General features: G+C 62.9%; 50 protein-coding genes (1 of these 50 running past the window's edge). 31 read left to right on the forward strand and 19 right to left on the reverse strand.

The genetic code is table 11. The features are described from left to right. The 15 genes from CV770_RS23205 to CV770_RS23275 form a co-directional block, all read left to right on the forward strand. Positions 1-8,302 (forward strand): VCBS domain-containing protein (locus CV770_RS23205; protein WP_104463996.1); only part of this gene is annotated, 8,302 nt, incomplete at its 5' end. 828 nt (positions 8,303-9,130) lie between these two features. Further along, the gene (locus CV770_RS23210) at positions 9,131-9,346 is read left to right on the forward strand and encodes a hypothetical protein (RefSeq protein ID WP_018318137.1); all 216 of its coding nucleotides are present in this window, start codon (positions 9,131-9,133) and stop codon (positions 9,344-9,346) included. Between the two features lie 101 nt (positions 9,347-9,447). Continuing rightward, positions 9,448-9,954 (forward strand): A24 family peptidase, encoded by a 507-nt coding sequence (locus tag CV770_RS23215; protein ID WP_201759995.1) that lies wholly within the window; start codon positions 9,448-9,450, stop codon positions 9,952-9,954. 1 nt (position 9,955) lies between these two features. Then, the gene (gene cpaB / locus CV770_RS23220) at positions 9,956-10,921 is read left to right on the forward strand and encodes a Flp pilus assembly protein CpaB (protein WP_104463998.1); all 966 of its coding nucleotides are present in this window, start codon (positions 9,956-9,958) and stop codon (positions 10,919-10,921) included. After that, complete coding sequence (locus tag CV770_RS23225) at positions 10,921-12,126, forward strand: CpaE/TadZ family protein (RefSeq protein WP_104463999.1); 1,206 nt, start codon at positions 10,921-10,923, stop codon at positions 12,124-12,126. The genes cpaB and CV770_RS23225 overlap by 1 nt, the downstream gene beginning before the upstream one ends. Next, on the forward strand, positions 12,123-13,541 hold the full coding sequence (locus tag CV770_RS23230) for a TadA family conjugal transfer-associated ATPase (protein ID WP_091962875.1): 1,419 nt from the start codon (positions 12,123-12,125) through the stop codon (positions 13,539-13,541). Before CV770_RS23225 ends, CV770_RS23230 begins: the two co-directional genes overlap by 4 nt. Continuing rightward, a complete protein-coding gene (locus tag CV770_RS23235) occupies positions 13,538-14,470 on the forward strand; it encodes a type II secretion system F family protein (RefSeq protein WP_201759996.1) in 933 nt (310 codons plus the stop codon). The genes CV770_RS23230 and CV770_RS23235 overlap by 4 nt, the downstream gene beginning before the upstream one ends. After that, on the forward strand, positions 14,467-15,375 hold the full coding sequence (locus CV770_RS23240) for a type II secretion system F family protein (RefSeq protein ID WP_104464001.1): 909 nt from the start codon (positions 14,467-14,469) through the stop codon (positions 15,373-15,375). The genes CV770_RS23235 and CV770_RS23240 overlap by 4 nt, the downstream gene beginning before the upstream one ends. Positions 15,376-15,377: 2 nt before the next feature. Then, positions 15,378-16,025 (forward strand): methyltransferase family protein, encoded by a 648-nt coding sequence (locus tag CV770_RS23245; protein WP_104464002.1) that lies wholly within the window; start codon positions 15,378-15,380, stop codon positions 16,023-16,025. A gap of 51 nt (positions 16,026-16,076) precedes the next feature. Next, positions 16,077-16,508, forward strand: a complete 432-nt coding sequence (locus tag CV770_RS23250; RefSeq protein ID WP_104464028.1) for a hypothetical protein — start codon at positions 16,077-16,079, stop codon at positions 16,506-16,508. 10 nt (positions 16,509-16,518) lie between these two features. Further along, positions 16,519-17,856, forward strand: coding sequence for a TadG family pilus assembly protein (locus tag CV770_RS23255; RefSeq protein ID WP_104464003.1), 1,338 nt, complete (start codon positions 16,519-16,521; stop codon positions 17,854-17,856). Next, positions 17,853-18,272 (forward strand): TadE family protein, encoded by a 420-nt coding sequence (locus CV770_RS23260; protein WP_104464004.1) that lies wholly within the window; start codon positions 17,853-17,855, stop codon positions 18,270-18,272. Before CV770_RS23255 ends, CV770_RS23260 begins: the two co-directional genes overlap by 4 nt. Positions 18,273-18,704: 432 nt before the next feature. Then, entirely contained in the window at positions 18,705-20,354 is a 1,650-nt protein-coding gene (locus tag CV770_RS23265) for a type II and III secretion system protein family protein (protein ID WP_104464005.1), read from the forward strand. A gap of 14 nt (positions 20,355-20,368) precedes the next feature. After that, the gene (locus tag CV770_RS23270; RefSeq protein WP_104464006.1) at positions 20,369-20,767 is read left to right on the forward strand and encodes a hypothetical protein; all 399 of its coding nucleotides are present in this window, start codon (positions 20,369-20,371) and stop codon (positions 20,765-20,767) included. 83 nt (positions 20,768-20,850) lie between these two features. Further along, on the forward strand, positions 20,851-21,387 hold the full coding sequence (locus CV770_RS23275; RefSeq protein WP_104464007.1) for a tetratricopeptide repeat protein: 537 nt from the start codon (positions 20,851-20,853) through the stop codon (positions 21,385-21,387). A 37-nt stretch (positions 21,388-21,424) separates the two neighbouring features. On the opposite strand, the gene CV770_RS23280 is transcribed toward CV770_RS23275, so the two are convergent. From CV770_RS23280 to CV770_RS23325, 10 genes are all read right to left on the reverse strand, one after another. Continuing rightward, positions 21,425-22,195, reverse strand: coding sequence for a hypothetical protein (locus CV770_RS23280; RefSeq protein WP_201759997.1), 771 nt, complete (start codon positions 22,193-22,195; stop codon positions 21,425-21,427). A gap of 243 nt (positions 22,196-22,438) precedes the next feature. Next, a complete protein-coding gene (locus CV770_RS23285) occupies positions 22,439-25,591 on the reverse strand; it encodes an efflux RND transporter permease subunit (protein WP_104464008.1) in 3,153 nt (1,050 codons plus the stop codon). Next, on the reverse strand, positions 25,588-26,826 hold the full coding sequence (locus tag CV770_RS23290; protein WP_104464009.1) for an efflux RND transporter periplasmic adaptor subunit: 1,239 nt from the start codon (positions 26,824-26,826) through the stop codon (positions 25,588-25,590). Before CV770_RS23290 ends, CV770_RS23285 begins: the two co-directional genes overlap by 4 nt. A 63-nt stretch (positions 26,827-26,889) precedes the next feature. Then, the gene (locus CV770_RS23295; RefSeq protein ID WP_091962830.1) at positions 26,890-27,135 is read right to left on the reverse strand and encodes a hypothetical protein; all 246 of its coding nucleotides are present in this window, start codon (positions 27,133-27,135) and stop codon (positions 26,890-26,892) included. 332 nt (positions 27,136-27,467) lie between these two features. Beyond that, a complete protein-coding gene (locus CV770_RS23300) occupies positions 27,468-28,025 on the reverse strand; it encodes an HdeD family acid-resistance protein (RefSeq protein ID WP_018318104.1) in 558 nt (185 codons plus the stop codon). 172 nt (positions 28,026-28,197) lie between these two features. Further along, the gene (locus CV770_RS23305; RefSeq protein WP_091962823.1) at positions 28,198-28,683 is read right to left on the reverse strand and encodes a DUF992 domain-containing protein; all 486 of its coding nucleotides are present in this window, start codon (positions 28,681-28,683) and stop codon (positions 28,198-28,200) included. Beyond that, on the reverse strand, positions 28,684-29,274 hold the full coding sequence (locus CV770_RS23310; RefSeq protein WP_091962821.1) for a hypothetical protein: 591 nt from the start codon (positions 29,272-29,274) through the stop codon (positions 28,684-28,686). Continuing rightward, positions 29,271-30,383 carry an AI-2E family transporter gene (locus tag CV770_RS23315; RefSeq protein WP_104464030.1) on the reverse strand — a complete coding sequence of 371 codons (1,113 nt, stop codon included), beginning with the start codon at positions 30,381-30,383 and terminating at the stop codon, positions 29,271-29,273. The genes CV770_RS23310 and CV770_RS23315 overlap by 4 nt, the downstream gene beginning before the upstream one ends. A gap of 48 nt (positions 30,384-30,431) precedes the next feature. Beyond that, a complete protein-coding gene (locus CV770_RS23320; protein WP_091962818.1) occupies positions 30,432-30,674 on the reverse strand; it encodes a hypothetical protein in 243 nt (80 codons plus the stop codon). A 30-nt stretch (positions 30,675-30,704) separates the two neighbouring features. Further along, complete coding sequence (locus CV770_RS23325) at positions 30,705-32,144, reverse strand: basic amino acid/polyamine antiporter (protein WP_104464010.1); 1,440 nt, start codon at positions 32,142-32,144, stop codon at positions 30,705-30,707. 113 nt (positions 32,145-32,257) lie between these two features. On the opposite strand from CV770_RS23325, the gene CV770_RS42190 reads away from it, so the two are divergent. Continuing rightward, positions 32,258-32,530: a hypothetical protein gene (locus CV770_RS42190; protein WP_161500020.1), complete on the forward strand. Its 273-nt coding sequence runs from the start codon at positions 32,258-32,260 to the stop codon at positions 32,528-32,530. A 191-nt stretch (positions 32,531-32,721) separates the two neighbouring features. Next, positions 32,722-33,432: a Bax inhibitor-1/YccA family protein gene (locus CV770_RS23335; RefSeq protein ID WP_091962808.1), complete on the forward strand. Its 711-nt coding sequence runs from the start codon at positions 32,722-32,724 to the stop codon at positions 33,430-33,432. Between the two features lie 30 nt (positions 33,433-33,462). Here the strand turns inward: CV770_RS23335 and CV770_RS23340 are convergent, their stop codons facing one another. Together CV770_RS23340 and CV770_RS23345 are read right to left on the reverse strand one after the other, a co-directional pair. Continuing rightward, complete coding sequence (locus tag CV770_RS23340) at positions 33,463-33,966, reverse strand: DUF1269 domain-containing protein (protein WP_028143792.1); 504 nt, start codon at positions 33,964-33,966, stop codon at positions 33,463-33,465. A 212-nt stretch (positions 33,967-34,178) separates the two neighbouring features. Continuing rightward, positions 34,179-34,379: a DUF3551 domain-containing protein gene (locus CV770_RS23345; protein ID WP_104464011.1), complete on the reverse strand. Its 201-nt coding sequence runs from the start codon at positions 34,377-34,379 to the stop codon at positions 34,179-34,181. 273 nt (positions 34,380-34,652) lie between these two features. Between CV770_RS23345 and CV770_RS23350 the strand changes: the two genes are divergently transcribed. From CV770_RS23350 to CV770_RS23400, 11 genes are all read left to right on the forward strand, one after another. Further along, on the forward strand, positions 34,653-35,759 hold the full coding sequence (locus CV770_RS23350; protein ID WP_104464031.1) for an efflux RND transporter periplasmic adaptor subunit: 1,107 nt from the start codon (positions 34,653-34,655) through the stop codon (positions 35,757-35,759). Next, positions 35,756-38,821 carry an efflux RND transporter permease subunit gene (locus CV770_RS23355; protein WP_104464012.1) on the forward strand — a complete coding sequence of 1,022 codons (3,066 nt, stop codon included), beginning with the start codon at positions 35,756-35,758 and terminating at the stop codon, positions 38,819-38,821. Before CV770_RS23350 ends, CV770_RS23355 begins: the two co-directional genes overlap by 4 nt. Positions 38,822-38,964: 143 nt before the next feature. Continuing rightward, a complete protein-coding gene (locus CV770_RS23360; protein WP_104464013.1) occupies positions 38,965-40,398 on the forward strand; it encodes a basic amino acid/polyamine antiporter in 1,434 nt (477 codons plus the stop codon). A gap of 26 nt (positions 40,399-40,424) precedes the next feature. Continuing rightward, the gene (gene arcA / locus CV770_RS23365) at positions 40,425-41,687 is read left to right on the forward strand and encodes an arginine deiminase (RefSeq protein WP_028143788.1); all 1,263 of its coding nucleotides are present in this window, start codon (positions 40,425-40,427) and stop codon (positions 41,685-41,687) included. A gap of 136 nt (positions 41,688-41,823) precedes the next feature. Beyond that, on the forward strand, positions 41,824-42,645 hold the full coding sequence (locus CV770_RS23370) for an outer membrane beta-barrel protein (protein ID WP_104464014.1): 822 nt from the start codon (positions 41,824-41,826) through the stop codon (positions 42,643-42,645). Between the two features lie 609 nt (positions 42,646-43,254). Continuing rightward, a complete protein-coding gene (locus CV770_RS23375) occupies positions 43,255-44,463 on the forward strand; it encodes a sensor histidine kinase (protein WP_104464015.1) in 1,209 nt (402 codons plus the stop codon). Positions 44,464-44,523: 60 nt separating this feature from the next. Beyond that, entirely contained in the window at positions 44,524-45,147 is a 624-nt protein-coding gene (locus tag CV770_RS23380; protein ID WP_018318087.1) for a response regulator, read from the forward strand. 168 nt (positions 45,148-45,315) lie between these two features. After that, on the forward strand, positions 45,316-45,951 hold the full coding sequence (locus CV770_RS23385; protein ID WP_028143785.1) for a response regulator: 636 nt from the start codon (positions 45,316-45,318) through the stop codon (positions 45,949-45,951). A gap of 130 nt (positions 45,952-46,081) precedes the next feature. Next, complete coding sequence (locus tag CV770_RS23390; protein ID WP_201759998.1) at positions 46,082-47,428, forward strand: hypothetical protein; 1,347 nt, start codon at positions 46,082-46,084, stop codon at positions 47,426-47,428. Between the two features lie 12 nt (positions 47,429-47,440). Next, positions 47,441-47,950: a DUF2249 domain-containing protein gene (locus CV770_RS23395; RefSeq protein WP_104464016.1), complete on the forward strand. Its 510-nt coding sequence runs from the start codon at positions 47,441-47,443 to the stop codon at positions 47,948-47,950. Beyond that, positions 47,947-48,270: a metal-sulfur cluster assembly factor gene (locus tag CV770_RS23400; protein ID WP_038949673.1), complete on the forward strand. Its 324-nt coding sequence runs from the start codon at positions 47,947-47,949 to the stop codon at positions 48,268-48,270. Before CV770_RS23395 ends, CV770_RS23400 begins: the two co-directional genes overlap by 4 nt. A gap of 36 nt (positions 48,271-48,306) precedes the next feature. On the opposite strand, the gene CV770_RS23405 is transcribed toward CV770_RS23400, so the two are convergent. Together CV770_RS23405 and CV770_RS23410 are read right to left on the reverse strand one after the other, a co-directional pair. Continuing rightward, positions 48,307-48,903: a UbiX family flavin prenyltransferase gene (locus CV770_RS23405; protein WP_104464017.1), complete on the reverse strand. Its 597-nt coding sequence runs from the start codon at positions 48,901-48,903 to the stop codon at positions 48,307-48,309. Beyond that, complete coding sequence (locus CV770_RS23410; RefSeq protein WP_201759999.1) at positions 48,900-50,429, reverse strand: UbiD family decarboxylase; 1,530 nt, start codon at positions 50,427-50,429, stop codon at positions 48,900-48,902. Before CV770_RS23410 ends, CV770_RS23405 begins: the two co-directional genes overlap by 4 nt. Positions 50,430-50,529: 100 nt before the next feature. Between CV770_RS23410 and ubiT the strand changes: the two genes are divergently transcribed. Genes ubiT through ubiV form a run of 3 tightly spaced genes read left to right on the forward strand, consistent with a single transcriptional unit; the run spans position 50,530 to position 53,012 of the window. Then, entirely contained in the window at positions 50,530-51,075 is a 546-nt protein-coding gene (gene ubiT / locus CV770_RS23415; protein WP_104464019.1) for a ubiquinone anaerobic biosynthesis accessory factor UbiT, read from the forward strand. Next, positions 51,075-52,052 (forward strand): ubiquinone anaerobic biosynthesis protein UbiU, encoded by a 978-nt coding sequence (gene ubiU / locus CV770_RS23420; RefSeq protein WP_201760001.1) that lies wholly within the window; start codon positions 51,075-51,077, stop codon positions 52,050-52,052. The genes ubiT and ubiU overlap by 1 nt, the downstream gene beginning before the upstream one ends. A 27-nt stretch (positions 52,053-52,079) precedes the next feature. Further along, the gene (gene ubiV / locus CV770_RS23425) at positions 52,080-53,012 is read left to right on the forward strand and encodes a ubiquinone anaerobic biosynthesis protein UbiV (RefSeq protein WP_104464021.1); all 933 of its coding nucleotides are present in this window, start codon (positions 52,080-52,082) and stop codon (positions 53,010-53,012) included. A gap of 22 nt (positions 53,013-53,034) precedes the next feature. Here the strand turns inward: ubiV and CV770_RS23430 are convergent, their stop codons facing one another. The 5 genes in view from CV770_RS23430 to CV770_RS23450 are tightly spaced (at most 31 nt apart) and all read right to left on the reverse strand, a layout consistent with a single transcriptional unit that may run on beyond the window. Continuing rightward, positions 53,035-53,661 carry an FMN-dependent NADH-azoreductase gene (locus CV770_RS23430; protein WP_104464022.1) on the reverse strand — a complete coding sequence of 209 codons (627 nt, stop codon included), beginning with the start codon at positions 53,659-53,661 and terminating at the stop codon, positions 53,035-53,037. A gap of 3 nt (positions 53,662-53,664) precedes the next feature. Further along, complete coding sequence (locus CV770_RS23435; protein ID WP_104464023.1) at positions 53,665-55,239, reverse strand: isochorismatase family protein; 1,575 nt, start codon at positions 55,237-55,239, stop codon at positions 53,665-53,667. Positions 55,240-55,260: 21 nt separating this feature from the next. Continuing rightward, a complete protein-coding gene (locus tag CV770_RS23440) occupies positions 55,261-56,109 on the reverse strand; it encodes an N-acyl homoserine lactonase family protein (protein ID WP_018318076.1) in 849 nt (282 codons plus the stop codon). 31 nt (positions 56,110-56,140) lie between these two features. Further along, a complete protein-coding gene (locus tag CV770_RS23445) occupies positions 56,141-57,025 on the reverse strand; it encodes an amidohydrolase family protein (protein WP_104464024.1) in 885 nt (294 codons plus the stop codon). Beyond that, positions 57,022-57,671: the 3' portion of a vWA domain-containing protein gene (locus CV770_RS23450; protein ID WP_104464025.1), read on the reverse strand. 472 nt of this gene lie beyond the right edge of the window; only the last 650 of its 1,122 coding nucleotides appear in the window; the start codon falls outside the window, past its right edge — the gene reads right to left on this strand; its stop codon occupies positions 57,022-57,024. The genes CV770_RS23445 and CV770_RS23450 overlap by 4 nt, the downstream gene beginning before the upstream one ends.

Genomic DNA, 57,671 nt, shown 5'->3' on the forward strand with positions numbered 1-57,671 from the left:
GCTGAACACCAGCGGCCAGCTCAGCATCACCGACCCGGATACGGGCGAAGCCCACGTCGTCGCGCAATCGAACGTCCACGGCACCTATGGCGACTTCAGCATCGATGCCAACGGCGCCTGGAGCTACACCGGCAACGGTGCCCACAATGAGCTCACCGCGGGCCAGCAGGTCCAGGACCAGTTCACGGTCACCAGCCAGGACGGCACGGCCAGCGGCATCGTGACGGTGACCATCACCGGCAGCAATGACGCGGCCACGGTCTCTTCCGAGGCGAAGTCCGTCACCGAGGGCGATGCCGCCGCCGCGCTCAATACCAGCGGCCAGCTCAGCATCACCGACCCGGATACGGGCGAAGCCCATGTCGTAGCCCAGATCAATGCTCACGGGACCTATGGCGACTTCAGCATCGATGCCAACGGCGCCTGGAGCTACACCGGCAACGGTGCCCACAATGAGCTCACCGCGGGCCAGCAGGTCCAGGACCAGTTCACGGTGACCAGCCAGGACGGCACGGCCACCGGCATCGTGACGGTGACCATCACCGGCAGCAATGACGCGGCTACGGTCTCTTCCGAGGCGAAGTCCGTCACCGAGGGCGATGCCGCCGCCGCGCTCAATACCAGCGGCCAGCTCAGCATCACCGACCCGGATACGGGCGAAGCCCACGTCGTGGCGCAATCGAACGTCCACGGCACCTATGGCGGCTTCAGCATCGACGCCAACGGCGCCTGGAGCTACACCGGCAACGGTGCCCACAATGAGCTCACCGCCGGCCAGCAGGTCCAGGACCAGTTCACGATGACCAGCCAGGACGGCACCGCCTCCGGCATCGTGACCGTCACTATCACCGGCAGCAACGATGCGGCGACAGTCTCTTCGGACTCGAAGTCCGTCACCGAAGGCGACAGCGCGGCGGCGCTCAATACCAGCGGCCAGCTGACGATTGTGGATGCCGACAGCGGCGAAGCCCATGTCGTGGCGCAATCGAACGTCCACGGGATCTACGGCGACTTCACGATCGATGCCAACGGCGCCTGGAGCTACACCGGCAATGGCGCGCATGACGAGCTTACCGCCGGCGAGCAGGTGCAGGACCAGTTCACGGTGACCAGCCAGGATGGGACCGCCTCCGGCATCGTGACCGTCACCATCACCGGCAGCAATGACGCGGCTACGGTCTCTTCCGAGGCGAAGTCCGTCACCGAGGGCGACAGCGCGGCGGCGCTCAATACCAGCGGCCAGCTGACGATTGTGGATCCCGATAGCGGCGAAGCCCATGTCGTGGCGCAATCGAACGTCCACGGCACCTATGGCGACTTCAGCATCGACGCCAACGGCGCCTGGAGCTACGCCGGCAACGGCGCGCACAATGAGCTCACCGCCGGCCAGCAGGTCCAGGATCAGTTCACGGTGACCAGCCAGGACGGGACCGCGAGCGGCATCGTGACGGTGACCATCACCGGCAGCAATGATGCGGCCACGGTCTCGTCGGACTCGAAGTCCGTCACCGAGGGCGATGCCGCCGCCGCGCTCAATACCAGCGGCCAGCTCACGATTGTCGATCCCGACACCGGCGAAGCCCATGTTGTCGCGCAATCGAACGTCCACGGGACGTACGGCGACTTCACGATCGATGCCGACGGGGCCTGGAGCTATACCGGCAACGGCGCGCACAATGAGCTCAACGCCGGGCAGCAGGTGCAGGACCAGTTCACGGTGACCAGCCAGGATGGGGCCGCGAGCGGCATCGTGACGGTGACCATCACCGGCACCAATGATGCGGCCACGGTCTCGTCGGACTCGAAGTCCGTCAGCGAGGGCGATGCCGCGGCGGCGCTCAACACCTCGGGCCAACTGACGATTGTGGATCCCGACGCGGGCGAAGCCCATGTCGTGGCGCAATCGAACGTCCACGGGACCTACGGCGACTTCACGATCGATGCCAACGGCGCCTGGAGCTACACCGGCAACGGCGCGCATGACGAGCTCACTGCGGGCCAGCAGGTGCAGGACCAGTTCACGGTGACCAGCCAGGATGGGGCCGCGAGCGGCATCGTGACAGTGACCATCACCGGCAGCAATGATGCGGCCACAGTCTCATCGGACTCGAAGTCCGTCAGCGAGGGCGATGCCGCGGCGGCGCTCAACACCTCGGGCCAGCTGACGATTGTTGATCCCGACAGCGGCGAAGCCCATGTCGTGGCGCAAAGCAATGTGCACGGCAGCTACGGCGACTTCAGCATCGATGCCAACGGCGCCTGGAGCTACGCCGGCAACGGCGCGCACAACGAGCTCACTGCGGGCCAGCAGGTGCAGGACCAGTTCACGGTGACCAGCCAGGACGGCACCGCGAGCGGCATCGTGACGGTGACCATCACCGGCAGCAATGACGCGGCTACGGTCTCTTCCGAGGCGAAGTCCGTCACCGAGGGCGACACCGCGGCGGCGCTGAACACCAGCGGCCAGCTCAGCATCACCGACCCGGATACGGGCGAAGCCCACGTCGTCGCGCAATCGAACGTCCACGGCACCTATGGCGACTTCAGCATCGATGCCAACGGCGCCTGGAGCTACGCCGGCAACGGCGCCCACGATGAGCTCACCGCCGGCCAACAGGTGCAGGATCAGTTCACGGTGACCAGCCAGGACGGGACCGCGAGCGGCATCGTGACGGTCACTATCACCGGCACAAATGATGCGGCCACAGTCTCATCGGACTCGAAGTCGGTGACTGAGGCCGACACCGCGTCGGCGCTCAGCACCTCGGGCCAGCTCAGCATCACCGATCCCGACAGCGGCGAAGCCCATGTCGTGGCGCAGAGCAATGTCCATGGGACCTACGGCGACTTCAGCATCGACGCCAACGGCGCCTGGAGCTACACCGGCAACGGTGCCCACAATGAGCTCACTGCGGGCCAGCAGGTGCAGGACCAGTTCACGGTGACCAGCCAGGACGGGACCGCGAGCGGCATCGTGACGGTCACTATCACCGGCACCAATGATGCGGCCACAGTCTCATCGGACTCGAAGTCGGTGACTGAGGCCGACACCGCGGCGGCGCTCAGCACCTCCGGCCAGCTCACCATCACCGATCCCGACAGCGGCGAAGCCCATGTCGTGGCGCAGAGCAATGTCCATGGGACCTACGGCGACTTCAGCATCGACGCCAACGGCGCCTGGAGCTACACCGGCAACGGTGCCCACAATGAGCTCACTGCGGGCCAGCAGGTGCAGGACCAGTTCACGGTGACCAGCCAGGACGGCACCGGAAGCGGCATCGTCACGGTCACCATCACCGGCAGCAACGACGCGGCGATTGTCTCTTCGGACTCGAAGTCCGTCACCGAGGGCGACAGCGCGGCGGCGCTCAACACCTCGGGCCAGCTGACGATTGTGGATCCCGACAGCGGCCAAGCCCATGTCGTGGCGCAATCGAACGCCCACGGGACCTACGGCGACTTCACGATCGATGCCAACGGCGCCTGGAGCTACACCGGCAACGGTGACCACAACGAGCTCACCGCCGGGCAGCAGGTGCAGGACCAGTTCACGGTCACCAGCCAGGATGGCACCGCCACTGGCACGGTGACGGTGACCATCACCGGCAGCAACGACGCGGCCACGGTCTCATCGGACTCGAAGTCCGTCACCGAGGGTGATGCCGCCGCCGCGCTGAACACCAGCGGTCAGCTCACGATTGTGGATCCCGACAGCGGCGAAGCCCATGTCGTGGCGCAAAGCAATATGCACGGGACCTACGGCGACTTCACGATCGATGCCAACGGCGCCTGGAGCTACGCCGGCAACGGCGCGCATGACGAGCTCACCGCGGGGCAGCAGGTTCAGGACCAGTTCACGGTCACCAGCCAGGATGGCACCGCCACCGGCACGGTGACGGTGACCATCACCGGCAGCAATGATGCGGCCACGGTCTCATCGGACTCGAAGTCCGTCAGCGAGGGCGACACCGCGGCGGCGCTGAACACCAGCGGCCAGCTCAGCATCACCGACCCGGATACGGGCGAAGCCCATGTCGTGGCGCAGACGAACGCGCACGGCAGCTACGGCGACTTCACGATCGATGCCGGCGGCGCCTGGAGCTATACCGGCAACGGCGCCCACGATGAGCTCACCGCCGGGCAGCAGGTGCAGGACCAGTTCACGGTCACCAGCCAGGACGGGACCGCGAGCGGCATCGTGACGGTCACTATCACCGGCACCAATGATGCGGCCACGGTCTCGTCGGACTCGAAGTCCGTCAGCGAGGGCGATGCCGCCGCCGCCCTCAACACCAGCGGCCAGCTGACGATCGTGGATCCCGACAGCGGCGAAGCCCATGTCGTCGCGCAGAGCAATGTCCACGGGACCTATGGCGACTTCACGATCGATGCCAACGGCGCCTGGAGCTACACCGGCAACGGGGCCCACAATGAGCTCACCGCCGGGCAGCAGGTCCAGGACCAGTTCACGGTCACCAGCCAGGATGGCACCGCCACCGGCACGGTGACGGTGACCATCACCGGCACCAATGATGCGGCCACGGTCTCGTCGGACTCGAAGTCCGTCACCGAGGGTGATGCCGCCGCCGCCCTCAACACCAGCGGTCAGCTCACGATTGTGGATCCCGACAGCGGCGAAGCCCATGTCGTCGCGCAGAGCAATGCGCACGGCAGCTACGGCGACTTCACCATCGACGCCAACGGCGCCTGGAGCTACACCGGCAACGGCGCCCACAGCGAGCTCACCGCCGGTCAGCAGGTTCAGGACCAGTTCACGGTGACCAGCCAGGACGGGACCGCGAGCGGCATCGTGACGGTCACGATCACCGGCAGCAACGATGCGGCCACGGTCTCATCGGACTCGAAGTCCGTCACCGAAGGCGACACCGCGGCGGCGCTGAACACCAGCGGCCAGCTCAGCATCACCGACCCGGATACGGGCGAAGCCCACGTCGTCGCGCAATCGAACGTCCACGGGACCTATGGCGACTTCAGCATCGATGCCAACGGCGCCTGGAGCTACACCGGCAACGGTGCCCACAACGAGCTCACCGCGGGGCAGCAGGTCCAGGATCAGTTCACGGTGACCAGCCAGGACGGCACCGCGAGCGGCATCGTCACGGTGACCATCACCGGCAGCAATGATGCGCCGGTGCTGAACGCCAATGGCGGTTCAATGTCCTATACCGAGGGTCAGGCGGCGACCGCGATCGATACGGCGCTGTTGGTGTCGGACCTTGACAGCACGAATCTGACCGGCGCGACGGTGTCGATCACAGGCAACTTCGTGTCCGGCCAGGATGTGCTCGGTTTTACCAATCAGAACGGCATCACCGGCAGCTATAACGCCAGCACGGGGGTGCTGACACTGACGGGTTCGTCGAGCGTGGCGAACTACCAGGCAGCCCTGCGCTCGGTGACGTATTTGAACTCGGGTGACAATCCGTCGGGCGCGACCCGCACCATCAGCTACCAGGTTGACGACGGCCAGCCGGCCAGCCACGCCAGCAATATCGTGAGCTCGACAGTCGCGGTCATCCCGGTCAACGACGCGCCGGTGAATACGGTTCCGGGAGCCCAGACGACAAACGTCAACACGACAAAGGCGATCACGGGACTCAGCATCTCCGATGCCGACTCGGACGGCGCCAGCGAAACGGTCACGTTGTCGGTAACCAACGGCACCTTGAGCGTTTCAGGCGGTACCGCGGGGATCAGCGGTAGCGGAACGTCGACGGTGACGCTGACCGGAACAGTCAGCGCCATCAACTCTACCCTGGCCTCGACGGTCAACTACGTTCCAACATCGAATTTTGCCGGAGCTAGCACTCTGACCATGACGACAAGCGACAATGGCCACACCGGAGCGGGTGGGGCGTTGACCGATGTCGATACGGTGACCATTTCGGTCACGAGCCCCAGTCCCTTCGCTCTCACGACCGGCACCGATACAGTCTTCTATGTATCGGGCACCAATACTGTGACCGGCTCGCAATCTCCACTAACGCTCAACAACGGTGACATGCTGACTGGGGGAAGCGGCACGGACACTCTCGCCGTCAGTGGTGGTGGTCTGGGGCCATTCACCTTCGGCGATGGTGCAGGAAGCATTGGCCTGACAAACTTCGAAACAATCAGTTTAAGTGACAGCAACAACGGAAATCACGCTGACCTCCTGACATTCCTTTCGACATTCCAAAATGGAGGAACGCTCACGATCGACGGATCCGGCATCACGGGTAACGGCGACCTGGTCGTAGACGCCAGCGCAGTCACGTCTGGATCGTTTGTCATCATGGGCAGTTCAGGAAACGGCGGTGATGATACCCTCAAGGGCGGTTCAAGTAACGACACGATCAACGGTGGCGCAGGCATTGGCGCGGACAGGATCGTGGGTGGTGGTGGCGCAGATGCGCTGACTGGTGGTGGCGGGAACGATACGTTCGCCTATCTCGCTGTCACCGACGCGGGTGACCACATCACCGACTTCAACACCTCAGGCGATAAGCTGGAATTTACGGTAACCGCCGGGCGGTTCGTCATTGGCGATGTCGATACAACCGTTGAAAACGTCAGAACGGGCAACAACGCTGCGTTAAATCTCGCCAACACGGAGGTCGGCATCAAAACAGACGCATCCGTGACGACAGCGACAGTTCAATCAACGATCAATAGTTACTCCAACATCACCACAGGAGCCCTGTTCGTATTCCACAATTCGACAGTCGGTCACGCGCAGGTTTACTACGATCCCAATCCGAGCATCGCAGGCGGCGCAACACTCGTCGCCGATTTGGACAACCTGACCACTCTGGCGAGCATAACTGGTAGTTTCAGCGCGGCGGACTTTGCGTTTGGAACGGCGCTTGCTCCTGCGGGCGTGTCGGGGCAGCCCATCAATCTCGGTCTGACGGAATCGCCCGCCAATCAGGGTCAAATCGCCACCGTCACTGTCGCCAGCATGCCCGCCGGCTGGACACTAAATGGTGGGACGCTGCTCCCCGATGGCAACTGGACGATCGAGACGACCGATGTCAGGTCGCTAATGGTGACATCGCCAGTCAGTTTCGCCGGTGCTTTGCACCTCGACGTGGCCGTGACCTGGATGCAGCCGGATGGCTCGGCCGTAATCGAGACATTCGCCGACAATGTTGAAGCTTTTGCACCGGGCTCCGCCATCATCGCCATTTCCGGCGACGACTATCTCACAGCGTCAAGTGGCAGCGATCTGCTTGTATTCTCACAGCCGATCGGCCACGACGTCATCTATAATTTCGAGACCGCGCATGATCAGATCGACCTGATTGGCTACGCCAGCTTCAAGACGTTCGCCGACGTCCAGACGCATCTGGCTACCGACAATGACGGTAATGCCGTCATTACGCTGGCCGACGGTCAAACGATCACTTTGGATGGCGTCGATGTCGCCTCGCTCGCAGCGGACGACTTCGTGTTCGACTTTAAGCCCATGGTCGACAATGCCGGCACAATGACGATCGGCAACGGCGCATTGCTGCCGCTGTCCGGTAACATCCACAATACGGGCACGATTTCGTTGAACTCGACGGGCGGCGAGACCGACCTTCAACTTGTCGGGCACGGCATTCTGCTTGATGGTGGCGGTCAGGTGCTGTTGTCCGACAATAGCGAAAACACTGTCAGTGGAGGTGTTTCCGACGTCACGCTGACCAACGTCGACAACACCATTTCGGGAGCCGGACAGCTTGGCGAGGGGACACTGATCCTTGTCAACCAAGGTACAATCAACGCGACGGGCACCAACGCGCTCGAGATCGACACCGGCAGCAACACCGTCGTCAATTCCGGAACGATTGCGGCCAGCGGCGGCGGCGGCCTGGTCATCGACAGCGACGTGGATAATTCAGGGCTGCTGTGGGCGCATGGAGCCAACATCACTCTCAATGGCAGTGTGAACGGCAGCGGCACCGCACTGATGGATGGCGTGGCTACGATCGAGTTCGGAGCGGCTTCATCTGCGCATGTTGCGCTTGATGCCGCAGCCACCGGGACAATCGTGCTCCATGATTCCTTCGACTTCAGCGGAGTCGTGTCCGGGTTTGACGGAAATGACCACCTGGATCTCCTCGACGTCGCATTCGGGGACGGCACGACCGCTAGTTATGTCGCAAATCAGGCCGGCACTGGAGGAATCCTTTCGGTGACTGACGGAGTTCATACCGCCAATATCAGCCTGTTGGGCCAGTACGATCCCGCGAGCTTCCAGACTGAGGCAGACAAGAACACGGGAACGCTTATCAGCTACCACGAGTATCTCGTCTGACGCGCTGCGAGGAGATGGCGAAAGGTGCTGACTGCAAAGTCGGTACTTGGTTGCATGGGATTCGGGCGCGCTCCACCGGACCGATGGTGGAATTGGCTGTATCCGCGTTGACGTCAACGCCTTGCTGGCTGCGTGATGCATCCCGCTGCTTCTGAATAGCTGGCATCTCGTTGGGCTTGACCGAATCCCGCTCGAGTAGCGATTTACTGGAGACTGTTCCAGTTCATCGAGCCTTGCTTGAAAACGGCGCAGATATCGATGCGCGAACCCGAATTGATGACTGGGTCACGCCAGTGCAACTGGCGGAATCTTGCGGCTGAAAGGCAGCGATCAGCATCTTCGGAGGAGCACCTGAATCGTCGTGACAGGTGTATCGCTTCGCGCCTCCGCACTTCGCGAAATCTGCTACATGCGCATCGGCCTGGTCGCGGCATTCGCTCGATTGTGTGAGTGGATTTAATGGGTTGGCGCAGCACCGCGGTTCATTGCCAACACATAATGTTTCCGATTTACCAAATAATCTAATTATCCCGATGGCGACCCGTACTATTCCGGTGAATCCCTCCGATACTTTGCTGGCGCTCTGCCCAGAACTCGATTGCGGCCGTTGGCTATTGCTTTGAATCTCTTTGGGATTCGTTATTTTATTTCCGTACGAGCGGCTCGTCTCGCGCTCCAAATCGGTTATTCAATGCATTATATATTAAATGTTGACGATAATAAACATTTAATGGATAGTTTTATCGCTGGCGGGGCCGGACTTAAATCCGCGGCCGCTGGAAGTTGCCGAGGTGTCTGCAAATTCATCTTAAAGAAGGGATTCTTCCTATGTTGCATCATTTCATCGAGACCAAGGAAGCGTTGAAGCGTCTGCGGACGGACCAGGACGGCGTGGTCTCGTTCGAGTACATCATCGTCGCGGTTTGCATCGTTGGCGCAGTGGGTGCTGTGTTCGGTGGTGGAGCCGGTGGGCAGATCGGGGCGGCGCTAACGACCGGGATCACCGCAATCACCACCGCTTTCGCTACTGCCATCGCTGGTTGATTCAGCCATTTTGGCGCCAGAGGGGGGCAATCCAAGCTGCCCCCCTCCTGCGGGAGTGCTCCCGCTAGTTTGCCTTCCACCTTTTTTGAAACGTGCATTTCATGAGTTGGATTGCTCCCACAGCCTCGATCCTGGAAATCCTGTTGTTGCTCTATGTCGCAACGATGGACGTTGCGACGCGCTTGATCCGAAACGAATTTTGTCTTGCGCTGGCGCTCCTCGGGATCGCTGGTCAATTGTCCAGCCCGATTCAAGTCGCTGTGTCGCTGATCACAGCCGCGATCCTCTTTCTGCTACTTTTTGTCCTATACGCGCGCGGAGGAATTGGTGGCGGCGATGTCAAGCTGCTGGTTGCCCTGGCGGTTGGTCTCCCGCCGAGCGGCGTGATGCAGTTGCTGACCGTCACCGTGCTGGCCGGCGGCGTTCTTGCCTTGGTGCATCTGATGATGCGTCACTTGCCATATCCCAGGTTGGCGCCCGCCGGATCGTCGCTCGCGCGCCGGATCTACGCGATCGAGCGTTGGCGCCATTTGCGACACGCCCCGCTGCCTTACGGAGCCGCTATCGCCTGCGGCGGTATCTGGACCATTTTGAGCAAAGGATCCTGAAATGTCATCCGCGCTGCGTCTGTCGATCATCGTGGTGCTTTTGCTTGCAACCACAGCGTTCGGACTGATCGCCTATAGCATGAACCTGCCAAAGGCGCAGCCTCCGGTCCCAGTACAAGTGACGGAGGCGCCCCTCGCGCCGGCGGCGCCGGCGACCGCCGGATACTTTGTCGCGGCACGGCCATTGCCGAGGGGGACGTTGGCCCGCGAAGAGGATTTCGCCGTCCGCTCGGTGCCACCGGAGCGCGTTCCTCAAGGCGCTATCCTTGAAAACCCCGAGTCCAAGGCCGGACTTCCCGGTTCGCTCATCCGCAACTTCGTCGAAGCGGGCAGTCCCGTTACATTGCAGGATATCCTGCGTCCGCGGGATCGGGGTTTCCTCGCCAGTGTCCTGGCGCCAGACAGCCGTGCCATCAGCATCAAGGTTGACGAAGAGGCCGGTGTCTCGGGCCTCATCAGGCCGGGCGATCACGTCGACGTCGTGTTGACCCAGGTCTTCGAGAAAGTTGATACCGCGCGCCGCGCCCTCAGCGAAACTGTTCTGCGTAATGTTCGAGTCATCGCGATCGATCAGGAGATCGTGCAGGGCGCGCGACCCGTCAGCGGAATGGCAGGTAAGCAAGCGCAGACCGTGTCACTGGAGCTTACACCGGTGCAGGTCAAGAAAGTCACCGTCGCAAAGCAGCTCGGGACGCTCTCCATGGCCGTACGCGCAGCGGTCGATCAGTGGGACAAGGCAGACACCGGCGCGATGTCGAGCTGTGATGTGTCGCCTGAATTGGCCCGCCAGTATGCAATTTCCGCACAAAGAACGGCAGTGGTCGTTCATTCAGGCGGTGAGGTCAAGCAATACACGGTCAGGAAGCAAGAGGAAGACGCTCTCGTCAGCTGCGACGGTGCATCGGAAGCTGTACGCCCGACTGCAACGGCGGCGGGTTACGATAACAGGTTGTCGGAGAAACGGTGATGAACATTGCCATAGCCACCCCGGCTGAAGAATCGACGTCGATCGTCACGCGTAACCGCATCGTCGGCTTCGTCAATGATGAACTCAGCGCCGCGGCGTTGCGCAAGGGGCTCGAGGGCGCCAATCTCTCGATCAGGCGCGGCACGATCCGCAATGCCATACGGATGCTCGAAACCGACACGGATCTGTTCGCGCTGGTGGTAGACATCAGTGGCGTCGATGATCCCTTTACTGAACTGGAAAGGCTGGCCGGCGTCTGTCCACCCGATGTCCGCGTAGCCGTGATCGGCGACAACAGGGAGATCACCTTCTACCGTGAGCTCCTGGAGCTCGGCTTGACCGAGTATCTGCCGCGGCCGCTCACGCGCGATCTGGTGCTGGACAAGCTGCGCCCCAAGCTTCTCGGCGACGTCGCAGCCAACCAGATCGATCGTGGCGGGCACGTGGTCTCGATCTGCGGGGCGCAGGGCGGCGCCGGCGCCACGAGCATCGCGATCAATCTGGCGCTGCAACTCGCCGAGACAACCAAGGCCAAGGTGGCCCTGCTTGATCTTCATCTGCAGGGCGGCGAGGCGGCCGTGATGCTGGGTGTTCGTCCCGGGCCGGGGCTGCGTATTGCTCTGGAAAATCCGACGCGGGCGGACACACTCTTCCTCGAGCGCGCGGCAATCGAAGTCAACGAAAGGGTTTGCCTGGTCTCGGCCGACGAGGACCTCGATGCGCAGCTCGAAATTACGGAAGCTGGCGTACGACACGTGCTGGGTCTGCTGCGTCAACGGTTCAACTACATCGTCGTCGATGTACCCGTCCCGTTTCCGCCGTCGATCTATCCCGTGATTGCGCTTTCCCGTCATGTGATGGTGCTGCTCGAATCCGAGGTGACCGGACTTCGCAATGCCCATGCGCTACGCACCGCCGTGATCAACATCGCGGGCAAGGACCGGGTCTTTACCTTGCTCAACCGGGCCGGTCGTCCCGGGGGCCTTCCGAGGGCGGCGGTTGTCAAGGCGTTGGGTGCAGAGCCCGACATCGTCGTTCCCGATCTCGGCAAGGGCATGACTGAGGCGCTCAATCTCGGAATTCCAGCTCTGAAGCACGTCAGGAAATTGCGGCGTCACCTGGCACCGATCGTACGGGAGATCAGCGGTGTCGCTGCCGAGCGGGTTAGCTGGTGGAGGAGGGTGCTCACAGCACATCTGCGATGAAGAAGTTTGGTAGGCGCGAAGACGACGCACCAGCTCACGTATTGGCGGCAGGCGTCCCTGCATCTGCGATAGGCTTGCCGTTGCCGTCGGCCGGCGCGACTGCAGCCGCACCGAACGTGCCGTCACCTGCGCCAAGGCGCGACGAACCTGCGATCCACCAACCCATCATTCCACCTTCGCTGCGTGAACGGGTGATTGAGCAGATCGAACCCGCGGTGGCCGCAACCGTCTCGCGGGAGGTTCTCCGGCGGCAGATTGAAGAGATCATCCATCACATTGCCAACCAGGAACGGCTCGAGCTGTCGGGCCGCGAGCAGCTGCAGCTCGCGGACGAAATTGCCGACGACATGACGGGCTACGGGCCGCTCCGTCCGCTGCTGCTGGACCAGTCGATCAGCGATATCATGGTGAACGGCCCAAGCAATATCTACGTGGAGCGAAGCGGCAGGCTGGAACGAGTTGCGGTGCGTTTCCGCGACAATGATCACATCGCCTCCGTCGCTCAGAAGATTGCCGCGCAGGTCGGTCGGCGCGTCGACGAATCCAGTCCGATGGTGGATTGTCGCCTGCTGGATGGCAGCCGGGTCAACATCATCCTCCCGCCGCTGGCGATCCATAGTCCGTGCATTTCTATCCGGAAATTTCCAAGCCGTCGTTTGGACATCGCCGGATTGATCGAAAACGGCTCGATGACCCCGGCCATCGGACAATTGCTGGAGATCGCTGCCCGCTCGCGGCTCAATGTTCTGGTCTCCGGCGGCACCGGATCCGGCAAGACGACGCTCCTGAACGCGATGAGTCAGTTCATCGATCACACCGAACGTATTGTCACAATCGAGGACGCGGCGGAGCTGCAGCTTCAGCAGCCGCACGTGATCAGCCTGGAGACCCGGCCTCCCAGCCTCGAGGGCACAGGGCAGGTGACACAACGGGATCTGCTGGTGAACGCCCTGCGCATGCGTCCCGACCGGATCGTCGTCGGCGAGGTGCGCAGTTCCGAAGCATTCGACATGCTGCAGGCGATGAACACCGGCCATGATGGTTCGATCTCCACGGTACACGCGAATAGCACCCGGGATGCCCTGACCCGCATCGAAAACATGGTGCAGATGGGACAGGTCAATCTACCGTCGCGCGCCATTCGAAGTCAGATCGTCGCTGCGCTGGATCTCATTGTGCAGGTCGAACGCATGCGGGACGGACAGCGCCGCATCGTTCAGATCAGCGAGGTGATCGGCCTTGAAGGGGAGGTCATCACCACCAATGACATCGCAGCCTTCGAGTATCAGGAGGAGGATGTGAACGGGCGGATATCGGGCAGCTATAAGTCCAACCTTGCAACTCCGAAGTTCAAGAGCCGACTTGTCTATTTCGGGCTAGATGGTGCTTGGGCCGAGGCCATGAGGCAAATATGACGCTGGAGTCCGTGATCGTCACTGTTCTGGCGCTCGCGATGTGCGCAGCAGCCATTTCGTTGTGGCTCGACGCTCGGGAAAGACGCATCAATCGCCGGTTGGCGGTTGCCCTGCCAACGTCGCATCCGGCCAACCTCCCCTCCATTCGCCGCTTGGAGAGCGGGTCTCAGGATCAGTTTCTCAATCGGCTGTCCAACTACAATCCCGATATACCTTACACGTTGCATCCGGCCTATGTTCTGCTTGCCGGTGCATTCGGAGCAGCCGCCATCCTTTATGCGAACAGCCAGCTGGGATATTCCATTGTCTACGCGTCCATTGTCGCGGCAATCGCGGCCCTCATTGTGATACGAGGCCTGTTCGGATGGCAGCAACGTCGCTTCGCTCTTCAGCTTTTTCGACAGCTGCCTGATGCGATCCAGCTGGTGACAAGTACCGTGCGATCGGGTCTGCCTGTGCACGAGGCATTTCGTGCCCTCGCGCGGGATATGCCGCAGCCAACGGCCGGGCAGTTTGCCATCGTATGCAGCGAAGTGAATCTGGGAAGACCTGCAGAGGAAGCTGTCCAAGCCGTCTATCGGCGAACGCAGGTGGCGGAGTACGCGATCTTTGCGGTGACACTTGCCGTCCAGTTGAAGTCCGGTGGCAGCCTGGCCGAGACCTTGCAGAACCTGGGAGACACTGTCAGGCAACGTGTTGCGCTGGCTGCTCGCGCCAAGGCGCTGGCAGGAGAGGTGATCTTTTCCTCACGGGCGCTGACAATCTCGCCCTTGATTGCAGGTGGGGTCCTATACGCAGCCAATCCCCAAACGGTTGATCTGCTGTTCACCGATCCGGTTGGAAACAAGCTGCTGGCTTACGCAGTCATTTCGGTGCTTGTCGGAGCCTTGGTGATAAGTTGGATGGTCAGAAGGGAAACAGAACTATGACTTCTGGTCTCAGTCTGGTGGCCCTGGCAGTCGTGGCTGCGACTGCGTCCTGCATGTTGATTATCCGCGAAATACACATTCGTACATTGGACGCCCGGGTATCGAACGCCGTGATGGGCGTTGCTGGCCGGTCTGCGCCCTTCCAGGACCTGACCGGTTGGTTTTCGTCACTCGGCATGCGTTATCGTCGCTTCTATGCTGAGGAAAATTTGGATCAGCTACGAACCATCCTTCAATCGTCGGGTTTCAACCATCATCGAGCCTTGCCGACCTGGATCGGTGTCAAAGCCGTCAGCATGGCGCTATGCCCGATCATCGCCGGGGGTGCCGCTCAGCTTCTCGGGAAGCCGCTGCTGGATGTGCTGGTCTTCACACTTATTGGCTTGGCGATCGGGATTGTAGCGCCGCGATTGATACTGGCGGTGCTGAAGCGGCGGTTTGATGCCGCCATTCGACTGGGCACGCCGGACATGATCGATTTGCTGGTTGTGTGCAGCGAATCGGGAATGGGCTTGGAAAGCGGGCTGGCACGCGTCGCGCAAGAAATGCAGGAGACCAATCCCGCTATAGCCCGGGTCATGAGCGGCCTTCTTGATGATCTCCGGATCCTGCCAAGCCGCAGCGACGCATTCGAGAAACTGGGAGCTACATCGGATGGGCTTCGCCGATTCGGAATCATGGTCGGCCAAAGCCTGCAATACGGAACGCCGGTGGGCCAGGCTCTGCGGAGTGTCGCCGTCGACCTCCGGCGCGAACGTATTACCAAGCTTGAAGAAAGAGCACACAAGTTGGGCGCCAAGCTGACCATTCCGATGGTGTTGTTCCTGCTTCCAGCCATGTTCGTCATTTTGGGAGGAAGTCCCATTCTGCACCTCGTGCGTTCGTTCGCCAGCTTCGGTAAGTAGCCATGAGCACGATTGCCATTTCGAAAACGTCCTCTTACGACCGGACAATGCAGCTGTTCGGCGGCATGTGGTTCATGTTGCTGGCGCTTGGCGTCGCCATCAAGATCGGATCATCGGCTCATGATCCCTGGCCGTCGCTCCTGTCGAGTGTCTGCCTCGCTGTCTTCTACGTGCTCCTGGCGCTGTTGGTCATCACGCGGCCGCCGGCGAAGGCGCAAGCGAACGGCCGTCTCCCAAGGATAGCGGCGTTCGTCGGCACCTATATGCCGTGGACGATCGCCTTCTTCGGCGAAACCGACAAGGCGTTACCAAACTTGGCGTCCACCGCGTGCGTGTTGATCGGCATGATCATGATGCTGGTCACCATCCGACATCTTGGCAGGTCGTTCAGTCTGGTGCCACAGGCGCGCAACGTAGTGCAAACGGGTCCGTATCGATGGATCAAGCACCCGCTCTACCTTGCGGAAGAAATCGCCGTGTTGGGTGTGGTGCTGAGAAGCCCGACGCCGCTGACAGCGGCCTTGCTCGTCTTGCATATCGGCGTTCAGGTTTGCCGAATTTATTACGAAGAGGACCTGCTTCGTCGCAACTGCCCGGAATATTCCGATTACGAAGCATCGCGCTGGAGAGTGATCCCTTACGTTTGGTGAGTGCTGTTCCGGTCGACGACCGGAAGAGTGAGTATCGGTCGAGGTCAACTCATGAGCCACAAGAAGTCGTTCATCGTGGATCAACGCGGGGCCGTCGCGTTTGAGACATTGATCGTCTACCCGGTTTTGGTGGCGTTCCTGCTCATGCCGCTCGCCGACCTGGCTGCCGCGGGCTTCCAGTTTATCTCCGCATGGAGCGCATTGCGCTCCTTCGGGCAGTATGTGCAGTACGCGAACCCGCTGGCCCCTGACGGCACGGTGAGCTGGAAGACAGGCCTACAGACGACGGTCGCCGGTCATGCGATCAGCAACCTTCAGGTTTTGTGTGGAGACGCAGGGGCCACCTGTTCGCCAGGCAATCTGGAGTCTCCCAAGTACATTACATTCTCGACAACCATCACCTTGGCTCCAATTGTGTGGAGGGGGGTGCTGTGTCCCACCACGTGTACCTACACGCTGCCTTACTCAGAACGCTTCCAGTAGGGGGGCTTCCATGCGTAGTCTACTCCGTTCCCAACGAGGCTCTGTCGCATTCGCAACGGTCATCGCTCTCGTGCCGCTGATCGGAGTAGTCGCACTCGGGGCCGAGGCGGGGTCGTGGTACGTCACCCGCCAGCACGCGCAGAACGCCGCCGACTCGGCCGCCTATTCGGGCGCATTGCGGCTTTCATGTATTATGGCGGGTGCGGCCTGCGACACCCAATCAGTGGATTATCGCGGCAAGGAATTCGCGGCACAGAATGGGTTTTGCAACTCGAGTCCCAACGATGCTACCGGCTATCCGGGCAGAAACTGTCCGACAAGCCTACCGACCAGAGTCTCGCGAGCCGTGCAGATCGATATCGGCACCTACAATGCGGGCACGTTCACAACGCCACCTGCGGGCACGGGCAACGCCGTTCGCGCCAGGGTCAGTCAGCAACAACCGGCGTACTTGGCGGCAGTGCTGGGCTTGACCACCGTCAACATCCCCGCCCAAGCCATTGCACTGGTCCAGCAGCCGACCAAGGCCTGCGTCCTGGCGCTTGGACCTGACTCAGGCGCACTCAAGCTTGCTGGTAACCTCAGCAACAACGGAACTGGCTGCGCTCTGATGTCGGATACCAGTGTTCAACTTGCCAGCACTCCAACGTTCACCGGCTCGGGATGGGCCGTTTATGGTGTAAGTGGCTGCACCCCCTCCGGGAGCTGCAGCAATGTTAGCGTGCCGCACAACTATTTCATGACGTACGCTAGCAATCCGCTCAGCAAACTGGACACCGCATCGTTCAACAGCAGGACGGGCAATACAAATATGCCATGCACCCTTCAGGCGGATGGGTGGAAGCATTGCGCGCCGAACGGCGCGGGGACTGGAGCTTACGGCAGTTTCACGGTGCAGAACGGCGACAAGTACGTTTTGGACCCGGGAACATATGTCTTCTACAAAGCAAACATAAAGATGACCGGCGGACAACTGAAAGGTACAGGCGTAACCCTCGTCTTGCTCGGAGATTCGCAGCTTACCATCAACGGGGGTACGGCTGATCTCTCCGCACCCATCACTAACACCTTCTCTTCTGATCTAAATGGCGTCCTGATTGATGATCAGGCTCCGAGCAAGACCAGCAACAAGGTCACCATAAACGGTGGCGGTCTGGTTAGCCTGGGCGGGGCAATCTACTTTCCCAAGGTCGACGTTAGCTGGGCCGGTACCACTGCCAGCTCTAATACGACCTGTTCGCAAGTGATCGCCAAAACGATCGACATGAGCGGTGGCGGCTACCTCAGCACAGAAGGCTGTGCGCCGGCCAGCATCGTTTACACCCAAGTTGTCGCTTTGGTGCAATGATGAGAAAGCTCGACAATCGCGGTATGGCGCCGTTTGAATTCATCATGGTGTCCGTGGCGTTTTTCACATTGATATTCGCCATCTTCGATCTTGGGCGCTATGCCATCACGATGCAATCCTTGCGGACGCTCGCGAGTGCTGGCGCCCGAGCGGTCATGATTACCTGCTATACGCCTGCCTTGCTTCAAAGCCCGCCGCAGTCGCCGGCCGGCTGCACCGGGGATCCCCTGTCCACCGCCGCCAAGCAGAACGCGGCCCCCTTCCTGTTTTTTGGAGGTCTCACGCCAACGCTGACCGTGGGGGCCAACAGCAACAGCTTGAGTGTTACAGCTTCCCAGGCAAACTTTGCGATGCTGATGCCCATATGGGGCACAGCGCTCAATGCGCCGAGCGCCTCCAACCAGATTCCCTTCTAGCACAGATATGGCAGCACGCCTGACATTTTTCGCTACAGTTCGTCGTGGCCGCGACGTGCGGGCCAAACGCGCGGGTGCGGAATTACTCGGCCCGGCGAATCGCCAACCCTGCCACCGACTGTCGTTCGAGCGCAAAGCCACGACTGGAGCGCGCGCCAAGGGCGGTTGTGCTGCGGGATAGTTCCCCACAACCAGTGAGAATGATGCGCGCTGGCAACATCGAAGGGTTTTCTTTCTGCTTGCGGCGTTGCGGTAAGTATCTCGTCTTGCAAGCTGCCTGCATGAGGGAGGATGATCTTGGAAACACGAAGTAACGAATTGTAGTGGGACAGATTGTAAGCTCTGCGACGTGGTGCGCAGAGGGGACATGTTGAGGACGTCGAGCACGTAGATTTGCGGGGATCTCCGTGGATCGCAGTGGGGGGACTGGGGATGAGTGGCGATCGCGTTTCGGGTAACAGGGTCGGGAGGCTTCTCGCCTTCGGCGTGGTGGGTCTGGGCGCGGCGCTCGCCTCCTCTGGGTTCACCGACCGCGCGGCGGCTGCAGACCGGCGGGGCTCCTCCGGCGGCGTCATCGTCAGCGAGATGAATGACGTCCAGCGGGTCAAGCTCGTCGTCAACAAGTCACGCACCTTCAAGGTCGACACGGCCTTTGCGACGATCGTGGCGGGCTCGTCTGACATCGTCGACGTGAAGTCACTGAGCGATCATCTCATCTACGTGCAGGGAAAGCAGACCGGCACCACCAACGTCATCCTGTTCGACAGCTCGATGAAGCAGATCGGGATCCTCGACGTCGAGGTCGTGATCGATACCGGCAATCTGCAGCAGAACATCAGGACCAGCACCGGCGGGCAAGGTATCCGCGTGTCGGCTTCCGAGGGCCAGGTGGTGCTCAGCGGAACCGCCGCCGACGCAGTTACGGCCGAGCGGGCCATGGCGATCGCCACCAGCACGGTCGCGAAAGGGGGCGTCGTCGTCAACGCGATGAGCGTCGCGGCGCCGCAACAGGTGATGCTCGAGGTGCGGTTCCTGGAGGTCGGTCGCGACGCCGGCCGCGATTTAGGAGTTAATCTTTTTGGTGCCAACGCTAGCGGATCACGAGGATTCAATACGGGCCTTGGCGCCGGCGGTTCGGCTGGTGCGGTAACCTCAGCCGGGCGTATCGCAGCGGACAGCACCGGAACCCCTTTGAAAGATCCTGTGACCGGCGGCCACGTGTCCACTCCGGGTGGCCTTCCGCTAATAGGAACTGCGGGTACTCTGGCTGGAGGCGCCTTGCCTTTTGGCAGCCTGTTGACAAGCGTTTTGAAGTTCAACAATGGCAGCACGTTGGACGTCCTGATAACTGCACTTGAGACCAAAGGCGTCCTTCGCAGGTTAGCGGAGCCAAACCTGATGGCGTTGTCAGGCGATGCGGCGCGCTTCCTGGCCGGCGGTGAATTTCCAGTGCCGGTAGCTTCCACGGCGACTGTGGGCGCGCTTCCCACGGTTACGATCGAATTCAAGAAGTTCGGTGTTGAGCTCGCTTTTGTGCCGACGGTTCTTTCGCGAGGCGTGATCAACCTTCGCGTCGAGCCTTCGGTCAGCGAACTTGATTTCGCTAACGCGGTAACCATTGCTGGCACCACTATTCCGGCGCTGAGCCGTCGCGACGCGAGGACTACGGTCGAGTTGCGCGACGGCCAGAGCTTTGCCATCGCTGGCTTGCTCCAGACCCGCAGTCGCCAGGACGTTTCGCAATTGCCCTGGATCGGCTCAGTGCCCGTCCTCGGGACGCTGTTCAGCAGCAAGTCCTACCAGCAGCAGGAAACCGACCTAGTGATCATCGTGACCCCGCGCCTAGTCGCGCCGGCGGCACCCGGTCAGCAACTGGCATCGCCACTCGACTCCCGCCTTCCGGCCAATGACGTTGATTTCTTCCTCAATGGCCAAATGGAAGTCCGCAAGCGTTACAATGACTACGTCAATTCCGGAGGCGACGTCAAAGGCCCCTATGGTCACATCATCGCTCCTGAGGTCACTGCGACCATTCCGGCGCCCGCCGCTGCGAACCAGCCGGTCGTGAAAACGCTCAACTGAGAAGGAAGCGGGAGATGACCATCAGGTATCTGGCTCTATGTGCACCGCTGCTCCTCGGGGGATGCTACGGCGTGGCCGGTCATGACGAGGTGGATCGCTATTTCCAGCGTTCCGACACCATCACGATGAGTGCCGGCAATGCCAAGGAGGTCAACGCCGTAACCCACACCATCCATCCGTGGCCGCGCAACGTCGGCGATCGCAGGATCGCATACGACGCTCGCCGCGTGGGTGCTGCCGTAACGCGCTATGGCAACACGAAACAGCCAGTGGATCAGCTTCCCGACATTGGCGATGCGACGAAACAGATGGGCGTACGGACTGCCCCAACCCAGAACGTCAACATAGAAGGATTGGGGGCAGGATCGACTGCTGGAGTATCAGTGCCGGTTGGTGGCGCGGCGAATAGGTAGCTGGTTTTGGCAAGTAAAATTAGCGGTGATTCTTTTACGAACGGTGCAGTGAGTCTGCTGGGCCGCGCGGGGGACTAGGGTTTATGCGGCGTATCATCTTCATGCTGACCTGCTGCTGGTTGGGGATCGGCCTTGCGGGGTGCGATCAGACGCTGAGGGAGGCTGCCGTCGTGGCTCCCGTCGAGCCGCCTGGCGGGGACCCCGTGCAGGAGCCAACGGACGTCAAATATTATCCATCGGACGAGCCCGTTCGCTTGGGGCTGGAGCATTTCAACCGGGGCAGTTACGGAATCGCTAATCGCTATTTCAGGGATGCTGTCGAGAAATCGCCGAAGGACGTGACGGCTTGGATTGGACTCGCCGCGAGCTATGATCGGATACGTCGCTTTGATCTCGCCGATCAGGCCTATGCCCAAGCGATCCGGCTGGGAGGCGAAACCGTTCAGATCCTGAATGACCAGGGGTATTCGTACATGCTGCGCGGCAATCTGAGTGCGGCGCGACGGAAGTTCGAGAAGGCTTATTCGCTCGATCCGGGTAATCCGGTCATCGCCAATAACCTCGAGCTTCTCAATGGCAGCCGGCGGTTCATTGAAAGACCACCAAACAACCAGCCATAAGTGGTCGACCGGCTACTGTGATCACGGCCAGTTCTCGTCAATTTGGCCCAATCACAGCATCAGCGTGACGGCTGCCGCTGCGGATGACGACAACAACGCCATTGCGAATGGTAAATCGCGCGCCGAGCAGTTTCCGCACCTTCTCCGTGATCGGAGAAGGAAAGGGAACGGTTTCTCCCACGACGGGATCGCCGACCTTTATCGCCTCAGTCGCGGGGCCTGCAACTGGTGCAGGCTTGATATAGTCCCGGATAAGCTGAATCTCTTCACGTGACAGGATGAGCGGAGCCTGGTCAGGATGGGTCTCCGACGGCGGCTTGGGTGTTCCACTGCTTGCCTTTTCACGTATCTCATTGGTGCTTGCGATCTGATCGAGCCTGGCTACGCGTAGCTTGAGCGCGATGATGTCACGTTGCAGTGTTGCGATCTCCAATTTGCGCGCGTTGACCTGCATGAAGACAATGATCGCGCAAATGCAGCTCACGACGAAGCCGACGCTCAGCAGTGCAATCAACCAACGCTCGAAGTTTCCCATCGACCCCCCGGCCGTCCGGGGGAGTTGATCGCGCTGGAGATGGCGCCGCCAGATGCGACGTCCTCGGTCGATCCAATTGGTAGAGCCCGTTACGCCGGTCGCCGCCTGGCCCGACCCAAAATGCGCGGGCGACGAGGCGGCTTCCTCGCGGGCCGGATCAACGAACGACGCCGTGTCCACTTGCTCAAGCTCTAGATTCTCGGGGACGCGGTCCGCCGTCGTCAGATGAGCGGCAGGGTGGAAGGGATCCATCTGCTTATCGAGCCGGCCCATCTCCGCTCTCCATGCCGCCATCTATCAACTTCAGCAGTTCCGCCGACGCGGCTAGAGTAGGGTAGCCGAGGATTCGATCAATCGAAACGGAAAAGGCTCTAAGCCGCGGCGTGAGCCGCTCTAAGGGTAGCTTCAAGAGATAGGGGCCAACTAGATGCCAAGGTCAATGGCTTGGCCGGCAGAACCGTCTGAGCCGCGGGTTTTTCAAACGGTCCTACTTACGAACAGCACCGCCGAAGCTGTCTAGACTGCATTGCGGTCGGGCGAACTCGGCTGACGGCTTGACTTGAAGGCTGCCTTTGCACGCTCACGCAGGCGCTGGAAAACGACGTAGAGCATCGGCACAATGAAAATTCCGATCGAGCTTGCGGCCAGCATGCCGGCGAAGACGGCCGTGCCGACGGCGCGCCGGCTGAGCGCGGCGGCGCCGGTTGCGATCACGAGCGGCAGGAGGCCCAGGATGAAGGCCGCCGAGGTCATCATGACGGCGCGAAAGCGCATATGTGCGCCCTGGATCGCGGCCTCGTCGAGCGGCACGCCGGCCTCGCGTTGCTCCTTGGCGAACTCGACGATCAGGATGCCGTTCTTGGCGGCAAGCGCGATCAGGACGACGAGGCCGATCTGACCGTAGAGGTCGAGATTGAGGCCAGCGATCTTGATGCCGAGATAGGATCCGAGCACGCCGACGACAACCGAGAGCAGCACGGGGATCGGGATCACGGTGCTTTCATAGAGCGCGACCAGGAACAGATAAGCGAAGAGGACGGCGAGCATAAGCACGATGCCGGTCTGGCCGGCCGCCTGCTGTTCCTGGTAGGCGGTGCCGGTCCACGCGAAACCGTAACCCGACGGCAGAACATCCTCCGAGATCTGCGTCATGGCGGCGATCGCGGCCCCGGAGGAGGTGCCCGATGCCGGGCTGCCGTTGACGGTCACCGAACGATAGTTGTTGTAGCGGGTGATGACCTGCGGCCCGGTCACGATCTTGAGGCCGGCGAGGGACCGTAACGGCACCATCTCACCCGAGCTGTTACGCACATGGATGCGCCAGACATCGGACGTATCGGCGCGATCGAATGCTTCACCTTGCAGATTGACCTGCCAGGTGCGACCGAACAGGTTGAAGTTGTTGACGTAGATGCCGCCGAGCGTGGCCTGGAGCGCCGTAAAAATGTCGTTGACGGTGACGCCCAGCGCCTGGGCCTTGCGGCGGTCAATATCGAGATAGAGCGATGGATTGGTCGCCGTGAATGTCGAGAACACACGCGCGAGCCGAGGATCGGAATTGGCCGCGCCGATCAACGCGTTCGTGACGCTGGAGATCGCGGCCGGAGCCTGACCTTCCAGGGCCTGCAATTGGTATTCGAAGCCACCGCCGGTGGAGAGCCCGATGATCGGCGGCAGGTTGAACGGCAGCACGTTGGCTTGCCGGATCTGCGCGCCGGCGGCGAAGGTCTTGGCGATCAGCGCCTGGGCGGAATCCGTCGCCGTCTTGCGGTCCGCGAACGGCTTCAGTCGCGCCACCACGAGCGCACTGTTCGGCTCGGAGGCTCCGTCGAGCAGGGAAAAGCCGATCACCGCAAGGACGTGGTCGACGGCCTGCATCTGTTTCAAGATGTCCTCGATCTGCCGGGTGGTCTCGCTGGTCCGCGCTACCGATGCGCCGTCCGGCAGCTGAACCGAGGTGAAGAAGGCGCCCTGGTCCTCCTCGGGCAGGAAGCCCGTCGGGGTCACCAGCGACAGGCCGAAGATTCCTGCGGCAAAGGCCGCCACCAGCATGAGCGACAAGGCTGCCATGCGCACCAGCCGGCGGACCGCGCCGCTGTAGCGATCGCGCACCCAGTCGATGCCGGTAAGCATGCGGCCGATGATGCCGCGGCGCTGTCCCGTGTGACGCAGCAGCAGCGCGCAGAGGGCCGGCGACAGGGTCAGGGCATTCAATGCCGAGATCATCATGGCGGCGCTGATCGTCACCGCGAATTGGCGGAACAGCGTGCCCGAGATGCCGGGAATGAAAGCGATCGGCACGAACACCGAGAGCAGCACCAGCGTGATCGCGACGATCGGCGCGGTGATCTGGCTCATGGCTTTCTTGCTGGCCTCGGCCGGAGACAGATCAGGCTCCTCCGCCATGACACGCTCGACATTCTCGACCACGACAATGGCGTCGTCGACCACGATGCCGATCGCGAGCACCATTGCGAGCAGGGATACGGTGTTGGCGGAATAGCCGAGCGCGAGCAGAACGGCGAAGGTGCCTATGAGGCTTACCGGGACTGCGACGGCCGGAATCGCGGTGGACCGCATGTTTCCGAGAAACAGATAGACCACGATCACAACCAGCACGAAGGCCTCGCCCAATGTCCACAGCACCTCCGTGATCGTGTCCCGGACGAAGGTCGTGGAGTCGTATTGCACGAGATAACCGAGCCCTGGCGGAAACCGGCCGGACAGCCGCTGCATCGTGTCAGCGACCGCGCGCGCGGTGGTCACCGCATTGGCGCCGGGGGCGAGGTAGATCGCAATCGGAACGGCCGCCCGCCCGTCGATCCGGGCTTCGCTGTCGAGATTTTGCGCGCCCAACTCGACGCGGGCAACGTCCCTGACCAGCAGCGAGGATCCGTCCGGCCCGGCGCGCAGCACGATGTTGGCGAATTGATCGGCGGTGGCGAGGCGGCCCATCGTCTGCACGTTGAACTGGAACTGCTGATCGTCACTGATCGGCCGCGCGCCAATGCGGCCGACGGGAGCCTGGACGCTCTGTGCACGAATGGCGGCGACCACGTCCGAGGGGGTCAGGTTGAGGCTGGTGAGGCGCTGCGTATCGAACCAGATCCGCATCGAATAATTCATCCTGGCGAACAGATTGGCCTGGCCGACACCCGGCGTGCTCGCAATCGCGTCCAGCACGTTGATGATGGCGTAGTTGGTGATGAAGAGCGGGTCCTGCCGACCATCTGCGCTGTAGAGCACCAGGAACTGCAGGATCGAAGAGGATCGCTTCTGGACGGTCACGCCCTGCTGTTGCACTTCCGTGGGCAATTGCGACAATGCGCTCTGGACGCGATTATTGACATTGACCGTGTTGATGTCGGGATTGGTGCCGAGCGCGAACGAAACCGTCAGCGTATAGCTGCCGTCGTTGCCGCTGGTCGATTTCATATAGAGCGCGCGGTCGACGCCGACCACCTGAGCCTCCAACGGCTGTGCGACGCTGCTCTCCACGACCTCGGCGGAGGCGCCGGGAAAGTTCGCGGCTACGGTGACCTGCGGCGGCACGATATCGGGAAACTGCGCCACCGGGATCTGCGTGAGCGCCAGTGCGCCGGCGATGGTGATGACAAAAGCGATCACCATCGAAAGACGCGGCCGGTCGACGAAGACGCTCGATATCATTGGCTGCTGCCCTTGGGGGTTCGGGGCAGGGGAGCGCGCCCCCCTTGCGGAGCCGCCTCGCCGGTTGAATCCTTCATGCTCGACAAGATCAGCGGACTTGCCGGCTCTGGAGAGATGGTTTGTCCGGCGCGAACCCGCTGCAAACCTTCCGCGATCACCTTGTCACCGGCCGTCAATCCGCTGATGACGGCAGCGATCGTGGGAGTCGATTGCCCGAGCTGAATGCGCCGCTGCTCCGCCTTGTCGTTTGCACCGACGACGAGAACGTAGTCGCCGCGCTGGTCGGACAGCACCGCCGAGCGCGGGATCGCCAGCACCTCGATAGGCTGGACGCCTTCGAGGACGACGGTGACGAACTCGCCGTTGGTGAGCTCGTGGACGGTAACGCCTGCCGCCGAGGGAGCTCGCAGGATCGGGTTGGCGATCTCTCCGCGCACCGTGATCGTGTCGGTGTTCTGGGCGATGGTGTTGTCGACGAAATTCAGCTTGCCGGATTGCCCATACATGCGCCCGTCGGGCAGCCGCAACCGGATCGTCACCGCTTCGAGGCCGCCTTGGGGGCCGTAGCGTTCGCGCAGCTCGAGCCCCTGGCGGAGCGGCACCGGGAACGTGACATACATTGGATCCTGGCTGACGATCGTGGTCAGCACGCCCGAATTCGGACTGACGATGTTGCCTTCCGTCACGGCCGTGCGTCCGATCTTGCCGTCGATCGGCGCGCTGATGATGGTGTAGTCGAGGTTGATCTGCGAGGCCTGGACCTGCGCCTGCGCGGCTTTGACCTGGGCCTCGAGGCTGCGCTGGCTCGCGAGCGCGGCATCGTAGGTCGATTGCTGCCCGGCCGGTCCGCCAAGCAGGGTGCGGGCGCGCTCGGCGGTCAATTTGGCATTCTCGAGCGTCGCTTCGAGCTGTGCTACCTGCGCCTGCTTGGCGGCGACATCGGCCTCGAACGGGCCGCGTTCGAGCCGGTAAAGCTGCTCGCCTTTCCTGATTTCCGCGCCCTCGGTGAACAGCCGCTGCTCCAGAAAAGCGGTGACGCGGGCGGCAATGTTGACCTGGTTGATGGCCTCGATCCGGCCGAGAAACTCACTGCTCTCGGTGATCGGCCGCTGCGCCGCTTCGACGACGCCGACGGCAGGCGCGGGCGGGGCTGGCTGCGGCCGCGCGGGTTCGCCGGCCAACAATGTCACGAGGCTCGCCGCCAGCAGTCCGAGCCGGACGTTAGCAAGGTTCATCGTCCGCTCCTTGTCCAGGCTCGGAACAGCCGGCGTCGGACCTCCGCCGTTCGACGGGCTGTGCTAGTCCCGCGCGGTTCGGTTGCTGCGCGCCGGCTCGTCGTAGCCCTTGCGATGGCTGTAGAACATCAGCGCGATCAGGCCGCAGCCGAGCACCAGAACGAGGATCGCAGCCGCCGCCAGCACGATGTTCCCGTAGGGCGGCATCGAGGGCGTTGCCCTCCAGACTGACAGGCAGAACCAGCTCGCGCCGAGGAAAAGCACTGCCAGCACGGCGATGAGGAGCCATTGGTTCTTGTTGCGTACCATTTCCTCGCCCCCTTCGGACTACCAGCGCCAACCGCAATGACGGCGCCCACGATGCCACCAGCAAACCCAGCGGCGGCGCCGGCGCGGTCGCGGGCCCCAGCCAGGACGAGACGGGCCCCAGCCGGGTCGCGGCGGAGGTCCCCATTGCACCGGGATGGCGCGATCCTCCGGTGCCCGACCGGCCCGAGAGAGATCGGGATCGACCGGCATTGCGTTCGCAACACCGATGAGGTGCGCGCCGGACGCTCCGATCGCGGTGGCGGCAATAGCGTTCATCGCAAGGCTGAGGAAGACGCGGCGACTGGGAGCATCCATGGTTGTTCTCTCCTCTGTTATCCGGTCGTTCGCACCGATTGCAGCGCATAGAGCAGCCATGCCAGGCCATGGGCAATCAGGTCGACGCCCAACAGGAAGCCGAGAGCCCAAGCGCTGATGGTGGGGAAGCCGAACAGGACCAGCACGCCGGCGATCACCGCGAAGACGCCCGAGATCAGCATCATCCATCCGTTCTGCCGCCAATAGGCAAAGCTCAGCACGCATCGAATCACACCCGAAGCGAACAGCACCGCGCCGAGGAAATAGGTCAGGATCAGCGCGCCCGAGACCGGCTGGGTGAGCAGCACGACACCGAAGGCGAGGTAGAGCGCGCCGAGCACGACTTGCCAAAGGAACCCGCCCCATCCCTTGGTCCAGAAGGCGTGGGCAATCTCGAATGCGCCGGCGGCGATCGCGGTGAGCCCGATGAGCTTGACACTGACGACGGTGGCGAAGGCAAGGTCGCCCAGCGCGAAAAGGCCGGCGGCGATCAGGACGACGCCGAGGAGCGCACAAACCCACAGCGGCGGAGCAACCACGGCATCGAGACTCCCGCGACTGTCATACACTGTCATGCGATCCTCCTGGGCGGTTACGGCCCGATCGAGCATGCATCGGATCCTAACTTCGAACACCCGACGCCGACATCGGACGAAACCCTGAGCGGCAGGCCGGGAATGTTCTCATCCTCTCCCTGCGCGGACCGGCATCAAGAGCAGACCGAACCGCGGGAGCAAGACGGCGGGATCAGAGCCCGCCTCGCGGTCCCAATGTCAGATGAGTCACGCCAGCCGCGAGATTGAGCCCGATCGAGCGTTCGACCGAGATCGGCTGCAGCATCACGCTCCTCCGCGAGCCGCCGACCAGGACGTTGGCGCCGAGGCCGGGACCGAATGCAAAATTTCCGCTCGCGCCGACGTAACTGCCGCGCAACGTGCCGGGGCCTATCCGCGAGTTCCTGGCGAAGACGGCCCAGGATAGCGCGCCGGCGCTGGTCACGCCGATATCAACGCCGACGCGCCGTATCCGTCCTTCGTAGACGTACTGCCGGGGCGGGCGCAGCGCGTTGAACACGCAACGCAGCGCCTGCGTCGATCCAAGCACCAGTCCGACGCGTGGCTCCGAGAAGCACAGGAGCCTGCCGACCCTGAATCTCTCGGCTTGCGCGGGCGAGGTGACGGCGCAAAGAACGACGGATGCGCCGATGGCGGCAAGATATCGCAACGCTTGCATTCAATCCTCCCGTTGGCTCGTGATGTCCCTGGCGGCGCTCTGCGCGGGGCTGCCGTCCTGGCGCCACCAGAACGAGATGGCGAGGCCAATCAGCAGCACCGCCCCGAGCAGGAAGAAGAAGATGGATTGCTTCAGCCATGATATCGCCGGAACGGCGGCGCCCATTGCAAGGCCAAGGAAGGCGATCTGCAACGACAGCAGGCTCAAGCCCGCAAGGAACGTGCCGAGCGCGAGCAACGTCAGCAGGACGAGCCCCGTTGCAGGGGTCGGAAGCAACTGCTGCACGCCGGAGACCAGCATGATGTTCATCGTGATCAGGACTGCGATCCAGTGCAGGGCCTGCGTCCAGATCAACCGGATCTGGCCCTCCTTGCCCTCGATCTCCGGCCACTTGGTGACAACGCAGACCACGCCGATGGCGAGCGCCAGAAACTCCCAATAGCCGGTCAACGGCTGGTGCGAGACGTTGGTGTAGGCAACGCCGACGATGGCGAGCAGCAGCGCGACGATGTAGGGGAGTTGCTGCCACAGGAAACGCGCCGTCGTCGAACGCGCCGGGGCATCACTCGGCTGCGCTTCAAACTCGCTCATGGCTGCTCGCTCGCAATTGATGGCGGCTTGGGATCGCCGCCCAGATAGTCCTCGACATAGAACCTGACGATCGCAACCCGACCGATCGCAACCAGCGGCATCGCGACTGCGACGCCCATGACGCCGAACTGAGCGCCGAGAAGGACGATCGCAACCAGTGTCCACGCCGGCGGGGTCTCGACTGCCTGGCGCTGGATCAGTGGGCCGATCACGTAGCCTTCGATCGACTGGATGATAGTGTACACGGCGACCGCCCAGATCAGGAGCGATGCGCCGAGCGGCATCGCGACGAGCGCGATCGGGATCGCGGCAACGATCGGCCCGAGATAGGGAATGAAGTTCGACAGACCTGCCTGAAGTCCAAGCACGAAGGGACCGGGCAGCCCGATGAGATAGAGCGCGAGCCACACGCACAACGTCATCAGCATGATGCGGATCAATTGTCCGACGAACCACAGCCGCATGACGTTGCCCATCTCGTCCATCACGGCGCGCGCACGGGCGCGATGGGAATGCCTGACCAGCGCGATCACGCTTTCGCGGTGGCCGGTGGGATCGAAAGCGAACAGAATGCCGAGGAACAGGATCACCAGCACGGCGGTCAGAAGGCTCGATGCTCCGCCGAGCAGAAACTGAGCGTGGCTGAAGAACCGGCCCTGATCGGCGAACAGCCATTGTGCAAAGTCGCGGCCCCATTCCGGGCCGAGCAGGTCCACGCCATACGACAGCAGGTGCCCCTGGAGCAGATCAACCTGCGCATCCATCACTTTCAGAAGCAGGCGCGTCTGTTCCGGCAGCTTGCGCGCGCCCCAGGCGAGGCCGAAACAAGAGAGCGCGGACAGAAGCAAGACAACGAGCGTCAACCGCCAGGCTCGTTTGAGTGGAAGGACCGGCGCCAAAGCTCGCGCCAATGCGTCCAGAAAGGCGGCGAACAACACCCCGGCAAAGACAATCAGAAGGCTGGAGACCATTTGCCAGATCAGGAATAAAGCGACGCCGGCGGCGAGCAGGGTGAGACCGACGGCCAGCAGACTTGGCCTTCCGGCCTCTCCGGGCTCGTCGACAGCGATCTCGTGCCGAGGGAGCTCTCGGTATTTTTCTGAGCGCATGCCGGAATCGCCGTCAGGTTGATCCATTGAAGGGGCCCCTACGATGTCTCAGGTGCGGAGGCGGCGGCTGCCATAATGCGGGTGTCTGCCGCCGCGATGACGCCAGTACCGGTGCTTTGTCGGATTGGTGTTGGTGTTCGGCGGCGCCTCCTTTTTGGATGTGGCGGTGCCGGTCTCCTTTGCCATCGCCGCGCTGTCGTCCTTCGATTGCGCGAGCGTGACGGTGGGCGGCGCCGCGACGGCCAGCAACCCGGCAAGGAGCAAGCTGCAACGCGTGATCGTCATGTTCATGTTCGCCTCCCTACAATCAAAGACGCTGGGTCAGATCGAAAGGGCACCGACGGCGAGCCCATAGACTCCGCCGCCCGCCGCGATTGCGACCGCCGCAAACAGGATGGCTTCGGTTCTCGTGAATGTGCTTTCCTTGCGCTCGCGTTTGGCCATCAGGAACAGCAAGGTTCCGGGCGCGTAGAGGATCGAGGACAGCAGGAGAAACTTCGGTCCGCCGGCGTAGATCATCGCGGCGGCGTAGAGCGTCGCAACGGCGGCGCGGATCCAATCGGTCGTGCGAGCGCGCTCGCCGGCGTAATAGGTCTCGCCGGTCGATGCGAGCTTGAGGCCATAGGCCGCGACGAGAACGTAGGGAATCAGCGTCATCGCACTCGTCATCTTCAGTGCGAGCGTGAAGGCATATTCGGCGAACCAGCTGACGAGCAGGAATGCCTGGATCACACAGTTGGTCAGCCAGAGCGCACCGACAGGTACCTTGTTCGCATTCTCACGCGCGAGAAAGGACGGCATCGTGTGGTGCATCGCCGCCGAATGCAGGATCTCCGCGGCGAGCAGCGACCAGGACAGATAGTTGCCGAGGATCGAGATCAACAGGGCCAGGCTGATGAACACGCTGCCCCAGCGCCCGACCATTGATTCCATCACGCCTGCCATCGACGGCGTCGAAAGATCCGCCAGCTCGTTCCGCGGCAACACGCCGTAGGACAGCAGCGTCACCAGGACGAGCAGGCAGAGAACGCTCATAAAGCCCACCACCGTCGCAATGCCGATGTCGGCGCGATTCCTGGCGTAGCGCGAATAGACGCTCGCGCCTTCGACGCCGACGAACACGAATACGGTGAGCAGCATCGTAGAGCGCACCTGGCTCAGCACCTGTCTGATACTCGGCGGCTCCGTTCCCCAGAAATTCTGCACCAACAGGTCGCGGTCGAGCACGAACGCGGCCACCACGATGAACAGGAGTATCGGAACGATCTTTGCGAAGGTTGCAATCGTGTTGAGCCTGGCCGCGCCCCTGATGCCCCGCAGCACGAGAAAGTGTACACTCCACAAAAGCAGTGTCGCCGATGCAATGGCCGTCGGCGTCGTGCCGTCGCCAAAGATCGGAAAGAACTGGCCGAGTGTGGCCTTGATCAGAATGAGACAAGCGACGTCGGCAAGACAGCAGCCGATCCAATAGCCGGCGGCCGACGCGAATCCGATGTAGTCGCCGAATCCGGCCTTGGCGTAGGCGTAGATGCCGGCATCCAGTTCCGGTTTGCGCTGCGACAGCGACTGGAACACGAGCGCCAGCATGAGCATGCCCGTCCCTGCGATGATCCATGCGATGATCGCACCGAAGGCGCCGGTGGCACGTCCGAACGCCGCCGGCAGGGCGAAGATGCCGGATCCCACCATCGATCCGATCACAAGCGCAATCAACGCGTTGCGGGAAAGCTCTTGATTGACCTCGTTCGACGAAGACGCCATGACGGAGAATGGTCTCCCAATCCGCAGCGCGGTGCTGGTCGCATCTGCCGACCGTCCCCTGCGGACGACCTTAGAGGTGTCTGCCGCATGCGCACATCAGGGATTCTCTGTAGGTGGTGAGGGCAGAAAAATCAGCCGCCGCCCGGGGCTCCGCATGCCGTCTGCGGCGGGCTGGCCACAAGCACGACACTGCCGCGGCAGAATTCACCGGCCTTGGCGAGCTCAGCGGCGAGGCGTCTGGCGTGCAGGATGGCTGCATCGTGATCTCGGCAGTCCTGTCCGATTCCGTCGGGAAAGAGGCCGTATCTGTCGGCGATGTGAAAGAAGAAGCGCATGGCATTGAGTTAGATCGCGACCCACCCGGCTTCCAAGTGACAAAGCTGTAAGGAGCGTACGCCAAAGGGCTTAGACGTAGTTCCAAGCTCTCGTATCGGTAATGTGCAGCATCCCTGCGATGCCCGCAGTTGCGACAAAGAAGGGTAATTTCCACGGGCGGCATTCGGGTGATTGTCCGATGCTGTTCCGGAAGCCCGAGGATTAATGTCGCCTCCCTCGGCGAAGTTCAGAGGAGGCTGATGTGTCAAATTTCGATCAAAATCTGACTGCGGCGGAGACGGCTGGCGGCGCATTTGCGGTGGACGCTGGCCTGCATCAATACATGCTGCGCATCTACGCTCACATGGCCGCGGGCGTCGGCTTGACCGCCGTCGTGGCCTGGCTGACTTATCAGCTCACAGGCCCGGCGTTGCTGCAGAGCCCATTGATGTGGGTCTTCATTCTGGCGCCGCTGGGGCTGGTTTTCTTCATCGGCTCGCGCATCAATACGCTGTCCGTGTCAACGGCACGGCTGCTGTTCTTCCTCTACGCCGCCTTGGTCGGCGTATCGCTCTCGACGTTATTCCACATCTACACGAACTCGTCGATTGCCCGGGTCTTCTTCATTGCCGCCGCGAGTTTCGGAGCGCTCAGCGCCTTCGGGTATACGACGCGACGCGATCTCTCCGGGCTCGGCACGTTCCTGTTCATGGGGTTGATCGGCGTCATCATCGCAAGCCTGATCAATATCTTTCTGTCCTCGACCGCGCTCGACTGGCTGATCTCGATCGTTGGCGTCGGCGTATTTGCCGGGCTTACGGCCTACGACACGCAGCGGATCAAGGCGATGTACGACAGCGCGGATGACCATACCTCTGCGGGTCGCAAGTCGGTCATCGCGGCGCTGTCGCTCTATCTGAATTTCATCAACCTCTTCATGATGCTGCTGCGGCTTGCGGGCGGCCGGCGCTGAGACAGGCTGAGACAGGAAGGAACGGCGGCTTCAGGCCGCCGGCCGCTCCACCGCACTCGTCAGCGCATCGCGGAGGAGCTTCTCCTTCGTCTCGTCGAGTGACGTCTTGAGCACAACGCCGCCGGCGCTCTTGATCTCATTGATCACCTTGTCCGCCGTCATGTGCTTGATCAGGACGAACAAGGCCGCGTTGCCGGGCTGGAGGCTGGTCGACAGGCTCTTCATGAAGGCGTCGTCGATGCCGAAGTCCGAGAGCGCGCCGCCGAGCGCGCCGGAGGCGGCGCCCACCGCGACTCCGAGGATTGGGTTCAGGAACAGGACGCCGATGAGAAGGCCCCAGAAGCTTCCCGTCATTGCGCCCATGGCAGTGGTATTGACGAGTTGATTGAGCTTGATGCCACCCGCGTCCGTCTTCACGGCAATCACGGCGTCGCTGATTGTGATCAGATATTCCTTCTGCAGCTTGAATAGCTGCTGGCGGACTTCTTCTGCCTTTGCTTCCGACGGATACACGATCGCGACAAGATCGGACATTGACACCTCCCGTTGATCCAAATGCGAACCGGAGCAGTCGATGCTATCGTGCAAGGAGACCCGCCGCGATTGGAGGAAACCCCGGGCGTTGGCGGAGGAATGTCCCGATGGGGCAGGCACAGTTGCGGCATTCATGCCGAATCCGGGTGGCGTACGACAACCAACAGCACGTCATTTACGCCGCCCGGCCGATATCGGACTGAGCGCTGCCGTCAGCGGCGGCGATTTTGCACGCAGGTGCCCTGCCGTCCGCTCACCGATGCGCGGCATTGTGAGCGGGTCTCATACATGCAGTTGAGCATTCCCTTGATCTTCGAGCACCATGCCAGATCCTGCGCTTGTACGGGCGTCGCCGAGCCCATCGCGCTGAGCGCAATGAAGATGGCCGCGGACAGCAAAGCCAGCTTTCTCATGTCGATCCTCCTATCGTCGTGTGAATCATTCGGAGCCTGAGCGGCCGGTTCCCTTGCCACCTGCTGCTTTGGCGAACGCGCCGCGGCGGGAGCAGGCGCAGCCTTAATGCACCGCTTGCGGCGTCCCCGGTATCGGGTGATTGCCTGACGTTGCCCTGGGAATCTTCTGACTGCTGCTGGAAGGTTCTCCGGACCACGATTGCATCGGTGATCGCTCAGTAGATTTACCGATGGAAGGGAGATGATCTATCGCCAAGATCGTCAGTGGAGCAGTTGACCGATGATCATGTCATGCCGATGCGGCCGCTGAATATCGCGCTTGTCGCAGCGGTCGCCACGCTGCTGGTAGCCGCCTGTGAAAGGGACCCGGTGGAGGACACGCCCCCGGCGCCACGTCCGGTTCGCACGACCACGGTCGAGAAGCGCGAGCAGCTGACGCCGTTCACGTTTACCGGGCGTATCGAGGCGGAGGACGAGGTCAGCATTGCATTTCGAATCGGCGGGCGGCTGCTTTCGAACAACACCCGGCTTGGTGATCGCGTCCAGGCCGGCCAGCTTCTGGCGCAACTGGAATCGCAGAACGAAGCGAACGCGCTACGCCAGGCGCAGGCGGCGCTTGCTGCTGCGCAAGGCCAGCTCACTCAGGCCCGCAATCATTTCGAGCGTCAGCAGACGCTGCTAGCGCAGGGCTGGACCACCCGCGCCAACTTCGAAGCCGCGACGCAGGCGCAGCAGACCGCCCAATCGCAGCTCGATATGGCCGAAGCCCAGTTGAGCGCCGCCCACGATCAAGTCGGCTTTACCGAGCTGCGCGCCGATGCGCCGGGCAAGGTCACCGAGACCGGCCCCGCCGCCGGCGAGGTCGTTCAGGCCGGGCAGACGATCGCGAAGATCGCTCGCCAGGACGCTCGTGATGCGGTCTTCGATGTGCCCGCCCAACTGGTGAGAGCGGCGCCTGCCAATCTGCAGGTAACGGTCGCGCTCACGGACGATCCGGCAGTGACGGCGCAGGGGCGCGTCCGGCAGGTCGCCGCCCAGGCCAACCCGGTCACGCGGACCTTTGAGGTCAAGGTGGGCCTTACCGATCCGCCGGCTGCGATGCGGCTCGGGGCGACCGTGGTCGGGCGCGCCGAGGCGAGCTCCGGCCCGATGATCGGCATTCCCGTAACCGCGCTGACCAGGATGAATCAACAGCCGGCCGTCTGGGTCTTTGATCCCTCGGCCAATACGGTCTCAGTGCGGAACGTCGACGTGCTGCGGTTCGACCAGGCGCAGGTGATCGTCGCGCAAGGGCTTGATGCCGGCGAGATCGTCGTCACTGCGGGCGTTCAGGCACTTCATCCAGGCCAGAAGGTGCGCGTGCTCGGATCGGGGCGATGAGCGGATTCAACCTTTCGGAATGGGCACTGGGGCGACGCTCGCTGGTCGTCTACCTCATGCTGATAGCGGTGGCCGCCGGCGTCCTGTCATATTTCCGGCTGGGCCGGAACGAGGATCCGGCTTTCACGATCCGGACCATGGTCGTTCATGCCGTCTGGCCGGGGGCGACGGCCGATGAGACGATGAAGCAGCTGACCGAGCGCCTCGAGCGCCAATTGCAGGAGACCCCGCATCTGGATTTCCTGCGCAGCTTCACCCGGCCAGGCCTCACGACCATCTTCGTGAACCTCAAGGGAAGCGCCAATGCGCGGGATGTCTCCGATACCTGGTACCACGTACGGAAGACGATCGGCGACATTCGCCATACGCTGCCTGCCGGTGTCGTCGGGCCGTTCTTCGACGACGATTTCGGCGACACCTTTGGCATCGTCTACGGCTTTACCAGCGATGGCTTCGCGCAACGCGAGCTGCGTGACCGGGTCGAGGCGATCCGTTCGCAGCTCCTGGCTGTACCGGATGTCGCGAAGATCGAGCTGCTGGGCGCACGGGAGGAAGTGATCTTCGTCGAGTTCTCCAAGCAGGAGCTTGCAAATCTCGGCGTCGATCGCACGGCTCTGATTGCGGCGTTGCGGGCGCAGAACATCGTGATGCCGGCGGGAACGATTCAGACCGGCACCGAGCGGATATCGCTGCGGGTGTCGGGCAGCTTCCTGTCCGAGCAGGACATCGCCGATATCAACTTCGCCGCAGGCGGTCGCATGCTGCGCCTGAGTGACCTTGCGATGGTGCGGCGGGGCTACGTCGATCCACCCCAGCCGCTGTTCCGAATCAATGGCCGTCCGGCGATCGGGCTTGCCATTGCCATGCGCGACCGCGGCGACATTCTCGCACTCGGCAGGAACGTCAAGGCGGCGATGGCGCGGATCACCGCTGATCTGCCGATCGGGATCGAGCCCAGCCTGGTGGCCGACCAGGCCGTCGTCGTGGGCAAGGCGGTCGGCGAGTTCATGACCTCGTTGTTGCAGGCGATCGCCATCATTCTGGTCGTGAGCTTCATCAGCCTCGGCGTTCGTCCGGGCCTGATCATTGCGCTGGCGATCCCGCTCACGCTTGCGATCGTGTTCCCGGTCATGACGGTCCTTCAGATCGACATGCAGCGCATATCGCTCGGCGCCCTGATCATTGCGCTTGCCCTGCTGGTCGATGATGCCATGACGACGACGGATGCCACGCTCGTTCGCCTGGCGTTGGGGGACAGCAAGGTCGAGGCCGCCAGCTACGCGTTCCGGACCCACGCGCCTGCCATGCTTGCGGGAACGCTCGTGACGATCGCGGGCTTCATTCCGGTCGGCTTTGCTGCAAGTGCCGCGAGCGAATACACGTTCTCGCTGTTCGCTGTGGTCGCGATCGCGCTATTGGCGTCCTGGTTCGTCGCGGTGATCTTCGCGCCACTGCTCGGCGTTGCCATCCTTGTCCCGCCCAAGCAGAAGGGCGCTGCGGCTCCCGGACGGGTATTCCGGCTGTATCGACGATTCCTGATATCGGCGATCCGCGCCAAGTGGGTGACCCTCGGTGGGACGGCCGCGCTGTTCGTCGCCTCCGTGCTCGCGCTGCCGCTCATTCCGCAACAATTCTTTCCGTCCTCCGATCGGCCGGAACTGCTGGTCGATCTCAGCCTGCCGCAAAATGCATCGATTTTTGCCAGCGAAACCGCGGCAAAGCGTCTGGACAAGATGCTCACGGGCGATCCCGATGTCGCGCATTGGAGCACCTATGTCGGGCGCGGTGCGATCCGGTTCTATCTGCCGCTCAGCGTCGAATTGCCGAACGACTTCTTCACGCAGGCGGTCGTCGTCGCCAGAGACATTGGGGCGCGTGAGCGGCTGCATGGCAAGCTGGAACGATTCCTCGCCGATGAGTTTCCGAACGCGATCTCGTCGGTGTCTCCACTCGGCCTCGGTCCCCCGGTCGGATGGCCACTGCAGTATCGCGTCAGCGGTCCGGACGTCGAGCGGGTGCGCGACATCGCGCTCGAGGTCGCACGGATCGTCGGGGCCGATCCGGCCGCCAAGAGCGTGAATTTCGACTGGATGGAGCCCGATCGCCAGGTGCGGATTCGCGTCAACCAGGACGAGGCCCGCCTGCTCGGACTCAGTTCGCAGACGATTTCCACCGTTCTGAACACCGTGATATCCGGCACGCCGGTCACACAGGTGCGGGACGATATCTACCTGGTCGATGTGGTGGTCCGCGCGACCGACGAACAGCGGGTCTCGCTGGCGAGCTTGCGCACGTTGCAGATGCCGATCGCGGGCGGGCGGACCGTTCCATTGAGCCAGTTTGCATCGTTCGAGTATGATCAGGAGTTTCCGCTGATCTGGCGACGAGATCGCGTGCCCACGCTCACGGTTCGGGCCGCCATTGCCGACCGTGTGCTGCCGGAGACGGTCGTCAACAGGCAGGCCGCGGCCATGGCAAAGCTGAAGACGGCGCTGCCGGCTTCATACCGCGTCGTGGTCGGTGGCACGGTGGAGGAAAGCCGGAATTCGCAGGCGTCCGTCATGGCGGTGGTGCCTGTGATGCTGTTCGTCATGTTCACGGTCCTGATGGCCCAGTTGCAGAGCTTTCCGCGATTGTTGATGGTCGTCAGCGTTGCGCCGCTCGGTCTGATCGGCGTCGTCGCAGCGCTGCTGTTGTCGGGTCGGCCGTTGGGCTTCGTCGCCATTCTCGGTGTGCTTGCGCTGCTCGGCATGATCAGCAAGAACGCGGTCATCCTGATCGGCCAGATCGAGGCGGAGCGTTCACTGGGGAAGGCGCCCTGGCAGGCCGCGGTGGATGCCAGCAGTTCCCGCTTTCGTCCAATCATGCTGACGGCCGTCTCCACCGTTCTCGGCATGATCCCGATTGCTCCAACGGTGTTCTGGGGGCCGATGGCCTTTGCGATCATGGGCGGACTGCTGGTTGCGACCGGTCTGACCCTGGTCTTCCTGCCGACACTGTATGTGGCCTGGTTTGGCGGAAAGGAGCCGGCCGACGCTTCCGGCTCTTCGTTCGCGGCCTGAGAGCGTGTGGGCAGTGAGGGTAATCCCGGACCTCGACTAGGTGATCACCTGATTGGCCATGCGTGCTCCACGGCGCATCGTCCGGGTTCCAACGAGCGTAGCGGCCGCAGCGCCGACCATCACTCGCGGTTCGAGGCCTTCACATGAGCGCGACGCCGTCGATCCAGAAGCTTTCGCTGTTTGCTCTGACGGCCATGGTGGTCGGCTCCATGGTTGGTTCCGGCATCTTCTCACTGCCGCGCACATTCGGCATCGCAACCGGTCCATTCGGCGCCATCTTGGCCTGGTGCATCGCCGGCGGTGGCATGTACACGCTGGCGCGCGTGTTTCAGTCGTTGGCGGAGCGAAAACCTGAACTCGATGCTGGTGTCTACGCCTATGCGAAAGCAGGTTTCGGCGATTATCCCGGCTTCCTGTCGGCGCTTGGCTATTGGATGGGAAGCTGCATTGGCAACGTGTCGTATTGGGTCCTGATCAAGTCGACCTTGGGCGCGTTCTTTCCTGTGTTTGGTGACGGCAATACCGTCATCGCGATCATCGTTGCCTCGATCGGGATCTGGCTTTTCCACTTCATGATCCTGCGTGGCGTGCAACAGGCCGCCGCGATCAACACCATCGTGACCATCGCCAAGATCGTGCCGATCCTGGTCTTTATCGTCATCCTGATCTTCGCCTTCAAGGCCGACCAGTTTGGCGACAATTTCTGGGGCGGCGAGGGCATGCCGGACAAGGGGCTCTTCGAGCAGATCCGCGCGACCATGCTGGTCACGGTGTTCGTGTTCCTCGGGATCGAGGGCGCCAGCGTTTATTCCCGCTATGCCAAGGAGCGATCCCATGTCGGCGCGGCGACGATCATCGGCTTTGTGATGGTGACCAGCCTGATGGTGCTCGTCACCATGCTGCCCTACGCCGTGCTGCCGCGCGCCGACATCGCCGAGATGCGACAGCCGTCCATGGCGGCGGTGCTGGAGGCCGTCGTGGGGCATTGGGGCGCGGTCTTCGTCAGCATCGGACTTCTAGTTTCGGTGCTCGGGGCTTATCTCGCCTGGAGCTTGATCTGCACCGAAGTGCTTTCGGCCGCGGGCCGCACCAGGGATATGCCGGCCCTGTTCGGCACCGAGAACGAGAACAAGGTCCCGGCTGCGGCGCTGTGGCTGACCAACATCGTCGTCCAGCTCTTCGTCATCAGCACCTACTGGTCGCGGGACGCCTTCTCGCTGATGCTCAATCTGACGAGCGTCATGAATTTGATCCCGTTTTTCCTGGTCGCTGCCTACGGGCTCCTGCTGGTCAAGCGGGGCGAGACCTATGAGAAGCGCCCGGACCAGCGTCGAAGCGGGCTGGTCTTTACCGGAATTGCGCTGATCTACACGCTCTTCCTGATCTATGCGGCCGGAATGAAATATCTGCTGCTGTCGGCCATCCTCTACGCGCCCGGCACGGCACTGTATTTATGGGCACGCCTCGAGCAGAAGGCGAGAGTCTTCACCTTTGTCGAGTGGATCATCTTCATTGTCGTTGCGATCGGCGCGGTCATCGGCATTCACGGCCTGGCCACCGGCTACATCACGATCTGAGCGGAGCAGTTCCGGAGATAGGCCTCATGACAAAGCAGACATCGGATGCAGGGATTCCCTTCGGTGTTCATTCGGAAGTCGGCCAGCTGCGCAAGGTGCTGGTCTGTTCGCCGGGGCGGGCTCATCAACGTCTGACGCCGACGAACTGCGACACCTTGCTGTTCGACGACGTCCTATGGGTCGACAATGCCAAGCGCGATCATTTCGATTTCGTGCAGAAGATGCGTGACCGCGGTATCGAAGTCGTCGAGATGCACAATCTCCTCGCCGACACGGTCGCCATTCCGGAGGCGAGGACGTGGATTCTCGACAACCAGGTGATCCCCAATCAGGTTGGCCTCGGCCTGATCGACGAGCTGCGCGGCTATCTGGAAAGCCTCAAGCCGCGCGAGCTGGCGGAGACGCTGATCGGCGGATTGTCGACCCAGGACTTTCCGGAAGCCCGCGGCGGCGAGACGCTCAGGCTCATCCGGGAAGCGGCCGGCATGACCGAGTATCTTCTGCCGCCCCTTCCCAACACCCTGTACACGCGCGATACGACCTGCTGGATCTACGGAGGGGTTACGCTGAATTCGCTGTTCTGGCCGGCGCGCCACGAAGAGCCTATCCTCGCCGCCGCCATCTATAAATTCCATCCGGATTTCGCCGGCAAGGTCAACGTCTGGTGGGGCGATCCGACACAGGATCACGGCCTTGCGACGCTTGAGGGCGGCGACGTGATGCCAATCGGAAAAGGCAACGTGCTGATCGGATTGAGCGAGCGCACCTCGCGGCAGGCCATCAGCCAGCTCGCTGCCGCCCTGTTCAAGAAGAAGGCGGCCGAGCGCGTGATCGTGGCTGCCATGCCCAAGCTTCGAGCGGCGATGCATCTGGATACGGTCTTCACATTCGCCGATCGCGATTGCGTGCTGCTTTATCCGGACATCGTCAACAATATCGCGGCATTTTCCTACCGTCCGGCCGACAGCTCCGCAGGCATCGAGCTGCGGAAGGATGAAAAGCCCTTCGTCGAGGTCGTGGCAGAGGCGCTTGGGCTGAAGAAGCTGCGCGTGGTGGAGACGGGCGGAAATGCCTATATGCGCGAGCGCACCCAGTGGGATAGCGGTGCCAATCTCGTCTGCGCATCCCCTGGCGTCGTGTTCGCCTATGACCGCAACACCTACACCAACACGCTGCTGCGCAAGGAAGGCATCGAGGTCATTACCATCGTTGGTGCGGAACTCGGACGTGGTCGCGGCGGCGGTCATTGCATGACCTGTCCGATCATCAGGGACGCGGTCGATTACTAGGCTCGCATCAGCGGCCTCTTACGAAACGATGATCGATCTGATCAACCCGTGATTTAGTCGAAGAACATTAACACGCCACAATCGTGTCACAGCCTGACGCGAATCCCGATGCACGCGACAGCCGTCGAGGGACGCCATGCGAAGGTCCAGGAGTCTTCTGCCGATCTTTGGTCTGCTCGGCGCAAGCACGGCAGGCGCAGCCGACCTTGATGTCACCGAGTTCAAGACGATCGCGGCCCCTGTACCTTACACCTCCGCACCATCCTGGAGCGTCGTGGGTTCCATCGCGCCCGCCTTCACCGACAACGCCCTGTTTAGCCGGGACAACCGCAAGTCGGACGTTTACTACGTGCCCGACGTGAGCGTCCGGCTGGACGGGAACCTCAGCAATGACCTGTCGTACCGCCTCTATGCGCGGGCGCAATATGAAGCGTTTTCGCGGGAGAAGGACGGCAATTTTGCCGTCGCGCGGATGGGCGGGCGTCTGACCCAAAACTGGGACGGCTGGCGTTTCTCCGCCATTTACGAGCATCGCTACGATTTTGACGGTATCTACCGCGACCTGGCCTTCACCTCGGACGATGTGATGGGCTCGGTTGCCCGCGACTTCCGCTTCAACAACGCGACGTTTTCGCCATTGCTGCTCCTGACCTATCGATTTTCCGACCTGGCGGAGGCGCGCCGCTGGCGCTTCGACGCCGTGCTCGGTATCGAGGTCAAGCTCGATTCCAAATGGTCGATTGTGAGCACGCCACTGTTTGAGGCTTACTGGTTCACCGACGGGCTCAATCGCGGACGACACGATCAGCTCTATTCGGCAGACGTCGGTCTGAAGTATAATTTTGCGAGCAATGTGTCGCTCACGACGACCGTGCTGTACGAGGCGCGAACGTCGAACGTGCCGCTCCGGCGATATAGGGACGTTCGCATCGGCCCTCGTCTGGACTTCGCATTTTGAGAGGTATCCGATCGATGCACGCAAGAGGCTTGTCGCTGTTGATCGGCATTGTTGTGGGCATAGCGGCGGCATCCGTTGCCGCCGCCGATCCGCGCGACGCCGTCGATCGAAGCCAGCGTCTTGATACCGATGCGCTTCGGGACGATGCTGCGACAAACCGTCTGACGCCGCCATCGCATCCCCTGCAGATTGCACCGCCCCCGACGACTCCGAAAGCAAGGACGGAACGCAGGAGGAAGTCCGGCGCAAATAGTGGCGGCAGCCGCTAGCGCCTCGCTAAGTTGGTAGGCATAGCCGCCTATCGGCGCGGGAGTTCGCTGTCTCGGAACTCCGCCGCTCGGAATCCCGCATTTTTAATCTCTGTTGCGCCAAATTCGAGCGCTTCCGCAGGGCACGAACCGCTTTGTCGCGCAGCGCAGACGCCGCGTCGCGGATTCAAGATTTTAATCCCATGGAAATGCTACCTCTTGTTGTGGGTCAATTCCAGGGTGTATAGTCGGATCGGCTCCAAGGCGCGTCCGCGAGCCGGCGAGGGGAGAAGTCCCCGAACAGGCGAGCGGACACAGGCGATGCTGTTGTCAGCGTCGCGATGTCGCCGGAGAAGAGTGAGTGCGTATCGTGAAGGTACATGTCGCCCCCGCCAGCGAGTCGCATCGAACCGGCCTCGGGAACTGGCTGCGGAGAGGTTCGGAACAATCGATCGAAGCGCTCTATTGGACGTTTTCGGCTGATCTCCTCTTCGTCGTGCGTCCGTCTCCTGAAGGGCGCTTCGTCTATGAGGCGATCAATCCGGAGTTTGGGTCCCGGCTCGGTCTCTCGCCGGAAGACGTCTACGACATGGATGTGTTCGATTGCATGAACGCGGACGACGCTAGAATCGTCTGCCAGGCGCTGGGGGCGTGCGTTGCGGAAGGAGCGGAGATCAGGATCCGGCAGCGTCTCGCGTTCGGCGGCTCGCCCCGGAACGTCGAAACGGTAGTAACTCCGGTCGTTCAATCTTCGTGTGGTGGTGCGGTTCGCTTGATCGGCAGCCACCGCACCCTGCGCAGCCGCGCGTTCGAGAGCGGTGTCGGACAGGGCAACGGGCTCGACGTGAATCTCGGCCTGGTATCGATCCAGGAAGGCATCCAGCAGCGGATAGCGTCCGATCTCCACGATTCGACCTGCCAGCACCTGATTGCCGCGAGTCTCGGTCTCATGCGGATCCGAAGCAGCATCGGCGAACCGGATTTGGCCGAGCGGCTCTGCGACGAAATCGATGCATCGATCGATGAAGCCCTCCGGGAAATCCGCGCCTTTGCCTATCTGCTGCATCCCCGGAACCTCGCCGGTGAGGGCCTGAAGGCTGCGATCGAGCGGTACGCTGAGGGGTTTGCGGCGCGCACGTCGTTGCGCGCGAGTGTCAACATCGTGCCGGATGTGGATCGGTTGCCTTACGAGACGAAACGAACGTTGCTGCGGGTCGTCCAGGAAGCGCTGACGAACGTCTTCCGTCATGCGAACGCGACCGAGGTGGCCATCGTCATCGACACCGCGGACGGCCGGTTTCACCTGACGCTCAGCGACAATGGACGTGGGCTCCCGCCGGGTTTCGGCAGGAGCGCGGTCTCTGTTGGTGTCGGAATTCCGGCGATGCAAGCGCGGCTGCACGAGATCGGAGGTACGCTCGACATCCAATCCAGTCGCGCGCCCCGGCATGCCGGCACGGTGCTGTGTGCAGTATTTCCCTATGCTCCCCCGGCGAACAGGGCCAATCGCCGCGGGGCCACGACAAATGCAAGGGCCCGCGCAGGCGCACAATCAGCGAAAAAACACTAACCGCGGGGCGGCGGGCCGGGGTCACGGCCCATCGCCGATGCGGATTCGGAGTGCTCTGCCATGAAGCGAATTCTCATCGCGGACGATCATGAGGCGGTAAGGTCGGGCTTGCGGGCGGTGCTCGAGCAACGGGTGGATTGGGAGGTGGTCGCCGAGGTGAATGACGGCGGCATGGCGGTAGCAGCCGCGATCGAAAGCCGGCCCCATGTCGCCATCGTCGACTTCTCGATGCCCCGCATGACCGGCGTCGAGGTGGCGCGGCGGATCAGAGAGTATCCGCTGCAGACTGAGGTGCTGATTTTCACGGTGCACAATTCGGGCTTGCTTGCCCAGCAAGCATTCGAGGCGGGGGCGCGTGCATTCCTGGTGAAGTCCGACGCCAACAAGCTGCTTGTCGCAGCTGTCGAAGCCTTGTTGCTGCACCGGCCATTCTGGCCCCGGAAGACCGAACTCGACCATGCGCCGCGGACCAACGGCGAGCGGCATCACGAACTCACGGCCCGCGAGCAACTGGTCGTCAAGCTGGTCGCGGAAGGATACAGCAACAAGGGCATCAGTGCGATCCTCGACCTCAGCGTCAAGACCACCGAGGCCCATCGGGCAGCAGCGATGCGCAAGCTGGAGGTGAACTCGACGGCGGGGCTGGTCCGGTACGCCGTTCGGACCGGGCTGGTCGAGGCTTGAAACGGCGATATTCGCGAGCAATACGGGCGTCGGTACCTTCGCCGGGAGATATCAGGGTTTTGTGGGATAACGATTCCAGCCACGCTCCCTATGATCGTTCGACTGTGCTGCCGGTTTGCTGCCGGTATCGGCCCGGAAGCGCAAGGGTCGGCCAACGGGAACGACGCGGTGAAACGCATCTTGATTGCGGATGATCATGAAGTTGTGCGTTCCGGGCTGCGTGCAATCATCGAAGCGCATTCCAGCTGGATCGTGAGCGGCGTGGCGACCGATGGCGAGCAGGCGGTCGCGCTGGCGCTCGAGACCAGGCCGGACATCGTGATCGTCGACTACTCCATGCCGGTCATGAACGGGTTGGAGGTCAGTCGCCGCCTCAAGGCGCTCCACCTTGGCGCGCAGGTCCTGATCCTGACGATGCACGAGAGCGAAGAGCTTCTGACCGAAGCCATTCTGGCCGGGGTGCGCGGCTTTCTGTTCAAGTCAGACGCACGCAAGCACCTCATTTCCGCCATCGAGGCCCTGCTCGACGGCAGGCCCTACTTCACCAGCATCCTGCTGGAGAGGCTGCTGCACGACTACCAGGGCAACAAGGAGAATCGGGCCGACATGCTGCTGACGTCACGCGAGCAGAGCGTGGTCCAGCTGATCGCGGAGGGGCATACCAACAGGTCGATCAGCTCCATCCTGAAACTGAGTGTGAAGACCGTCGAGACCCATCGCGCCTCGGCCATGCGCAAGCTCCGGATGTCGTCCACCGCTGAGCTCGTCCGCTATGCGATCCGCAAGAAGTTGGTCTTGCCCTGAACAGATGCTGATGTCGGCAGTCGCGAAAGGCGCCGGAGTTTGCGCCTCGACAAAGTGGTGGTGACTGCAACCGCTTACCTTTTCGGGTGCCGACACGGGGTTTCGTGTTGCGCGCGATGGGAAGCAAGCCGTGATTGGAACCAGCCTCTGTAAATGGGTCATCAGCTACTTCGCGGTCGCTATCGTATGGCTGCTGCTCGCGGAAGTGCTTGTTGTCGCCGGGTTCGGCTTTCCGAACCACGACATTGGCGGCCCGGACACGCTCGTCATCGTGCACATGGTTAGCATCGGCTGGTTGAGCACGGTCCTGTGTGGCGCGCTGTTCCAGTTCGTGCCGGTGCTGGTCGCAAGGCCGCTCTATGCTGAGCGCTGGACACTGCCGGCTCTGGCGCTGCTGACGTTTGGGCTGACCATCCTGCTCGCGGGCTTCCTGACGCTTGGCGGGCACTTCGACGGGCCGCCCCGGCTGCTTCCGGTCGGCGCGAGCCTGCTGATTGCCGGTTTCGCGTTGGTCGTTGCCAATCTCGGCATGACACTCTGGTCGGCCCGCCCGCTGCCGAGGCCTGCGCGGTTCGTCGCAGCCGGGCTTGCCTGCATCTGTGTCACGGCGGCATTCGGCGGCATATTCTCTCTGGTGCTGTCCGGAACCGCTATCGGCGCGCAATGGCCGGACCTGCTGGTGTCGGGCGTTCCGATCCACGCGATTGCCGGGCTTGGCGGATGGCTGACATTCACGGCCATGGGCGTCAGCTATCGCCTGCTGGCGATGTTCATGCTCGCGCCCGACGGCGATGCGAGGCTGGGGCGGCTTGCCTGGCTTGCCGGCATTGCGGCGCTGGCCGCCGGAGCTGTCGGCGGCGTGCTTGCACTCTGGCGCGCGACCGGGGTGATTGTGGCGCTTCTGCTGGCAGGAGCCGCGGCGCTGCTGTCGCTAATCGCCTACGGCCGCGACGTGCTCGGCCTCTACAGAGCCCGCAAGCGTCGCGCGCTCGAGCTCAACACGCGCATGAGCCTCGTTGCGCTGGCAAGCCTGGTTGCGGTCGCGATCCTCGGCGCCGCGTTTGTTGCGACCGGTTCTCTCTTGGCACATGTCGGAGCGCTCGCCTTTCTCGTCGCGTTCGGCTGGCTCACTGGCCTCGTGCTCGCCAATCTCTACAAGATCGTCCCATTCCTGACCTGGCTCGAGACCTACGGTCCGGTGATGGGCAGAGTGCCGACGCCCCGCGTGCAGGATCTCGTTGACGAGCGTCGCGCGTTGAAATGGTTCGTGCTGTTCTTTGCCGGAAGCTGGGCGGCAACCTTGATGCTCCTGGTCGACGCGGCGCTCGGTTTCCGCGTCGCCGTCGCGGTCGTGACGCTTGCGACGCTCGGCCTGGGCGAGGAGCTCATCAGGGCAAGGCGGCTTGCGGACGTGGCGGAGCCGCTGCGCCTGCCGACGGGAGCAGTCGTGCCCCATCTGTTGGTCTCGCGAAACTGAAAGGAGACTGCAATGACCCAATTCATCGACGTCGATGTCCGGCCGATCCTGCGTGCAGGCGGCGAGCCGTTCTCGATCATCATGGCCGCGCTCGAGCGGCTCGCGCCCGGGGAGGGGCTGCGGCTCTATGCCCCCTTCAAACCGGTGCCCCTGTTCGACGTCATGGCGAGCAAGGGCTTTGCGCATCGGGAGGCCGAGCTCGAAGGCGGCGAATGGGAGATCCGATTCATGCCGGACGACGGCTCGTTCGGAGCGGCTGAACCGGCGCCCGCGGCGTTGAGCGGTGGCGATTGGCCGGAGCCCGTGGTTCATCTCGACAACCGCGACCTCGATCCGCCGGAGCCGATGGTGCGGATTCTGGCTGCAATGGAGCGGCTCGCCCCCGGACAGACGCTGTGCGCCTTGCTCAGTCGTGAACCGGTGTTCCTGTTTCGGGAGCTGACCAAGCGCGGCCATCAGTGGCGCGGCGGCTTCACGCCGCAGAAGGACACATATCAACTGACAGTGAGGGTTTGCGCATGACGATCAACGACGACGATCTCGTGGCTCAGATAAGGCAGGCGCTGAAGGTCGTGATCGATCCGGAGCTCGGGCACAACATCGTCGATCTCGGCTTCGTCTATGATGTGTCGATCGACGACGGCGCGGCGCACATCACCATGACGGCGACGACACCAGGTTGTCCCGCCGCGTCCTTTCTCAAGGAGGGCGTCGCCAACAGCGCGTGCCTGGTCCCTGGCGTGGAATCGGTCGACGTCACCATGACGTTCGAGCCGCCCTGGCAGCCCTGGATGATCTCGCCGGGCGTCAAGGCGTCGCTCGGTTTTGCCGAGGTGAACTGATCCGGCGCGGCGGCTTTGCCCGGAGCCGTCCGCTGTCTACACGCCGTCGGCGCCCGGGCCGGACCAGATCCTTGCCGGTATTCGAAGCTTTGCAAGGTCGAGCAGGTTGATCGCCCGGGCGGCGATCTGGTCGATCACCTCATCCAGCGACTGTGGTTTCAGATAGAAGGCCGGCATCGGCGGCGCGATGATCGCGCCGATCTCGGTCGCCTGCAGCATCGCGCGCAAATGGCCGAGATGCAGCGGGCTCTCGCGGACCAGCAACACCAGCCGGCGCCGTTCCTTGAGCTGCACGTCGGCCGCACGCGTCAGAAGGTCGTCGAGCTGCCCCCAGGCGATGGCCGAGAGCGTGCGGATCGAGCACGGCGCCACAATCATGCCCGCGATCGGATACGAGCCGCTGGCGATCGCGGCGCCGATGTCCGAATGAAGATGGTGGCGGAAGGCGAGGGCGCGCAGCCGCGCCAGCGCATCGCTCCCGACTTCTTCGCTCAGCGTATGCTCTGCCGAGGGCGAAACCACGAGATGAACTGCGTAGTTTGGATCATCGGCCAGCAGCTCGACGATGCGCATGCCGATTGCGGCGCCTGAGGCGCCGCTGATGCCGACGATGATGCCTTGCCGCCCGCTCATGTGAGGGTCGGAGCATGTGCGGGCGCGCCGGACAGGCCGAGGTGCGCCCACATCGCATCGACACGCGTGACCACGGCGGGATCCATGGCCAGCGGAACGCCCCAGTCCCGATCCGTCTCGGGGGGAATCTTGGTGGTGGCGTCGATGCCGAGCTTGCCGCCGAGCCCGGATTTCGGCGAGGCGAAGTCGAGATAATCGATCGGCGTGTCGGTGAGCGTTACGAGATCGCGCGAGGAATCGCTGCGCGTCGAGACCGCCCACATCACGGCGCGCCAGTCGCGGATGTCGATGTCGTCGTCGACCACGATCAGGAGCTTCGTGTAGCTGAACTGCGGCAGCATCGACCACAGGCCCAGCATCAGCCGCCGCGCCTGGCCGGGATAGCGTTTCTTGATCGCCGCAATCGCGATGCGGTAGGAGCAGGCCTCCGGCGGCAGCCAGCAGTCGGTCACCTCGGGGAATTGCTGACGGATCAGCGGCACGAACAGCTGGTTGAGCGCCTCGCCGATCCGCGACGGCTCGTCCGGCGGCCGGCCCGTGAAGGTCGAGAGGTAGACGGGCTGACGTCGGCTGGTGATCGCCGTCACGCGCATCACGGGGAACTGTTCGACGGAATTATAGTACCCGGTGTGATCGCCATAGGGCCCCTCGGGCGCGGTTTCGGTCGCGGAAACAAAACCCTCGATGACGATTTCGGCCCCGGCCGGGATCGCGAGCGGGACCGTGAGGCATGGCGCGAGGTCGGGCCGTTCGCTGCGCAGGATGCCGGAGAAGCGCAGCTCGGACAGCGTCTCGGGCAGCGGCAGCACTGCGGCAAGGATCGTGGCGGGATCGGCGCCGATGACGATCGCGACCGGCATGTCGCGCCCGAGCGCCTTCCATTGCTGGTGATGCCGGGCACCGCCGCGATGCGCGAGCCAGCGGATGATGGCGCGGTCGCGGCCGAGCACCTGCATGCGGTAGACGCCGACATTCTCCTCCTGGTCGGCCGTCGCGGATTCCGTCGGCACGGTGATCACGAGTGGCCAGGTGATCAGCGGCGCCGGCTCGCCGGGCCAGCAGATCTGGACCGGCAATCTCGCAAGATCGATGTCGGGCCCCATCGCGACGCAGTCCTGGACCGGCGCCGCCGCCCGTGTGCGTGGGCGCGTCGCCAGCGCGGCGCGGGCGAGCGGGATCTTGTCGAGGGCATCCCTGATGCCGTGCGGCGGTCGCGGCGCGCGGAGCTCGGCCATCAGCGCGCCGAGCTCTCCGAGACGGTCGGGCGTGATGCCCATTCCCCACGCGATCCGCTCGACCGTTCCAAACAAATTGGCGAGGAGCGGCATCTCCGACGGGCTGCCGTCGGCCTTGACGGGCTGCTCGAACAATAATGCCGGTCCATGCGCGCCGAGCACACGCCGATGGATCTCGGTGATCTCATGGACGACGGAGACCTTCTCGCGAATGCGTCGCAACTGTCCCCGGCCTTCGATGAAGCGCAGGAAGTCGGACAAGTCGCGAAAGCGCGGCACATCACGTTGCAACTGGACAAGCTCCCAAAAAATCAGAGCTAGCCGGGTTGTTTTCGGTCTTCATTGTTCCCGGTCAAATACAGCGGCGTGCAATCCGTCCAGATGTGTGGCCATGAATGATCCGTCCGCCGCATCGCCCGGCCCGTTGCCGACGATTCCGCCCCTTGTCGCATTGGCCATGCGTCCCCTGCCTCTGCTGCCGCTGCAGCTCGTTCTCGCCGGCTTCCTGCAGCGGATCCATCGGCGCAACCCCGCAATATTCGACCGGCTCGGTGATCACGCGCGCGCGCGGTTCGGTATCAAGCCGATCGATCTGCCGTTCGCCTTCGTGGTCGAAGCCAGGCCGCCGCGCCTGTCGGCGGTGCGCGACTTGCCGCGAGGCCTGGATGCGCGGATCTCGGCTTCGCTCGCCAATCTGCTGGCGCTGCTCGAAGGCAGGGTCGATGGCGATGCCCTGATGTTCTCGCGTGAGCTCGTGGTCGAGGGCGATGTCGAGGCGGTGCTGGCGCTGCGCAATGCGATCGACGATGCCCAGCTCGATCTGGCCGAAGAGCTGTCCTCGCTGTTCGGCCGGCTGGGCGCACCGGCGAGGCGCGCCTTCGAGGCCGCCCGTGGCCGCGTGATCGCCTCATCCGGCCATGGCGGGCAATCGAGATGATGGAGCTGATCTGTCCTGCCGGTACGCCGGCAGCGCTGAAGAGCGCGATCGATGCCGGCGCCGATGCAATCTATTGCGGCTTCAACGACGAGACCAATGCGCGCAATTTTCCGGGGCTGAATTTCAGTCGCGACGAAATGCGCAAGAGCATCGCACTGGCGCATGGCCGCGGCGCAAGGGTCCTGGTGGCCATCAACACCTTCCCGCGTGCCTCTGCCGTCGATATCTGGCATCGCGCGGTAGACGATGCGGCGAGCGCGGGGGCCGATGCGCTGATCCTCGCCGATATCGGATTGATGGATTACACGGCGAAGCGCCATCCCAACCAGCGCTTGCACGTCTCGGTGCAGGCTGCGGCCGCCAATCCCGATGCCATCGCCTTTTACGCTGAGACCTTCGGAGCGCGCCGCGTCGTGCTGCCGCGTGTCCTGAGCGTGCCTGAAATCGCCGAGATCACCCGGGAGTCGGCCTGCGAGACCGAGGTCTTCGTGTTCGGCGGCCTCTGCGTGATGGCCGAAGGGCGCTGCTTGCTGTCGTCCTATGCGACCGGCAAGTCGCCGAACATGCAGGGCGTCTGCTCGCCGCCGAGCCATGTGACTTACGAACAGACTGTGGATGGGACGAAGTCCAGTCTCGGCGGCTTCACCATCAACCGGTTCGCCGTGAGCGAGCCCGCCGGCTATCCGACGCTGTGCAAGGGGCGCTTCTCGACCTCCCAGGGCGCCGGCTATATTTTCGAGGACCCCGTCAGCCTGGACGCCACGGCGCTGCTTAAAGGCATGCGCGATGCCGGCGTGACCGCGCTCAAGATCGAGGGCCGCCAGCGCGGCCGTGCCTATGTCGAGAGCGTGGTGCGCCATTTCCGTCATGCGCTCGCCGCGCTCGAGAGCGGCAGTGAGGCGGACATCGAAAGCCTGAAGCCGTTCACCGAAGGGCAGGCCTCCACGCTCGGCGCCTATCGCAAGACCTGGCGCTAATCTTGTTGACTATGTGAGGTCCGGAAGATGCAACTCAGCCTCGGTCCAGTTCTGTACAATTGGGCGCCGGAACGCTGGCGCGACTTCTATTTCCGGATCGCCGACGAAGCACCGGTTGACGTCGTGTCCGTCGGCGAGATCGTCTGCTCGAAGCGCTCGCCGTTTTTGGCAGACCACATCCCGGCCGTGGTCGAGCGGCTGCAGAACGCAGGCAAGCAGGTGCTGCTGGGCTCGCTGATCCTGGTCTCGCTGCGGCGCGAGCGCCGTCAGACCGATGAGCTCGCGGCGGCAGAAGGCGTGCTGGTCGAGGTCAATGACCTGACCTGTCTCAGGGCGCTCGCAGGCCGGCCGCACGCCATCGGTCCCTTCGTCAACATCTACAACGAAGCGAGCGCGGCCTTTCACGCCGCGCGCGGGGCGAGGCGCATCTGCCTGCCGCCGGAATTGCCGCTGGCCTCGGTGGCGACGATCGCGAAGGCTGTTCCCGACATTACGACCGAGGTGTTTGCGTTCGGCAGGGTGCCGCTGGCCATCTCCGCGCGTTGCTATCATGCGCGCCTTCACAAGCTCACCAAGGACAATTGCCGCTTCGTCTGTGAAAAGGACCCGGATGGACTCCTCTTGAACACGCTGGAGCAGCAGGACTTCCTGACCATCAACGGCGTGCAGACGCTCTCGCACACCTGCACCAATCTGCTGGGCGAGGCCGGCATCTTGCGCGAGAGCAACGTCGGATCACTGCGCCTGTCGCCGCAGGATTGCGACATGGTCGTCGTCGCCAAGGCCTTTCGCGACGTGCTGGACGGTCGTGACGATGCCGATGGCGGCAACCGCCGGCTTGCTGCGGCCTATCCTGGTGTGCCCTTCTCGAATGGCTTCCTGTGGACGGAGCCAGGGCACGTCTATCGTCAGGCGCGGTCAGGGGATGCGCAAGGCTCAGCGCAAATCGGGACTCTCTAAACGGGTTCGGCGTCGCGGGTGCTCAGAAATTCGCGGCCATTGCGGCCAGACGTCGATGCGCCCTTTCCCGCGCAGCCTCGATCGGCTGTTGCGGCCCCGTGGTTGGCCCGATCGGCACGAAACGGACATTGTCGATACCGATGAAGCGCAGGATGTCTCGCAGGTAGGGCGTTGCCATGTCGATGCGGCCGCGGTTCATGCCGGTGGCAAAGTCGCTGCCGCTGGCGAGAATCACCAGCGTCGGCCGATCCTTGAGCAGCGGGAGATAACCCTGTGACGGGTCGAACCGGAACGTCAGTCCGGGCTGCACGATGATGTCGAGCCACTGCTTGAGCTTGTAGGGAATGCTGAAGTTCCACATCGGCGTCGAGATCAGCACGCGATCGGCCAACGAAAACCGCAGCGCCATGCGTTCGGCCTCGGCAAAGCTGTCGCGTTGCGTGTCGTTGAAGGCTTGCCCGTTCATCCGTGCATATTTGGCCTCGGCGATGGGTCCTGAGAATTCCGGCATCCGCTCCCGCCAGAGGTCCACGACATCGAGGTCCCAGTCCGGCCGGGCCTGACGAAAGCTGTCAAGAAAGACGCGCGCGCCGGCGCTCGACTCGGAGTCAGGGCGCGGCGAGCAGGAGAGGTGCAAAATCTTTGCCACCGCTCATCCCAGCGCTTTGATAACGGCATCTGCCCTCGTGACGATCGCGACGTTCTGCATGGCGAAATTGATCGACGCATTGTGCCAGTCGGCATTCATGGTCGAGCAGCAATCTTCGGGGACGATCATGAAGTAGCCCTTGTCTGCCCCGGTGCGGGCGGTGTGCTCGACCGACATGTTGGTCCAGGCGCCGGTGTTGATGATCATGTCGCGCCCGGTCGCCTTGAGGATTGTCTCCAGCCGCGTGCCCTCCCACGCGCTCATCCGCATCTTCTCGACGACGAAATCGCCGGGCCGGGGCTCGAGGCCGGAGACAGGTGCCGCTCCCCAGCTTCCGCGCACCATCGCCTTGCTGTCGACGAGACCTTCGAACAGCGGTGCGTTCAGCGTAACACCGGGTGCGCCCGGCTCGACGACGAACCAGACGTGGATGATGGCGACGCCGCGGGCCCGCGCGGTCTCCGCCAGGCGGCGGACATTCTCGACGACATGCTGCTGCTTCGCATGCCCGGGAGCGCCTGACTCGGCGAAAGCGCCGCCGTCCATGATGACGTCGTTCTGGAGGTCCTGGATGATCATGGCACAGCGCTGCGGATCAAGCCGCATGTCACCGTCAGCGAGGACAGGCGCCGCCGGCGAGGCGCTTGCCGCCTGGCCGCCGCCGCTTCGCCGGCCGATCATGTAAGGCTCATGCCGCGGGCCGACCTTGGTCGGGATAGCGTAGACCGAATGCGTCGAGGTCAGATACAGCGTGCGGAAATCCGGCCCGCCCCAGGCGAGGTTGGCGACCATCTCGGGCACGCGGACCTTGCCGAGCAACTCGCCGCGCGGCGAATAGACCCAGACGCCGCCGGGCGCGGTGACCCAGACATTGCCGTGCTGATCGCACTTCATGCCGTCGGGCAGGCCGGCTTCGAGCTCGGAGCGGATGCCGCTTGCGAACACCCGCGCATTCGACAGCGAGCCGTCGGCGTTGACGTCGAAGACGCGGATCAGCGCCTGCACGGTGTCGTTGACATAGAGCAGCTTCTCGTCCGGCGAGAAGCACAGGCCGTTCGGCTGGTCGAACAGATTGCGCTCGACCACGAGCTTCGGCTCACCGCCGGGCACGAGGCGATAGACGCCCTGGAAGCCGAGCTGACGCGGGCGCTCCACGCCATAGACCGGCATGCGGCCGTACCAGGGGTCCGAGAAATAGATCGCGCCGGAGGAGTGCACGCAGACGTCGTTCGGGCTGTTCAGCTCCTGGCCCTGGAAGTGCGAAGCGAGCACCTCGCGCCGCCCGTCCGGCCGTTCGCGGATCAGCGACGAGGTCGCGTGCTCGCAGACGATCAGATTGAGCTCAGCATCATAGGTCATGCCGTTGCACTTGTTCGAGGGACGCTTGACCTCGGCCACGCCGCGCCGCGCATCCCAGCGCCGGCGCACGTCACCCGGCATGTCCGAGAACAGCAGATAGTGATCGACCGGATGCCAGATCGGCCCCTCCGTGAAGTCAAAGCCGGTGCCGACCTGCGCGACCGGCGCATAGGGGTCGATCAAAGTTTCGAATTCGCTTCGCAAGGTGACGTGCGTCATCGGTCGATCCCCAAGATCATCTCAAGCCGGGAACCAGTTGCGTGCGGGCAAGGACTGCACGATCGGGCCGGGGACCTGATCGTGCAGTCGCCCGACGACGTTGCCGCCTTCGATCTTGGCGGGGCGGTCGTGCACCGGCAGCAAATAGCGCGAATTGCTCAGGAGCTTCTTGATCGAGGCCTTCTCGGCGCGCTTGCTGGTGCCGTGGTTGCCCGTCGTGCGCGGCTCCCAATCATGGATCTCGTTGAAGGGCGTCACGATCTGGTCGTTGAAATCGTAGATCACGTCGCCGCAGATGGTCGCAATCCCATCGGCCGTCTCGACGATGACGTTCATCGAGCCCTCCGTATGCGCATTGGCCGCGTCGCAATAGACGCCGGGCATCAGCTCGATCGGGCCGGTAATCTCGAGATCGAGGAAGCGCAGCGCGCTCTTGGTGTGCAGGCGGTCGATCAGGTGCTTGATGTCGGGCGCCGGATATTGCGGATGCATCAGTCCGGAGACGGAATATTCGAGCTCCTTGCGGTTGAGCACAACGGTCGTGTTCATCGGGAACAGATCGTCCTTGCCGGCATGGTCGATGTGCAGATGGGTGTGGCAGACGAAGCGGACGTCGCCCATGCGCACGCCGTGGCGCGCGAGCTGGTTCTCGATCATGTTCTCGTGGTACTGCAGCCCGCGCATGCCCAGCGTCTCCATGATCTGGTTGGAGCGGTAGCCGGTGTCGACCACGACCGGATATTTCCCCCCGAGAATCAGGAAACCGAGGGTGAGGACGCGGCGGGTGCGGCCGCAGTCGCGGCCGAGAACCAGAAAGCTCGATTCCAGTTCGATATCGCCATAGTCCAGGATCTTGATCTCCAGCGCCATTCGTTGCCCTCCCTCATCTGTTTCTTGTCTGTCAAAGCCGGTAGACGCGCGTCGCCGTCGTCTTGAAGATAGCGTCCTGCTGCTCCGCGCTGAACGGCGCGGCGGCGGTGCGAAAGGCGCCGACGAGCTCGCGATAGCTGGTCCACAATTTCTCGATGGGGAAATTGGAGCCGAACAGGCAGCGCTCGGCGCCGAAGATCGCGACGGTGTCGGTGAGCACGGCGGCGATGTGCGCGGGATCGTTGCGATGGATGAAGGTGCCAAGCCCGGAGAGCTTTGAGACCACGTTCGGACAGGCCGCGAGCCGGGCCATGCCGCCGCGCCAGGCGGCGCGGCCGGCGGGCGAGAGATCCTCCAGCATGCCGGCATGCTGGAGGATGAAGGTCACGTCGGGGCAGGATTCGGCCAGCACTACGGCGTTTGGCATTTGCGGGGTGAACACCTGCAAATCGAAGCTCCAGCCATAGTCGGTGAGGCGCGCGACGTTGCGGCTGATCATCGGATCGGCGCAGAGATCCGGGCAGGCGGCAAAGCGATAGAGCGGGTTCTCGTGCCAGTGCAGCTGCATGCGCACGCCGCGCACCAGCTTGTAGCGCTTCAGGCGGTCGAGCTGCGGGCGCACGTCGTCGACGGCAAAATTGGCATAGGCGACGATCGCGTGCGGCCAGCCGTGTTCGTCAGCAGTCTGCTGCACCCACGCGGCCTCGTTCTCGAAGCGGTCGTTGGCCCAGTTGGTTTGCACATAGACCGAACGCGTGACGCCGGTACCCTTGAGGTCGTCGAGATATTCCTGGATCGGGTAGTCGCGCCGGATCGGCTCGTAAGGTCCGAAGATGCGCGGCTGCATAGGGCCGATCAGCCAGGGCAGGTCGGCCTGCCGCCAGATGTGATGATGGCCGTCGACAATATCGCTCACGCCGCTCTCCTTCGTCCCAACGCCAGAATATGCGCGATGATCGACGCGCTCGAACCGCCATCCACGAGGTCGTCGACGAAGCGCTCGATGGCGACGAGCGCCTCGGTCTGCGGGCGGAAGCCGGGGCTTGTCGCCAGCGGCGTCAGCCAGCTCAAGCGCCAGGCCCGCCGCGACAATTTCGCGACGGCGTCGCGAAGTGCATCGGTCTCGCCGCGCTCGAGTCCGTCGGAGACGATGACTACGGCGGCGCCGCGGGCATAGCCGCCGAAGCGGGGCACGGCGAGGAAGGCCTGGAGCGCGTCGCCGATGCGGGTGCCGCCGTCCCAGTCGCTGACCAGGTGCGCGGCGGCGTTCATGGCCTGCTCGCGGTGCTTCAGCCGCAGCGGGCGAGTGACGCGGGTCAGCCGTGTGCCGAAGGTGAAGACCTCGACGCCGGGCGCGGCCTGCACCAGCGCATGCGCGAGCTTCATGTTCTCCTCGGTGCGGTTCTTCATCGAGCCGGAGACGTCGATCAGCAGTAGCATCTTGCGCGGACGCTGGCGCCGCTTCATGTGACCGAGCCGCAGGATCTCGCCGTCGCTGCGGACGCTGTCGCGCAAGGTGCGGCGGAGATCGGCAAACGGCCCGCGGCGGGTGCGCATGCGGC

It is taken from the genome of Bradyrhizobium sp. AC87j1 (genome assembly GCF_002936975.1).
Taxonomy (GTDB): Bacteria; Pseudomonadota; Alphaproteobacteria; order Rhizobiales; family Xanthobacteraceae; genus Bradyrhizobium; species Bradyrhizobium shewense.

Excerpts from the sequence above, each read along its gene's own strand:
- CV770_RS23210 (WP_018318137.1), top strand. The coding sequence starts at position 9,131 with ATGTTGCATCATTTCATCGAGACCAAGGAAGCGTTGAAGCGTCTGCGG.
- CV770_RS23215 (WP_201759995.1), top strand. The coding sequence starts at position 9,448 with ATGAGTTGGATTGCTCCCACAGCCTCGATCCTGGAAATCCTGTTGTTG.
- cpaB (WP_104463998.1), top strand. The coding sequence starts at position 9,956 with ATGTCATCCGCGCTGCGTCTGTCGATCATCGTGGTGCTTTTGCTTGCA.
- CV770_RS23225 (WP_104463999.1), top strand. The coding sequence starts at position 10,921 with ATGAACATTGCCATAGCCACCCCGGCTGAAGAATCGACGTCGATCGTC.
- CV770_RS23230 (WP_091962875.1), top strand. The coding sequence starts at position 12,123 with ATGAAGAAGTTTGGTAGGCGCGAAGACGACGCACCAGCTCACGTATTG.
- CV770_RS23235 (WP_201759996.1), top strand. The coding sequence starts at position 13,538 with ATGACGCTGGAGTCCGTGATCGTCACTGTTCTGGCGCTCGCGATGTGC.
- CV770_RS23240 (WP_104464001.1), top strand. The coding sequence starts at position 14,467 with ATGACTTCTGGTCTCAGTCTGGTGGCCCTGGCAGTCGTGGCTGCGACT.
- CV770_RS23245 (WP_104464002.1), top strand. The coding sequence starts at position 15,378 with ATGAGCACGATTGCCATTTCGAAAACGTCCTCTTACGACCGGACAATG.
- CV770_RS23250 (WP_104464028.1), top strand. The coding sequence starts at position 16,077 with ATGAGCCACAAGAAGTCGTTCATCGTGGATCAACGCGGGGCCGTCGCG.
- CV770_RS23255 (WP_104464003.1), top strand. The coding sequence starts at position 16,519 with ATGCGTAGTCTACTCCGTTCCCAACGAGGCTCTGTCGCATTCGCAACG.
- CV770_RS23260 (WP_104464004.1), top strand. The coding sequence starts at position 17,853 with ATGATGAGAAAGCTCGACAATCGCGGTATGGCGCCGTTTGAATTCATC.
- CV770_RS23265 (WP_104464005.1), top strand. The coding sequence starts at position 18,705 with ATGAGTGGCGATCGCGTTTCGGGTAACAGGGTCGGGAGGCTTCTCGCC.
- CV770_RS23270 (WP_104464006.1), top strand. The coding sequence starts at position 20,369 with ATGACCATCAGGTATCTGGCTCTATGTGCACCGCTGCTCCTCGGGGGA.
- CV770_RS23275 (WP_104464007.1), top strand. The coding sequence starts at position 20,851 with ATGCGGCGTATCATCTTCATGCTGACCTGCTGCTGGTTGGGGATCGGC.
- CV770_RS23280 (WP_201759997.1), bottom strand. The coding sequence starts at position 22,195 with ATGGGCCGGCTCGATAAGCAGATGGATCCCTTCCACCCTGCCGCTCAT.
- CV770_RS23285 (WP_104464008.1), bottom strand. The coding sequence starts at position 25,591 with ATGATATCGAGCGTCTTCGTCGACCGGCCGCGTCTTTCGATGGTGATC.
- CV770_RS23290 (WP_104464009.1), bottom strand. The coding sequence starts at position 26,826 with ATGAACCTTGCTAACGTCCGGCTCGGACTGCTGGCGGCGAGCCTCGTG.
- CV770_RS23295 (WP_091962830.1), bottom strand. The coding sequence starts at position 27,135 with ATGGTACGCAACAAGAACCAATGGCTCCTCATCGCCGTGCTGGCAGTG.
- CV770_RS23300 (WP_018318104.1), bottom strand. The coding sequence starts at position 28,025 with ATGACAGTGTATGACAGTCGCGGGAGTCTCGATGCCGTGGTTGCTCCG.
- CV770_RS23305 (WP_091962823.1), bottom strand. The coding sequence starts at position 28,683 with ATGCAAGCGTTGCGATATCTTGCCGCCATCGGCGCATCCGTCGTTCTT.
- CV770_RS23310 (WP_091962821.1), bottom strand. The coding sequence starts at position 29,274 with ATGAGCGAGTTTGAAGCGCAGCCGAGTGATGCCCCGGCGCGTTCGACG.
- CV770_RS23315 (WP_104464030.1), bottom strand. The coding sequence starts at position 30,383 with ATGCGCTCAGAAAAATACCGAGAGCTCCCTCGGCACGAGATCGCTGTC.
- CV770_RS23320 (WP_091962818.1), bottom strand. The coding sequence starts at position 30,674 with ATGAACATGACGATCACGCGTTGCAGCTTGCTCCTTGCCGGGTTGCTG.
- CV770_RS23325 (WP_104464010.1), bottom strand. The coding sequence starts at position 32,144 with ATGGCGTCTTCGTCGAACGAGGTCAATCAAGAGCTTTCCCGCAACGCG.
- CV770_RS23340 (WP_028143792.1), bottom strand. The coding sequence starts at position 33,966 with ATGTCCGATCTTGTCGCGATCGTGTATCCGTCGGAAGCAAAGGCAGAA.
- CV770_RS23345 (WP_104464011.1), bottom strand. The coding sequence starts at position 34,379 with ATGAGAAAGCTGGCTTTGCTGTCCGCGGCCATCTTCATTGCGCTCAGC.
- CV770_RS23355 (WP_104464012.1), top strand. The coding sequence starts at position 35,756 with ATGAGCGGATTCAACCTTTCGGAATGGGCACTGGGGCGACGCTCGCTG.
- CV770_RS23360 (WP_104464013.1), top strand. The coding sequence starts at position 38,965 with ATGAGCGCGACGCCGTCGATCCAGAAGCTTTCGCTGTTTGCTCTGACG.
- arcA (WP_028143788.1), top strand. The coding sequence starts at position 40,425 with ATGACAAAGCAGACATCGGATGCAGGGATTCCCTTCGGTGTTCATTCG.
- CV770_RS23370 (WP_104464014.1), top strand. The coding sequence starts at position 41,824 with ATGCGAAGGTCCAGGAGTCTTCTGCCGATCTTTGGTCTGCTCGGCGCA.
- CV770_RS23380 (WP_018318087.1), top strand. The coding sequence starts at position 44,524 with ATGAAGCGAATTCTCATCGCGGACGATCATGAGGCGGTAAGGTCGGGC.
- CV770_RS23395 (WP_104464016.1), top strand. The coding sequence starts at position 47,441 with ATGACCCAATTCATCGACGTCGATGTCCGGCCGATCCTGCGTGCAGGC.
- CV770_RS23400 (WP_038949673.1), top strand. The coding sequence starts at position 47,947 with ATGACGATCAACGACGACGATCTCGTGGCTCAGATAAGGCAGGCGCTG.
- CV770_RS23405 (WP_104464017.1), bottom strand. The coding sequence starts at position 48,903 with ATGAGCGGGCGGCAAGGCATCATCGTCGGCATCAGCGGCGCCTCAGGC.
- ubiT (WP_104464019.1), top strand. The coding sequence starts at position 50,530 with ATGAATGATCCGTCCGCCGCATCGCCCGGCCCGTTGCCGACGATTCCG.
- ubiU (WP_201760001.1), top strand. The coding sequence starts at position 51,075 with ATGGAGCTGATCTGTCCTGCCGGTACGCCGGCAGCGCTGAAGAGCGCG.
- ubiV (WP_104464021.1), top strand. The coding sequence starts at position 52,080 with ATGCAACTCAGCCTCGGTCCAGTTCTGTACAATTGGGCGCCGGAACGC.
- CV770_RS23435 (WP_104464023.1), bottom strand. The coding sequence starts at position 55,239 with ATGACGCACGTCACCTTGCGAAGCGAATTCGAAACTTTGATCGACCCC.
- CV770_RS23440 (WP_018318076.1), bottom strand. The coding sequence starts at position 56,109 with ATGGCGCTGGAGATCAAGATCCTGGACTATGGCGATATCGAACTGGAA.